Source organism: Ekhidna sp. (assembly GCF_964218185.1).
Taxonomy (GTDB): Bacteria; Bacteroidota; Bacteroidia; order Cytophagales; family Cyclobacteriaceae; genus Ekhidna.
The window spans coordinates 230687-275761 of record NZ_CAXPLV010000002.1 but is presented as its reverse complement, the minus strand read 5'-3'; the positions used below and the strand labels follow the sequence as shown (position 1 = coordinate 275761).

Here is a 45075-nt window from a genome sequence, read left to right as displayed (position 1 = left end):
TTGTTAGAAGTGTTCTGGAAAACACACGATCCTACTACGCTGAATCGGCAGGGAAATGATGTTGGAACACAGTATAGGTCAGTAATCTTCTATCACAACGATACTCAGAAAGCCTTAGCAGAAGCTTATAAACAAAAGCTAGGCGAGTCAGCAATTTGGCCTGATCCGATTATAACTGAGATCAGTCCACTGACCAGCTACTATCCGGCAGAGGAAAACCACGATGACTATTACAACCAAAATGGGAATCAACCTTATTGTGCGCTGGTAGTGGCACCTAAGGTTGAAAAATTCAAAAAGGTATTTGCTGAAAAGCTGAGCTAGTTGTAATGTTTACTCAGATGATGAACGTGGATTCTTATTTTATCCACTCTGGCAGTCACATGCTTTACGTACTTAAATAGTTCAGTTTCAAGTAGGTATACCTGTCCGGAGTACGAGTTAATGCCAACATCGTTTGCGGTTTCCTCGGCATGTCTTTCAATGTCTCGCATCGCCTTGCATTCTTCATTCATGAAGTGTACAAAGCTTTTAGTATCATATTCCTCTTCAAATTTCTTGATGTCCTTGAGTGTTTTCTTCACCTCTTTATCATCGCTGGTGCGGGAAAGTTTTACTAAAACGCCGTATAATACCGTGTCATAGTGGTGAATCTCTTCTAAAAGATCCAGAATCTTCTTTCTATATTCCTCATCAGAGCAAAGCTGCTGTAGCCCGGCATAGGTTGAAAGCTTGTCTGCCTCTAAGTCCCAATCATACGTTATTTCATCAATTTTCTCATCCAAACGCTCATTTTGTTGCGCGTAGATCGAAGTTGTTATAAATACTAGTATGCCTAAAAGAATGGTTTTCATAATTTTATGCTATAAGGATAACTGGTCAATCAAATTTCGATCCAAATATGGATCACTTTGGGCTAAGGTACGTATTAGGTGCTATTTCAGTCCTACGTATAAAACCTGATTTTAGCCTTAGTCTTTTTACAACATATATAATAAATACGATGATTCGAACAATATATTTTTTATTTGCCTTATTCGCATGTTCAGCGGTAGAGCAGGAGCCTATTGAAGTGATTTCAGCTAATAAACTTATTGAATTACAGAAAGAAGGTACTGTAGTGGTGGATATTCGAACACAGGAAGAGTATGACGAGGGGCATATTCCGGGAGTTTTACATATTGATTTCCTTGCGGATGGTTTTCTTGATCGTATGAAATCTCAGGACATGGACGCACCCATTGTCATTCATTGTGCAAGTGGTGGGAGGAGTGGTAAAGCATCAAAAATGCTCTCCGAAGCAGGTTTCAAAAAGATTTATGATTATTCCGGTGGATTCTCTGATTGGAAATCAAACGGTTTGGACATTGAGTAGTTGTACATCAGGAAAGCGGTCGTTTAGTAGCCTTGAATTGGCTGAAGAAGCGCTGATTCAACATCATGTACGCAACGATTATAAACACGGAGAGGGGCCAATCAACGTTTATCAGTGTGAATACTGTAATGAGTGGCACTTTACGTCGAAAGGGTCAAAACATGATCTATTCGATGATTCAGAAGTTCAGAAGCGGATTGAAACGGAGCGGAGGGCCTTTCAGTGGGAGCAAAAACTTAGATAAAAAAAGAGCCGCTCCGTAAACGAAGCGGCTCGGATTCAACATTTTTATTATGAGAAGATTAATAATTAGCGATGAATCCTGATACAAATAGAACGAATTTTATTGAAATAGTTATATTATTTTACATTAACGGTTATTAAATTTTTTTAACATGACTCAAGAACAAGTAATTCAACGATTAAAAGATGGAAATGCGCGCTTCGCTGAAAATAAGCTAAAAGGAGAGCTTCAGGACGATTCCAGACGGTCGGAGCTGGTAAGCGGTCAGGCTCCATGGGCAGTGGTGCTTAGCTGTGCAGATAGCCGTGTGGTACCAGAGCTAGCCTTTGATACAGGTCTGGGCGAGCTATTTGTGCTTCGTGTGGCTGGAAATATTGCGAATACAGATACAATAGCCAGTATAGAGTACGCCATAGCGCACTTGGGAACAGAGGTGATAGTCGTAATGGGTCATGAAAGCTGCGGCGCTGTTGGTGCGGCGCTTGCTGGTGGTGACAATGGCTATAATCTAAATCACCTTTTGGCTCAAATAGAGCCTGCAAAAGCTCAGGCAGGAAGTTCTGATGTAAATGTGGTCGTGAAAAAGAATGCTGAGCTTTCTGCTAAAGATTTGTATGATCGATCTGCAATCCTGAAGGGAGCGGTAGATAAGGGTAAGCTCAAAATTGTGTCTGCTTTCTACAATTTGGGCAGTGGCAAGGTAGATTTTGCTTAAGAGATATGATCTAAATATTTAAAAGTCCGCGTTAGCGGACTTTTTTATTTCCTATCATTCAGTTCAACAAGTAGATAGTTGATCCGTTGCATATCGTTCAGTAGTTCATTGATATGCGTACTTTCCATGTCAAGTTTGCCTCGCTCCTTAAAGCTGGCTGTCAGTTCTTTTTCCACCACCATGAATGAATCGATAGCTTTGGAAAGCTGCTTAACCAGACTTTTGGTGTGGTACAGTCGCTGATAGAATTGTGTCAGCATTCTATTGTGTTTAGTATAATACTCCAGGGGTGGGGTTTTATGATTGATGCTTGACAGCAAAGCTTCAAAGTGAACTATTGATTGCTTGTCTACCTCATCCAGCCGCGGAAGATACGATTCGTTGATATACGCTTTCAACTTCAAAAGAGACTCCATCAAATAAGATTCTGATGAAAGGATGTGTGATTGTATCTTACCTTTCTTAGCTGGATTTAACCCATTTATTTGGTTAGGTAGTATTCCGCTCACTACGCCTCCAAGTCCAAAAATTCCTCCGATGGTTTCTGTGGTGCCCTTTAGCGCCCGATAGATATTAAATCCATTCGGAATGAGTGAGTAGTAGTTTTGAATATAGGTATCCAGGTATTTTGTATGGATCAGAATGCTGTCAGGCACAATCATAGACTCCTCGTACTCATTGATTGAATGGATAATAGTAGCCACCCTCAAAGAGTCAGAGGAATGAAGTGAGCTTTCCAGGTTCTTAGCTTCGAGATTAAGATCGGCGACTGTAACGTTCAATGCTCGGTAATAACGCGGATAGTTAGCAACAGCCTCAAAATAATTATGAGAAACCTTTAACTGACTTTTGCTCAACGGAGCACACGAGGAAAGCACAAAAAGAAACGCTGCGATTAGCTTTTGACCGAATTTCATGCCTAAATCTCTATACTATTTGTTTAATAGCCCGATAATAGCCTAAAAACTTTTAGAGCGAATGGCGATGTTTTACCTTTGTGGCTCACTTAAACCAAAGTAGCAAGAAGTTATCTTCTTTTTTAAAGACCAAAAGACCACAAAGCAGTTATTTCCACATCTCCTAAAAGAAAGGAGTGGTCTGTGATCTTTGATATAGCAATTTTTGCTATTTATGTTGTTTTGGTTTTTCTCGTAGGACTTCACTTCTATCGAAAAAACAAAACCAGTGATGATTATTATGTGGCTGGAAGGAATGTGTCCAGCTGGCATATAGGTTTGTCCGTGGTTGCTACGGATGTTGGTGGAGGATTCTCCATCGGCCTTGGAGGTCTTGGATTTACGATGGGGCTTTCGGGCTCATGGTTATTATTTACGGGGCTGATAGGGGCTTGGATGGCAGCCGTTTTGCTTATCCCTCGCGTATATCAACTTCCCGGTATCAAAAAACTCACCACTTTACCACAGATTTTTGAGTTCTTTTATGGCAAGCATGTGGCAATTCTTGCTGGAGTAATCACCACCATTGGCTATTTAGGATTTACCAGCTCTCAGATTATAGCAGGAGCCAAACTTGCATCAGGAACATTTGTTGACTTCTCGTTTACCCATGCAGTTTTAGTGATGGGCATAGTAGCTGTTGGCTACACCATTCTTGGTGGGCTGAAAGCGGTGATCTATACAGACACCTTTCAATGGATCATCCTGATGGCAGGATTGCTTTTTGCTGGTATTCCTTTTGCATTTGAAGCCATAGGAGGCTGGGAGGCTATTTATGCTATTGTGGATAAAGATTACCTCACGTTGACCAACCTTAGCTGGAGGGATCTGGTGAACTGGTCCATTACCATCATCCCAATCTGGTTTGTGGGTATGACGCTCTATCAGCGAATATTCGCAAGTCGAGGTGAAAAGCAAGCAAAGAAGGCCTGGTTTATTGCTGGTTTGTTTGAATGGCCTTTGATGGCCTTTCTTGGAGTGATACTAGGGCTTTTTGGTAGGGTGGCTTACGAGCAGGGTATGTTTGAAGCAGTAGGTTTTGCAGCGACAACCAACATGGATCCTGAGCTCGGATTGCCTGTGTTACTGCGAACAGTACTCCCACATGGGCTGATGGGACTGGTGCTTGCTGCTTACTTTTCAGCGGTAATGTCCACAGCTGATAGCTGCCTGATGGCCTGCTCCGGCTCATTCTTAACTGACATTATGCGTTTTAAAGACGCAGGTGAGGGTGAGATGGAAAAGCGATCGCTTAGAGCATCTCAGATTGCCACGCTGGTACTTGGAGTCATTGCACTTATCATCGCACTTTCACTGGAAAATGTACTGGAGGCCATGCTTTTCTCATATGCTTTCATGGTTTCTGGCTTGTTCGTCCCGATACTGGGAGCGTTTTATTGGAAGAAATCCACAAAAATGGGTGCATTTTTAGCCATGATTTTGGGTGGTGTAGTCACAACTACGCTCACCCTTTTTAAAATTCAGTGGTTTGGATTAGATCCTAACCTCTATGGAATAATTGTGGCTGCAGTTGTGTTTATAAGCATTGGATTAATTAAAAATCATAAGAAATGAATTTAACCTTTAAGAAATATTCTCCTGCGCAGACGGTAGGACTTTACGAAAAAGAAGAGATTGTTAGTTTCCTTCACCGATTTTTGGATGAATTTGGTGATCCTAAGGAGGACATCAGAAAGTGCATCGAGTATGCACTGAATGCCGGCAAGCATCCAGGGGGACTGATACTTTCTGCCTGGGATGGTGACACGATTGTAGGTGCTACCATCATCAATAAAACAGGAATGGCCGGGTATATCCCGGAAAACATCCTTGTCTACATCGCTACCCACTCTGAGTATCGTGGAAAAGGAATAGGTGGGCAATTGATTGAGCGCGCATTTAAGGAAACAGAGGGCGATATTGCCCTTCATGTAGAACCTAACAATCCGGCTAAAGGACTTTATGAAAAATTAGGGTTTACCAATAAATACCTCGAAATGAGATGGAAAAGACCCCAATGAAAGAATTAATTGAATTTAGAAAGGACTTGCACAGACATCCTGAAGTCTCACAAAACGAGAAACAGACTCAGAATAGAATTATCCAGTTTTTAAAAACGCTTGACATTTCAGGCGAGCCAATAGGAGGAACAGGGGTGATGGTAAAGTTTGATTCTGGCAAAAATGGTAAGACGGTCATGCTTCGTTCAGATCATGATGCACTTCCTATTCAGGAGATCAATGACTTTGAGCATAAATCAATCTATGAAGGAGTGTCACATAAATGTGGCCATGATGGACACACAGCCATCATGTGTGGGGTTGCGCATTACTTTAAGCACAATCCCCTGAAACAAGGAAGGCTAATTTTGATCTTTCAGCCCGCAGAGGAAAATGGTGAAGGAGCCAAGGCTGTTTTAGCTGACGGCCGATTTGATTTTGAACCAGATTATGTGTTTGCACTTCACAATTTGCCTGGATACCCACTCCATCAGGCAGTGATAAAAGAAGGGAGTTTCACTGCGGCAGCAAAAAGCATAATCGTGAAATTGGATGGAAAGACCTCACATGCTGCTGAGCCAGAGTTGGGTATAAATCCCGCTTTAGCCATTGCTGAGATCATAAACATGTTTGAACAGGAAAGTAAGCCAGAGTTGAATGATGATGGCTTTGCACTAGCCACGCCTGTTTTTCTTCATATGGGAGAGAAGTCATATGGGGTTTCAGCCGGGCATGGAGAAGTTCACTATACGTTGAGGACCTGGAGCAGTGAAGTAATGGATGCATTTTCTAAGCGAATTACGGATCAGGTTGAGAGAATTAGTCAAAAGCATGGCTTAAGAAGCACGATCAACTGGACGGAGGCTTTTGAAGCGAATAAGAATAGTCCTGAAGCGGTTAGGTTTATCAAAGAGGCTATTTCTCAAAGTAGATTTGATTTTACGGTAAGAGAAAGACCATTTAAGTGGGGAGAAGATTTTGGATTATTTACCCAAAGATATCCTGGGGCCATGTTTGGTATAGGTTCAGGGGTAGATTGCCCTGCTCTTCACAACCCGGACTATGATTTCCCTGATGAGATCATCCCTACGGCTGTAAAAATGTTTACTACCATCGTCGAAAATGCAATTAATGAATAGTACGTCGTATATTGAGTTGAGCAGGGAGGCTTACGAAAACAACCTCAAATTTTTGAGGTCATACATCAAAAAGGAAACACGTATTTCATCCGTAGTGAAGGGAAATGCCTATGGTCACGGCATAAAGGATTTTATTCCAATGGCAGAGTCATTGGGGATAGATCATTTCTCCGTTCATAGCGCCGATGAGGCCAAAGAAGTGCTGGAAGCTCGAAATAATCCTAATACAGAGATTATGATCATGGGATTCATTGCAAATGAGGATATCCTCTGGGCTATCGCTAATGACATTTCATTTTTTGTGTTTGAGTTTGACAGAGTGCGAACGGCTATAGAAATGGCCAGGTCGGTTAATAAGAAAGCTAGAGTTCATATTGAGCTGGAAACCGGTATGAACCGAACTGGCTTTGATGAGGAAGAAATCAGTCGACTTATTCCTATTCTCAATGAAAATCATGATTGGCTCGAAATACAGGGGATATGCACGCATTATGCGGGAGCTGAAAGCATTGCTAATTACATCCGGGTTGAAGATCAGAAAAATAAATTCAACCAAATGACTCAACTCTTGGTTGATAACAATATCAGGCCAAAAATGAGACATACATGCTGTTCTGCGGCATCTATCCGACTTCCGGATATGCATGAAGATATGGTGAGGATAGGTATTCTTCAGTACGGTTTTTGGCCTAGTAGAGAGATTTTCATTGAACACCTGAAAGGGAGAGCTGATAAGACTGAGCCTCTAAAGAGGTTAATAACCTGGAAGAGTACGATCATGAGTGTAAAACATGTGGAAATGGGCGAATTTGTAGGATATGGGACTACTTACCTTGCGCAGCGGGATATGAAGATCGCTATCGTGCCAATAGGTTATTCGCATGGATTCAGTCGCTCACTCAGCAACACTGGTCGTGTTTTGATTAATGGCATGCGTATTCCAGTAATTGGGATGGTGAATATGAATAACATGGCCGTAGATGTATCCGAACTTGAAGAAGTTGCTAAAGGAGATGAGGTAACTTTGATCGGGAAAAGTGGGGATGTTGAAATAAGTGTCGCCTCTTTCGGGGAACTCAGTGATCAGCTTAATTATGAATTACTAACCAGGCTACCAGCCAAAATACCACGCATAATAAACTAGCAAATGGCATTTATAGAATTGTATAAAGACAAGCTGAAAAAGAATTATCAGTTTCTGGATAACCTGTTCAAGGAGAATAACATAGAGTGGGCAGTGGTATCTAAGCTCCTTTGTGGAAATGAGAAATACCTTAAAGAAGTTATAGCTCTCGGAACCAAGGAGATATGCGACTCTAGAATTAGTAATCTGGAAGCAATCAAGAAGTTAAGTCCTGAAGTTCAGACAGTCTATATCAAACCACCTGCGAAACGAAGCATTCCAAGGCTGGTGAAATTTGCGGATGCCAGTTTCAATACAGAATACAAAACCATCAAGTGGATTTCAGATGAAGCTGTAAAGCAGAACAAGAAGCATAAGGTGATCATTATGATCGAGTTGGGTGACTTGAGAGAAGGAGTGATGGGGGATCACCTTATGGATTTTTATGAGTCGGTATTTAATCTGCCAAACATAGAAGTGACTGGAATAGGTGCGAATCTAAACTGCTTGTATGGGGTCATGCCATCAGAAGATAAGTTGATACAAATGTCTCTTTATGAGCAACTTATAGAGGCTAAATTCAACCGAAAGATTCCATGGGTTTCCGGTGGTACTTCTGTTGTGGTTCCACTTATATTCAGGAAGCAAATTCCGGAGGGGATCAATCATTTTAGGATTGGTGAGATGTTATTTTTTGGACTTGATCTATTCACTCAGAAGGTGGTGCCAGGGATGGAGGGTGATGTATTTAAGCTGTACTCTGAAATTATTGAAATCACTGAAAAACCTAAGGTTCCAACGGGCTACATGGATGTTAATCCTTCCGGGGAAGTATTCGAAATCAATGAGGAAGACTATGGTAAAACTTCCTATCGGGCAATACTAGATATTGGATTATTGGATGTTTCAGAAGACTTTCTAATTCCTGAAGACGAATCAATTGAAATTACTGGAGCCAGCTCCGATATGCTAATCGTTGATCTGGGAGATTCAAGTGAGAAGTACAAAGTTGGTGATCTTATTTCGTTCAGGCTTAAATACATGGGGGCACTGAGTATTTTCAATTCTGGCTATATCGAAAAGCGAGTGGTTTAAAATTGGAAATAGTTTCTACTTTTGTCAAAACCTATACTCGCCATGTCTGCAGAATTCCAACGTAAAAAGCTTGGTTATTTCTTTCGAATTTTAGACTTAAACAGCAACGGAAGCCTCCAAATGGACGACTTCACAGAAATGGTGGAGAAAGTTCGTGAAAAGCTCGGATATGAGCCGGGAAGTAAGGAACATAAGCGTATTACCGATAAGGCTGTGAAGCTTTTCAAAACGCTTGTAAAAGATATCAAGCCTTTTTCTTTTAATCAGGTAACAGAAGATGAGTGGGTTCAGTTTTTTCTGAAAGAGGTAATCCTGTCAAAGGATGAAGACACATTAGATGATTATAAAGAGCTGATTTTCAACTTTATGTTTGACTTCTTCGATCAGAATAGGGACGGGTTTATCTCAAAGCAGGAGTATGATGACTTTTACGATATTTTCGGGATTGACAGAGCATTCAGTGATAAGGCTTTTAGCTTGCTGGATAAGACGAAGAGCTACAAGCTTTCAAGGTACGATCTGATGACCGCAGTTGAAGAGTTCTTCGCATCCGGTGATAAGACGTTACCTGGCAACTGGATTTTTGGAAATTGGGAGTCAGAGCCGCACGTGATGGATCTCTAATTAAGGCTATCCAACAATTCATCATCTACCAAATTAGGTAGCGTTACTTTCAGTTCAGGAGTGCGCTCCATCTCACGTTTAATTGCAAAAAGTGCCTCTTCGTTTCTCGCCCAGCTTCGTCTGGCTATACCATTATTTACATCGTAGAATAGCATTGACTTTAATCTTCGATCAGCTTCTTCAGTGCCATCCAAAAGCATCCCAAATCCACCATTGATCACTTCACCCCAGCCAACACCGCCACCATTGTGGATAGAAACCCAGGTAGCGCCTCTAAAACTATCACCGATCACATTCTGAATGGCCATATCTGCCGTGTATCTGCTGCCATCATAGATGTTGCTGGTCTCACGGTATGGAGAGTCAGTGCCGCTTACATCATGGTGATCCCTGCCTAGCACAATTGGTGCCGAGATTTCACCTGTTTTTATGGCTTGATTGAATGCTTCCGCGATTTTAGCTCTTCCTTCAGCATCGGCGTATAAAATCCTTGCTTGTGACCCGACGACCAACTTATTTTTCTCAGCCTCCTCAATCCATCGGATGTTGTCTTGCATCTGTTGCTGGATTTCTTTTGGTGCCTCAGCCTTAATCTCACGCATTACTTTTAAAGCCAGCTGATCTGATTTTCTTAGGTCCTCTGCGTTTCCTGACGTACACACCCATCTGAAAGGTCCGAACCCATAATCGAAACACATAGGCCCGAGAATGTCCTGCACATAGGAAGGATACTTGAAATCAATGCCATTATCAGCCATGACTTCTCCTCCGGCACGTGATGCCTCGAGTAGAAAGGCATTGCCATAGTCAAAAAAGTATGTTCCTCGCTCTGCATGTTTGTTAATGGCAGCTGCATGTCTTCTCAAGGTTTCCTGTACATGCTTTTTGAATTGCTCAGGCTTGTTTCTGATCAGGTCATTAGCTTCTTCAAAGCTTAGTCCAACCGGGTAGTAACCTCCGGACCATGGGTTGTGAAGAGAGGTTTGATCAGATCCAAGCTCTACTAGGATCTCCTCATCGTAGAAGCGCTCCCATACATCCACTACATTACCTACATAAGCAATGGAAACAACTTCTTTTGCCTCCTTGGCTTGTCTTAGCCTCGAAACAAGCGTATCAATATCTTCGATGATTTCGTCTACCCAGCCTTGCTGATGACGTTTGTGAGCTGCATTTGGATTCACTTCTGCACAGACAGTGATACACCCTGCTATATTACCAGCTTTTGGCTGAGCACCACTCATGCCGCCCAATCCGGCCGTAAGAAAGATTTTGCCTGCCGGAGAAATTCCTGATCCAAGCTTCTTTCGAAAAGCATTCATAACCGTGATGGTTGTTCCATGCACAATCCCCTGCGGACCAATGTACATGTAGGAACCGGCAGTCATCTGACCATACTGTGTTACACCCAAAGCATTGAATTTCTCCCAGTCGTCAGGTTGTGAATAGTTCGGAATCATCATGCCATTGGTGACAACTACGCGTGGGGCGTCCTTATGAGACGGGAAAAGACCCATCGGATGACCTGAATACATATGCAATGTTTGCTCATCGGTCATAGTTGCTAAATACTGCATGGTAAGCAGATATTGAGCCCAGTTTTGGAAAACTGCTCCATTTCCTCCATAAGTGATGAGTTCTTCAGGGTGCTGTGCTACTGCAGGATCCAGGTTATTTTGAATCATCAGCATGATAGAAGCTGCCTGTTGTGATACAGCAGGATACTCTTCAATAGAGCGAGCATACATATCGTACTCTGGCATGAATCGGTACATGTAGATTCTGCCGAAATCATTTAGTTCCTGAAGGAACTCAGGAGCTAGTTCTGCATGCCACTCAGTAGGGAAGTAGCGGAGGGCATTTTTCACAGCTAGTTTTTTTTCTTCTGCAGTAAGAATATCCTTTCGCTTAGGCGCTCGATTTACACCTTCTTTTAGCGGCTTTTTTTGAGGAAGTGTATTCGGAATCCCTAGAAGTATCTGCTCTTTGAATGTCATACCGGTTCGGTGATTAGTAGGTGTCAAAATCGTTACTGAATGGTGTCTCTAAAGAGATTGAGTGGTTATTTGCAGTCTTTCTAGCCACTTCGATTAGTTCTTTGTTTTTCACCATTTCGATAGCTGTTTCCATCAATTCATTCATAATTCCATCCTTGGTTATGTGATCGATTCTTGTTCTGACATGGTCGTGAATGGCTCCCATGATCTTACTTGACTTTAATGGCCTGTGAAAGTCTAATGCCTGAGCGGCGCAGAACACCTCTACACCAATGATCTTCTCCACATTTTCAATGACACGTAGGGCCTTTCTACCACCAATGGAACCCATACTCACATGGTCTTCCTGACCGAGAGAGGTGGGAATACTGTCAGCACTAGCAGGGAAACATAGTCCTTTGTTTTCACTTACCAATGCCGCAGTAGTATACTGTGGGATCATGAAGCCAGAGTTGGTGCCTGTTTCCTTGAGTAGTAGTTTAGGTACTCCGGGTGTGTCTCCTTCCAGGGATAGATAGATACGGCGATCTGAAATATTTCCGATTTCCGCCGCAGCAAAGCAGGCATAATCTAATGGTAGTGCCATTGGTTGCCCATGAAAGTTTCCACCGCTTATTGTGTGATCAGCACTAAAAACAATCGGATTGTCAGTTACAGAGTTGATCTCAACCTCTAACATCTCTTTTACATGAAGCCATGCATTTCGTGAAGCTCCATGAACCTGAGGCATGCATCTCAGTGAATAGGGGTCTTGAACCCTCGCGCAGTTGGCGTGGGAATGAACCACCTCAGATCCATCCAGCAGATTGCTAATAAAGGATGCGACGTGTCTGTTTCCTTTGTATGCCCTGACTTCATGAAGTTCAGGTGAGAATGGTTTTACAGAGGCTAGCAATCCTTCCACCATCATAGCTCCGGAAATATCAGCATGCGCCATTACATTTTGCAGTTTTTCTACAACTTTAATCGCATGAGCGGCTATGAATTGCGTTCCATTTATGAGCCCAAGTCCTTCTTTAGCGCCGAGTGAAATGGGAGACAATCCTTGTCTTTTCAACCAATCCTCGGTATGTAAAAACTCACCATTAATCTTAACCTTGCCTAACCCAATCAAAGGCAAAAACAAATGTGAAAGTGGTGCTAAATCACCAGAAGCTCCTACTGATCCTTGCTCCGGCACCAATGGAATGACGTCTTCATCTATATGCAAAATGATCCGGTCTATCGTGGCTTCCTGCACGCCGGAATAACCTTTAGCTAATGCATGTACTTTTAGAATTAGCATCAGCTTTGCTATTTCATCATTGATGGGGTCACCGAGTCCTACAGCATGACTCATCAATAAGTTCTTTTGTAATGTTCCTGTCTCCGCTTTAGAAATCTGGGTGGTGCATAGTGGCCCAAACCCTGTATTAATACCATAAACGGCCTTATCACCCTCGGCAATGGCCTTTACATCGTTGGCACTTTTGCGGATTGCTTCACGGCTTGAGGAAGACAGAATTCCTTTTGTGTGTCCTCTCGAGATGGATAGTGCGATCCCGGCCGTTAAATGATCCTCACCGTAATGAAAAACGCTCGATTTAGTTGCCATGATTAAAAGGTTGTTATGGCAACAAAGTTAGTAGACGTATCCATAAGCTCCTACAGATATATCTAGTAGTTGGCCTGTTCGAGGACGATTAGTTTTTTGGTGGATTTTGATTAGAAAATTTCATAGATGTATAAAATATAATTTGGTATAAATCTTGAGTTTGGGATTGCGGGATTTTTTATAACTCAACTACTTAATCCCTGTATTACCACAATGAGAAATGTAGTATTGGTGTTAATGCTGGCCATAGTGGTCGGCTGTACACAAAAGGAAAAAAGCAAGCCTGTAACGTTTACTGAGGGTCAGGTTATTGCAAGAGGGAAGCAACTTGTTTCATTGGGCGCCTGTCATGACTGCCACACTCCCAAGGTTTTTACTGAAACAGGAGGCATGCATTTAGATGAATCACGTCTTCTTTCAGGTCATCCAAATGGTTCACCACTTCCAGTAATTGACGAAAATGTGTTCAAACCTGGTCACTGGACGTACTTTAATGAACACTTTACCGCAGCTGTCGGGATGTGGGGTATGACCTTTTCCAAAAATCTAACTCCTCACGGGACCGGACTGAAGGGCTGGACGCCTGAAACATTCATTGCGACCATGCGAACCGGAAGACACCTTGGAATGGAAACGGCCAGACCTTTAATGCCACCTATGCCATGGGAGAATTTAAAGGATCTTCCAGATGAAGATCTAACAGCCATTTTTAAGTACCTTCAGACACTAAAACCAGTTGATAACTATGTGCCTGAACCGATGAATCCGGAGCAGGCATTGGCATATAGAGCCAAGATGTAAACAAAAGGCCCCAGTAATGGGGTTTTTTATTCCTAACAAAAAAACCGGATGATCCTAGACCATCCGGCGTTTTTAGTAACTTAATCCTTAACAAAAGAAAATATTCTTATGAAGAGGATATGATTATTCGAATAAACTCCTGATGGTAAAAAAAGTTTCAAAAAAATATTACGCTTTTTTACCAAAACTGATAATTTATTTTGGTTTTACATTTTTGCTTTAGTCTAATCCTACAATGGTCGGTTTCCTGACATTTGGACTTTGGAAAAACTGTGGTGCAGAAAGGCTTACTTTGAAATAGAATTTCTGGCCGTCTATTGGCGCGTTTGGAAACGCCGAAACTCTAAATTCGAATGTGTTGAAGACTAGACTCTCGTTTCTAATTCTCACACCACATCCTGCCGTAAAATAGGTTTTATTATAAGGATTGATTGTTCTGGATTCACTTACATTGCCAATGCCCAAATCAGCATATGTTGCAAACCTAAATCCATAAAAGTACCACGGCTGAAACACTACATATTCTGAAGTCAATGTGATTAGTCTATTTCCGCTAATTTGATATCCATCGATGCTTCTGATTCTATTTTCCCCAGCTAAACTTTGAGATAGGGGGATGGAGAGCTGGTCTCCGTTGAAATAGTGGAACCTGGTAAATACCCTTGAATATGCCGCCCCGAGATCGAATAAGGGTGTAAAGTGCCTACCATCGATTTGAAAGACTTGGTTTGATCTTTTATTGTCCATGGTAAAATACCCTGACTCCAGGTTGACAAGAAAATATCCATATGGTTTTCTGTACACAGAATAGCTAGTTTGAAAGCCTCGGTAGTTTCGTTCTCCAAATTCTGTCAAGTCTTTCCCGATCAGAATACCATAAATAAAGCCTACCGGTACGTCCTCCGTAATATTGAAAGACAAGATGTTCCTGGTTTTAAGGAAGTTTATCTTACTATAAGACAAGCCACCAACTAAAAAATGATGATTATGATAGATGGTGTTACTATCAGCCTGGACAGCTGGTCGTGCATCAAAATTATCATGCTGTAACCGGAGTGCCATATTTATCGACTTTCTATCACCAAGCAAAAAAGATCGACCTGCCCAGACGTCATAGCTTTTACGATCTATCCTGAAATCTTGTTCATATAGTGAATCTGCAAATACCAAATCTGCAATAGGCTCAACATGCTCAAAGGTTGCCTCACCAAAGTACTTGATGTTGGGTGAGAGGAAGTCTCTGCGAAAGGTGATTCCCTTGCTTTTCCCTCTATAATTATCTGAAAGGAATACCGTACCATCAATGAATGTGTTTTCAATGTTTCTTACCGTATAGTGTGCATCATATCCATGGGCTGGGATTTCTTCACTATGATACAAATAGCCAACACCAAATTCATTGCCTGTACCCAATATATTCTGATTTGTAAATCCAAATCGGAATGCATCATTTTCATCAATGGAAAGATCAACAGTCCATGGAAATCGATCTTTTACAACGATTGTTGCCTGAACAGCGGAAAGATCATCAGGATCAATGGATAGCATAATCCGAGCATCCTCAATATAGGGTAGCGATCGAATAATACGTTCAGTATCGGCTAACCTGAATGGATCTACCTGGTCACCTACATTGAAAAGCAGATGCTTGAAGACGACCTCTTTGGAGGTGTTTTTATGAAGCTCATTGGTGATCCTCCCTATGTTGGATGTTGCCTTGAGTGTGGTATCGCTTACTGAGCCGCCAAATAGGTCAACGGACGCATAATTGATTGAGCTGATAGTCTTCCCCTGATATCCAATGAAGAAGTCTTCACTCTTAACCGGTTCTTTATTTTTAAAGGGATCTTCAGGCGGCTTGTTTGTGATGAGCAAATTAAATAGCTCCTTAGTGACCTTACTTTTTTTCGCGACGGAATAGATGGAATCATAAAAGCCTTCGGAGAGAATATATTTGTTGTCGTAGATTTGATATTCAGTGCCTTTGTCTATGAAAAGTATGGTGTCTTTCTTGGGGATGTAAAGGGAGTCGGCAATAATCAATACCTGATTTCGCTTTACAGTCACAGACTCTGTTTGCCCCCAAGATGGAAATGCGCAGGCTAACAGTAGCCAGCTGATGAGACCTAGTATTTTCTTATTCAAACTTCGCTGGTTATTTTCCAAAAGGCAATATTATATCAAGCGGGTCGCTTACTCATACTTTTATGTATATAGACAATTCACCAGCATATCCGATTTATTAATAGTGAGTTAGATACCTTTAAAAGGAAAAATGACAAATCTCAAGAAGGTACTACTGTTTCTTATGTCTGCCTACTTTGCCAATACCTATATCACCCACGGGTGGGAGAAGTTTGATGCGGATGGATTTTGGTCTACAGCTTTTATTGAGCGATGGGGCTATGGACTCTATTTTATGTATTTTATTGGAGTGCTGGAGTTTCTGGGAGGAATAGGAATCTTATTGCCAAAAGCTAATAAGTATGCTGCTTTTACACTGGCAGTTGTGATGCTTGGAGCAATGATAACCAGGGTGGTGTTTGGAACTAGCGTGGATGATGTGATATGGATTGCTTTTTCTATGGTTACGCTGCTCTACCTTTCACTTGCTTATGGGATGGGAGAAGAGTTGGAACGATGGATTGGAAAAATCAAGAAGCGTTCTAAACTTTAGGATGATACTTCTTTCTTCTCTACATTTTCATCACTTAACTTCTCATTGATCTGGCGCAGTGCATTGTCTAACTCTGTAGCAGAAGTATGCAGGCTCTTAGTTATGAAGTCTAGGTTTTCCGAATCTTTAGGATCATACAGATCTACAAGACCTAGTATTCGAGCCAGGGGAGCGCGGACAATGTGAGAGTTGGACGATAGATACTCTTTTAGTTGTTTGTTTCTGCGTTTTAGCTCTCTGGTGCGCTGGTTTACTATAGTCTCCAGGTTGGTATTCATGACTGTTATTTCATGATTAGCACGACGCAATTCTTCAGCTTGAGATTCAATCTGTTGATTCAACTTCTTCAAAGCTTCATTTGCATAGCGCTTGCGTTTAAAATTGATGTAAAAGAGGTAGCAGATAAGGATCATTGCAACGATACCAGCGATGAGCGTATTTCGAATCCAAAGTGCATTTGATAATATTTTGGCCTGCTCTATTTCTTCTTTCTTTCGCGCTACTTCATCTTGAATTTGTTTTTGGTTGTATTCATATTCAGCTTCCTGAAATGCCATTCGACGTGCCAGGTCTCTGTTGAATAATGAATCGGTGATTGTTTTATAAACCTTGTGAAATTGGAGTGCATCCCTATACTTACGCTGTTTTTCCAAAACCTCCGAAAGATGTAAAGCAGCCGTGCTTTTTTCGGAACGCATCCCGGCAGAAGAAGCCACATCATAAGCTTGACTAAATGAAGTTTCTGCTTCCTTGATTTGTCCCAACTTCGAATACATTAGACCCAGATCGATCAATGATAAGCTCAGAATGTATTGATTTTGTTGTTGTATGGCCATATCTCGTGACTTATTTAAATACCGAAAGGCTGAATCCGGCATGTTCTGGAGCATGTACACGCTACCAATATTGTAAATGGGATAGACTTCAGATTCGGGCCGATGGATTAATTGTGAGCAGTTTCTTGATCTGTTTAGAAAGCTTATCGAAGTGTCATATTCACCTCGCAGTTTATACAAATATCCTATGTTGTTAAGCGCAGCACTTTCATTTCTGATGTGTTTAAGTTCTGCAAATAGTTTTGCGGCTTCCTTATAATTATCCAGCGCTCTATCATAATCCTCAATAAGTCCATACAACCTTCCAATGTTGTTGAGGCTGGAAGCTATTCTTGCTTGATTTTTAAGTGATTCATAAATAGAGTTGGCACTTAGATACAGTTGAAGAGCATCATAGTAATTGCCAAGTTGTGTAAGGCCAATAGCGCGCCTCATTTGAGCATCGGCTTCTCCGAGAGGGTAGTTGTAAGTCTTTGCCAGTTGCTCGGCCAGCTTAGCTATTCGAACAGTCGTGTCTGGGTTTGTCACACGCATTAAGTATGCCATCTCATTGAGAGCATCGACCTGAACAACAGTGTCTCGAGAAGATCGGACAATTTGAGCTAAACTATCAAATTCATTTTGAGCTTTAGCCAGAGTGACTATAACCAACAGAAAAGATATACTTAAAACTCTTAGGCTCAATGATTTCATTGTAAGGTGTTTTTTAAATTAATAAAAAGTCACGCTTCTTACAATTCTACCTATTCTTGATTTGAGATTTTAGATTTAGCACTCATTTTCTAGGATGAACATTAGGAAATGCCAGATGGCTAGGTGTTCATCCATCTCCACCATTTACCTAACCAGGTCTTTGGTGCCGGCAGAGTGTCTTTCTTCTTTTCCTGAGCAGGAGGAGAAGTTATTTTTTTCTTTTGATTCTGCTTTTTGATCTCTGATTTCTGGAGGTTTTGCTTGTAGTGAGCCTCTCTCAGTTCTTTTAACCGTTGAGCATCCTGCTCCTTACGTCTTTTTTTCTGCCTAGCTTCAAAAGCTTCTTTCTTTCGCTTGGCCTTGAGCCTTCTTTTCTCTCGTTCTTCTTCTGAAAGTTGTTGGCGTTTGTTCTTACGATTTCGTGAATGGTCACTTTCTTTAGCCTCTGCTGCGGGCTTACTCTTTTTCTTAGGTTCAGGAAGATCTACCTTACCTAGTACTTTCAGCCCGGAGAGTTCTTTTTTGGGAGCTTTAATCAATTTGATCTTATCTAAATCAGCAGGCATATCTTCAGACTCAAGCAACTCAAGAAGCCGATCCGTTTGGATAACCTCATCATCCCCGTGTGATGGTTTGCTTTGCTCTGGTTTTGTGGTTTTATCTTCTTGACCGCCACTCTCCTCCATAGGCTTCAACTCCAATTCTCCATCAACTGAAGCGATATCATCTGCAGCTGATTCAGGTTCATTTTTAGTTGATTTATCTAAGCTGACTTCATAATCTGCTATAATCTCATCACTAACTTTTTCACCCTCAGTTTCTTCTTCTACCACAACCGGATTATCAGGGTACAGGTCAAAATGCTGAAACAACTTCTCCTCAATGGCATCAAAAAGTTTAGCGTTGGCATGAAATTTTTCACCAGTTTCTTCTTCCAGATAACCAAGGATATCTTGGACTGGAATGTCGTATTTACGCGCGAGTTGTCCTAGTCTCATTTGTTGAAGTTTGGGCTGCAAAAATAAATTATGTCTCTTCTTAGAAGGCATTCGAGCACGGTAATTAACTGGAAACACTTCTAACAGAATTCCTTTCATTACGTACCACTCATCAAAAACTCTATTTTCTCTATTTTATGAATAGATATATTTGATTAAAATCATTTTACTCTAAACCTATACCTATGAAACGTTTCCTATTCATTCCGGCTCTTTGTTTTGCTTTTATAACATATGCTCAGGAAAAGATCGATGTAGATGCGATCGGAAAAATAAAAAAAGAAGGTCTTGAAAACTCTCAAGTAGAACAGATTGCATTTGAGCTTATCGATAAAGCTGGTCCTCGTTTGTCTAACTCAGCAGGATATGAAAGAGCCGCACAGTATGCGATCAATCAACTCACTGAGTGGGGATTAGAAAATGCTCAGAAAGAAGAATGGGGTGAGTTTGGCAGGGGATGGGAAGTAAATAAGAGCTATGTAGCCATGACCAAACCCTACTATATGCCCTTTATTGCTATTCCAAAAGCGTGGACGGAAAGTACAGATGGGCCTGTATCAGGAAAAGTCGTCTTTGTAGAGATCAACAATGAAGAAGATTTTGAAAAGTATAGAGGTAAGCTGAAAGGCGCGATCGTAGCATTCAAACCACGAGGAGATCAGTCGCCGACGTTCAAAGCGGATGCACTAAGATACACTGAAGAAGATCTTAATGAAATGGCAGAACCTCGGACAGAGAGGAGACAATGGACGGAAGATGAAATAGCTGCCTTCAGGAAGCGAAGAGAATTCAGCAATACATTAAACACTTTCCTAACGGAAGAAGGAGTTGCACTTATTATTAAAGGAGTAAATGGTAAGCATGGAACGCTTTTCACCAGCAGTCCTCGTGGATACCGAATGGATACACCTGAGGGTGCAAGTGAGCTGGAGATGGCTCCTGAGCATGTCAACTTAATGGCGCGGCTGACGGCAAACGGGGTAGAAGTTGAAGTTGAGGCAGAGGTGAAGACCACTTTTAATACTGAAGATCTTCAAGGATATAATGTTGTAGCAGAAATTCCCGGTTCAGATCCTGATTTAAAGGATGAGATCGTCATGCTAGGTGGTCATTTAGACTCATGGCACGGTGGAACAGGCGCTACAGATAATGGTGCTGGGTGTATTGTGATGATGGAGGCGGTACGAATTCTTCAGACGACTGGCTTACAGCCAAAGCGAACCGTTCGAATAGCTCTATGGGGAGGTGAAGAGCAAGGAATATTTGGCTCAAGAAACTATGTCAAGAATCATTTTGGAGACTCTGAGACGATGGCTTTAAAGCCTGAGCATAGCAAAGTATCAGCATACTATAATATCGACAATGGAACGGGAAGAATTCGTGGAATTTACCTTCAAGGTAATGAGAAAGTTGGACCGATATTCGAAGAATGGTTTAAGCCATATGAGGATATCATGGAAAACACCACAATTACTTTACGAAACACTGGTGGTACCGATCACCTAGGTTTCGATGCTATCGGTATTCCCGGATTTCAATTCATTCAGGATCCCGTAGAGTATTGGTCTCGCACACACCATACCAACATGGACACCTATGAGCGTCTGGTGATCGATGATCTGAAGCAGATCGCTACCATTGTTGCCGGATTTGTTTACAATACTGCGATGAGGGAGGAGATGCTACCTAGGGAGGAGCGAGAAACTGAAAGTACCGATTAACATAGGTTTGATATTGCGTTATCAAAGGGTAGAGACTTCTTATGTTTGGATCATTTGTTTACTACCATAGTTCTATCATGCTAAATCAGTACTGAACGATATCTATGAGAATTCCATTGGGGTCTGAAACAGTAAAATGTTTGCCATTCACAGGCTCATCTACCAAATCTAACGCGATTGGCACACCTCTGTTCTTAAAATCATCATACACTTTCGTTACCTCATCTACTTCAATTTGAAATATGATTCCTTCACCAGAATATTTTGGTCGGAATATCTCATTTACAAAGGGAGAATCAGGTACACAAAACAGGAGTTTGCATGCCGTATCAATTTTATGTTGTAACACCACAAATCCATCTATCTCAAACTTTACTTTGAAATTGAAATTACGACAATAAAACTCCTTGCTCTCCTTTATCAGGGGTGTATATACCTCTGTGCTGAGTTTCATGCTTTACTCAGGCTGTTGGTACTTCACAAGGTCGATACCTATGCCATTGGGATCTTTGATTGCAAAATGCCGATCACCCCAGGGCTCGTCTCGAATGGGAATCTCAATGTGAACATCCTTCGATATCATTTCCTGATAAAGTGCATCTACATCATCCACCTCAATGGTTATGTATACTCCTTTGCCTGCAAACGCCGGCTTGAACAAGGGCTGCTGCGTAGGATGATTCGGAAGCAGAAAACTGATCTCCGCTTGCTTATTTGGTGTGTGCATGAGCAGATAAAACTCGTTTTCAAAGGTCACACCAAAACCAAGAATTTCACTATAAAATTTCTTAGTTTCAGTAAGCTTCTCCGTAATAATTCCGGTATTCATTTTCATTTCCATTTTCTTTTTGATTTCAGGTTTAACATTTTGTGAATAGCCCATGCCGAACGTGAGCGACAGAGCTATAATGGGAATTGCCATTTTCATTTTTCATTTATTTTGGTAATTCAAAGCTCTGATAAAGAAGCAACCTGTTATTGTAAAAAACGGACAAACTACTTAAAGGCAATGTTTGGTGTCAGTCCGTACATATATTTGAAATCCTTTATGAAGTGCGCTTGATCGTAATAGCCAATATCATAAAAGAGTTTATTGTTTTTAAGACTTTCGACTGAAGGTTTTGCATTGAGGATTTTCTGAAAGCGAACGACCTGACTAAATGTTTTTGGGGATTCTCCCACGTAAAAATTGAATAACCTTCTAAGTTGTCGAGAGCTCAGGCCTATGTCCAGATTCTCAATCTGTTGATTCCCATTGGATTGGGTGATTTCCGTAATTGCTCTGATGATTCTGGGATCAAATGCCCTCACAGATTCCAGCTGTTTCAGGAAAAAATCATCAATTTCTCTTACGAGTTGACTGAAGTCTTCATGACTGGAAACTGATCCGACCATTTTTGACGACACTTTTGGAACCACTTCCTTTAGCAGCTCCACAGTATTCGTCAATTCAGATACATCGATATTGAACAACTGAGAGAATGCTACAGGTAAAAACCTGATACCGATGTAGTCGAATTCATTTGACAGGGAAAATTCTGTATGTCCGCTTGAAAAACCCATCACAAGGGCATCTTCCAAATTATTCCTCTCAAAGAAAATGTCAATGCATCCGTCAGCCACTACTCGGTAGTTAAAGGAATCCAAAAGAGGGCCCGATGACTTCAGTTGCCAATAACAATAAATGTAATCGACTAATGCTGCACAAGGCTTTAGTTCTTTATAAATGGCATTTACTCCAGGCTTGATGGTTGGCTGAACCGGAAAAAAGGAGTGTCTAAAGTGTGGCGAGACTTTCATCATTCATTCATAGATGCTACTCAAAAAATAGTGTAAGCCAATTTTGATCCTTATTCAATTTACTAAAGTCAATATTCAAAGAACAAACAATTGATCCATTTACCTTAAAGACAGCTTTTAAAATGAGTTATAAATAACTTCATTTTAAATGATTACTACGTAATTGGTATGGGCAGGAAATTCACTTCCCGATACAAAACTTACTAAAGATGTTCTCCAGTAGATCATCTGTGGTCACCTCACCGGTGATCTCACCAAGATGGAAAAGGGCGGAGCGGATATCCTGGGCCACCAGATCGTTGCTCATCTGCATGTTGATCCCTTCTATTACACGATTGAGCGCTTCGTCCGTTTGCTGGAGGCTCTGTAAGTGACGGGCATTGGTCACTATTACGTCGCTTGAGCTTTTGGTTTCGGCTACAAAATCTTTCAGTCTAGATTTGAGATCGTCTAAATGTGTCTTTCCCTTCGCAGAAATCAATACGGGATTTTCTCCGGAAAGAACCTCTATCAACTCCTGATTTGCTTCATCTTCTTTATTACCAACCACCAGGTAAGGCACTTCCGATTGTTTCAAACCTTTGATCTGTTCCTGCACATCATGAACGGAATCATTTGCCAGATCAATCATATAAATAACCAGACTGGCCTGCTGCATCTTTTCCAATGTGCGCTGTACTCCAATACTTTCCACTTTGTCTTCAGTCTCCCGGATGCCCGCTGTATCTATAAACCGAAATGCAATTCCATCCAGGTAGATGGAGTCTTCAATGAAGTCACGTGTAGTACCCGCTACATCCGAGACGATGGCTTTCTCTTCATTTAGCAAGGCATTCAAGAGAGTAGACTTTCCGGCGTTAGGTTTTCCGGCAATAACTGTTGGGATACCGTTTTTAATGGCGTTTCCATATTCAAAGCTTGAAATCAGCGACTGGATCAGCTTCTGAATCTTACTGATGAGATCTAATAATCCCTGTCGGTCAGCAAATTCTACATCTTCTTCCGCAAAGTCCAACTCAAGCTCGATCATAGAGGCGAAATGGATCAGTTCTTCTCTGAGTTTCTTGATCTCATCACTGAATCCACCACGCATTTGCTTCATGGCCGTTTGCTGCATCGAAGCATTTTCTGAAGCAATTAAATCGGCTACCGCTTCAGCCTGTGCCAGGTCAAATCGGCCATTGAGAAAGGCCTTTTGAGTAAATTCTCCTGGTTTGGCCAATCGAGCACCCTTGCTTACCAGGAGGCTCAATATCTTCTGTAGGATGTATTGCGATCCATGACTGGATATCTCTATCACATCCTCTTTGGTGTAGGAGTGAGGTCCTTTAAAAATTGATACCAACACTTCATCAATGATCGTATTCTCATCGTCGCGTATGGTGCCCAGATGGATGGTGTGAGAGTCGACTTTGGTCAGGTCTTTTCCACGGAAAAGTTCGTTTACAATGGAGATCGTTTCAGAACCTGATACACGGATGATTCCTAATGCTCCTTGTCCGGGAGGAGTTGCCAGCGCTGTAATCGTGTCATTGATGTGCGACATGGGTGCAAAGATGATCTTAAATATTATTTATTAAAATGTAACCATTTGGTTTCTTTTTAGTATACTTGTAACCAAAAGGTTTCATATTATGCGAAGAGATGTATTTCAAGCAATAGCTGATCCGACTAGAAGAGAGATACTAGATATCCTCTCCGAACAACCACGAAACGTGAATGAACTGGCCGATAGCTTTGATATGAGCAGACCGGCTGTATCAAAACATGTGAGGATTCTGAAAGAATGTGGGATGATATCTACGGTGAAGCAAGGAAGAGAGCGCTATTGCCATGCGAACCTGGACAAGCTGGGAGAAATTGCGCTTTGGGTGCATCAGTATCGTAGATTCTGGAATAACAGTTTAGACAAATTGGAAGCTTTACTAAAAGAAAATGATACTAAATAATACGATTATGGATAAATACGGAAAGTTGATTAACGATAACACGTTGCAATTTGAGCGGATGTTGCCCGGCCCAATTCAAAAGGTATGGGAGTATCTGACCGATGAAAAGAAAAGAGCTTTGTGGTTTGCCGGAGGTAAAACAAGTCTAAAATCTGGTGGAGAAATGAAGTTGATATTTCACAATTCTCAACTCGGTAGTCCTGCAGAGCCAACTCCAGAAAAGTACAAAGACTTTGGGGATGGGTTTGAATCAGTGGCTATTGTTCGGGAGTGTGAGCCACCTTATTTATTGGTGTTAGAATGGGAGGGATTGGTCACTTTCAAATTAGAGGAACAAGGAGAACAAGTGAAAATGGTTCTAACTCATGAGAATTTAAAGCAAACAAAAGATGCAATTGTGGGTACCCTTGGGGGGTGGCATACGCATTTGGATATTCTGGTTGATCGTATGAACAAAAAGGAGCCTAAGGGCTTTTGGTCTGTCCATATGCATCTTGAGCATGAATATTCAGAAAAATATTTTTAGACTTTTTTTGATGCTTTGAAAAGCCAAAACCCAAAAAGAATAACAAAACCTCCTGCTCCAAGGTAGGAGGTCATACCACCAGTTAAGAAAACGATGAGAATCGCAGAAGCCAGGAGTCTAATGTATTCAGATGGAATCCAGCTCTTCCGGTTTTCCATTAGTATCCCGAGCTGCCCGATAGACCACATGATGAATCCTGCCAATACCAATTTAGTGGGCAGATTATATGATGTAGTGTTGAATAAGAAATAGGATGTAAACACGAGAACTAGGATGAACTGTACAAAAACGTACCGAATCATCGGCATGTGAGGATGTACATCGAACTTGTTATAAGTTTCCTTATCCACCTCAGGAGCCATTTGGTATCCTCCAAGCTCCACGGGTTGCCAGCCGGGTTTGTAGAATAGCACTTTCAGTTTATTCCAAAATCCCGGAGTAGCTCGCAGTTGATTCGTCATATCAACAATAGGCAACACGTTAGCCCATACAGGATTCCAGGTGTTGGTTGGTTTCGTTACTCCATAGGTAGGTTTTTCTTCTTCGGCTTGGAACGTGCCAAACATTCGATCCCATATCATCAATGTTCCGGCATGATTTCGATCGATGTATTTTGGGTTTCTACCATGATGTACTCGATGATGAGAAGGAGTATTGAATAGGTATTCAAACCACTTAGGTAGCTTTTCGATAGCTTCTGTATGAATCCAAAATTGATAGATAAGGTTCAATCCTTTGACTGTTAAAAAAGCATAGGCGCTAAACCCCATCAAAGCCAATGGAAGGTAAAATAGCATAGAGAAGACCCCACCAAACGAGGATTGTCTCAGCGCAACAGACAAATTGTAATCTTCACTTTGATGATGAACCACGTGAGCGGTGTTCCATAGGAAATTTATTTCGTGGCTTGCTCTGTGAAACCAGTAATAGCAGAAGTCAACTAGAATGAAAAGGATCAGCCATGACCACCATGTATCGGGTATTTGAAAGACTGCTCCATATTCATACACCAACTGATACATCGCAATCGAGAGTACACCCCAAACTGCATTCATTACTTGAGAGGAGATGCCACAACTGATGTTAGAAATTGCGTCGTTTGTACGATAGACTCTTACTTTCTTGATAAGCTGATAGACAAGCTCAATTCCGATAAGGAAGAAGTAGAGTGGGATAGAGAGAATAACTGGGTTGAAATCCATCTTCCAAATTTAATGATTGGGTCTAACAATTTGTGAGACGGCTGGTTAGATTTGTGCTCATGATTAAAGCCGTCAAAGTCCTCAATACTTTATCCATCATTTTCTTTATGGTTATCCTTTTGCTGGTGTACGCCTACTTACCAATAATGGTAGATGTAAATGTTGAGGGATTGAAGGACATTCATAAGCAGACTTTCTTCTATTATATCGTTGGAGGGTTCGTGGTAGTAAACATTATTTTAAGGCTCATCAGATCATTAGGAGCTAAGCATTTACCTAATGAACCACAAGCCTGGCTTAGTGCTATCATTTTTGTAATCAATTTCAATATTACCTTGCTTGTTGGCTTTATCGGAGTGTGGAACAACCCTGCTCATATAGACCCATCCAGCTATGCATACCTGAATTACCTGGGACCAGTTTTTATAGCAATTTGGGTTATTGGATTGATTTTTTTGTTTCTCAAAAAGAAATAGAACTCACTCTATTTCAGATTCTTAAATTGACTTATTTGAAGTAAAACTACTTTATCACGTTAGGTTGTTACGTGTAAGTATTGGATTTTTATCATTACTTTGGATTAGAGATTATTAAATCATTTATAACGATTTTATTGCATGGCTGAAGCGATTTATACCGAGGATAGTATCAAATCTCTGGACTGGAAGGAGCATATCCGGCTCAGACCTGGTATGTACATTGGGAAGTTAGGTGACGGTAGTTCGCCTGATGATGGCATCTATGTTTTGGTAAAGGAGATCATCGATAACAGTATAGATGAACACATGATGGGGCATGGTAGAACCATTGAGGTGAAGGTGACCGATCATCGAGTGACGGTAAGAGATTATGGTCGTGGAATTCCGCTAGGAAAAGTGGTCGACTGTGTGAGTAAAATCAATACTGGAGGTAAGTACGATTCCGGTGCATTCCAGAAATCAGTTGGTCTGAATGGGGTTGGTACTAAAGCAGTAAATGCCTTATCCAATTACTTCAAAGTGCAAAGCTTTCGGGATGGTGAAACCAAGGTTGCAGAGTTTGAAAGAGGAGAGGTGATCAACGATGCAAAAGTTGAGAAGGCTGATGGAAGAAACGGAACTCAAATCATATTTGAACCAGACGATTCTGTGTTCAAAAATTACCACTTCATTCCGGAGTATCTGGATAACCTGATGTGGAACTATGCCTACCTAAATGCCGGGTTGACGATCGTTTTGAATGGGAAGAAATATCACTCTGAAAATGGGTTGAAAGATTTGCTCACCAACAAAGCGGATATTGAGAATTTACGTTACCCAATCATTCATCTTAAAGGAGATGATATTGAGGTTGCGCTCACGCATGCCAATCAATATGGTGAAGAATACTACTCATTTGTCAATGGTCAGTATACTACCCAGGGCGGAACACACCTGGCTGCTTTCAGAGAAGCAGTAGTTAAAACCGTTCGTGAATTTTACGGTAAAAACTTTGACGCCTCAGATGTGCGATCAGCGGTCATTGGTGCAATTGCTGTTCGTGTACAGGAGCCTGTGTTTGAAAGTCAGACCAAGACCAAACTGGGATCTCAAAACGTGGGACCTGATGGGCCTACAATGCGGACATTCGTCAATGATTTTGTGAAAACAGAATTGGATAATTTCCTTCACCGAAATTCGGATACAGCTGATGCACTTCTGAAGCGAATTCAGCAATCGGAGCGTGAACGAAAGGAAATTGCCGGCATCAAAAAACTGGCTAATGAGCGAGCGAAGAAGGCAAACCTTCACAATAAAAAACTTCGGGACTGTCGCATCCACTTTAATGACAAGAAGGGTGATGATGAAATCAAAGACGAAACGATGATCTTCATTACTGAAGGAGACTCGGCCAGTGGTTCGATCACTAAGTCGAGAAATGTCCAAACTCAAGCTGTTTTTTCACTTCGAGGTAAGCCATTCAATTGCTTTGGTCATACCAAGAAGGTAGTATATGAGAATGAAGAATTTAACCTGCTACAGCATGCGCTAAATATCGAAGATGGGTTAGAGGGATTGCGCTACAGGAAGATCGTTATAGCAACAGATGCCGATGTAGATGGTATGCATATTCGCTTACTATTGCTTACCTACTTTCTTCAGTTTTTCCCTGAACTGGTGCGAAACAATCATATTTTCATCCTTGATACACCACTTTTCAGAGTTAGGAATAAGAAGGAGACTATTTATTGCTATTCTGAAGAGGAACGCAGAAATGCGATAGCCAAGCTCGGTAACAAGCCAGAAATTACGCGATTTAAGGGATTAGGCGAGATTTCACCGAATGAATTTGCTGCATTCATTGGCGATGATATCCGTCTGGACCCGGTTATTCTGCAGAAAGACACTAGCATTATTGATTTGCTGACATTCTATATGGGTAAAAACACCCCGGATCGGCAGCAGTTCATCATTGATAAGTTGCGAGTGGAAAAAGACCTAATTAAGGAGGTAGAGAAAGAAGTAGTAGAAGAGATGACTTAATGGAACGATCCAAGTCACTTTCATCAAGATATGTCAAGGCATATAAGATTATGATAATTGTATTGATGACATTATTCGTGACTTTCTATGTCATTGCTTTTGGCTCTAAAGGAGGATTCATTGGAGTTTTAATGGGGGTTGCATATCCAATTTTCTTGATTTTTTATTGGTTTCCTGAAGCTAGAAAGTCAATGAATCGAATTAGAGAGATAGCGTACGACAAAGAGAATCTTTATGTAAAAGAGGGGGATTATGAGATACAAATTCCTTTTCACGATGTAAAGGATATTGAAATCATGAGTCTGGATGGCTTGTATAAATTCAAGCTCTATCACCATGATCAATTTGGTGATGAAGTGATATGTAAACCATCACTTTGGTATCCATTTAATTACAAGAAAATAGATGCAGAGCTTAATCGTATTCGTTCGTTCGTACGTAAGGCTCATAGGGAGTACAAGGATAAAATCGGCTCGGATATGTCATTACCAAGTAATTGATTGTATAAATTATGCAAAACATAAAATTTTGTATAAAAAACGCAATAAATTTGATTTAGGGTTATGGAAGCTAAGAAGCGATTCATATTGATAGGAGATGTGGTGAGCCACGAAGTGGATGGGAGTCAGCTGTTTACAGACTTCCAAATGGTTCTTAGCTACACAAATAAGATTTACAGTGAATCCCTAGAATCTCCATTAACCATTGTATTTGGTGAGGGATTTGAAGGAGTTGTATCAACAGCGCAATCGGGTATAGACATCATACTTGCCATGGAGGAGTACATATTGGAAGAAGAGTTTGATTTTAAGCTTAGGTATGTCCTTTATGAAGGAGTTGTAGAATCAGCTATTAATCGGGAGAATGCTACTGAAATGACAGGATCTGGTTTTACGAATGCCAGAAAAAGGTTGAGTGAAATGAAGAAAGATACAAATCGGTTTTTTGTTTCCACCAAGTCCTCAATTGAGATCAACAAGATGATGAGGGTTACTCAGCATTTCATCGATGGGTGGCATCCAAAAGACCGAAGTACGGTTTCTGGATTCTTGCAAGGACACGATTATAAAGCATTAGCCAAAATCCAGCAAAAGGATGAGTCTACCTTGTGGAGAAGGCGCAAAAGTTTGGCAATTGATGAGTACCAGATGTGTAAGGATTTAATCCATCATCTGGTCAATAATTAAAAAGAAGTTGATTGAATATTGTTAGTAAATGGGAGAAGAACACGAAAAAGAGGAAGAAATTCATGATGTGATCCCGATATCGGGGATGTACGAAAACTGGTTTTTGGATTATGCATCATATGTAATCCTTGAACGGGCTGTTCCGGCTATAAATGACGGACTGAAGCCAGTTCAGCGAAGGATTCTGCACGCCATGAAAGAAATGGATGACGGACGCTACAACAAAGTAGCAAACATCATCGGTAGTGCGATGCAATACCATCCGCACGGGGATGCTTCCATTGGAGATGCCATTGTGAATCTGGGTCAGAAGGATTTGCTTATCGATACTCAGGGTAACTGGGGAGATGTGAGAACCGGAGATTCTGCAGCAGCAGCCCGATACATTGAAGCCCGACTTTCAAAGTTCGCTTTGGAGGTAATCTTCAACCCTCAAACTACTGAATGGCAGCTATCATACGATGGCAGAAAGAAGGAACCGGTCACTTTCCCTGTTAAATTCCCATTGCTGCTTGCGCAAGGCGTGGAAGGGATTGCTGTTGGACTTTCTACTAAAATGCTTCCTCACAACTTTTGTGAGATTTTGGAAGGGTGTATAGCCACCCTGAAAGGAAAGAAAGTAAAGCTTTATCCTGATTTTCTTACGGGAGGTAAAATTGATGTTACGGACTACAATGATGGTCAGCGAGGCGGCAAAGTACGTGTTCGTGCGACTATTGAAGAAGTGGATAAATCCACATTGGCCATTCGTGACATTCCTTACGGAACCACCACCACCTCATTGATCGAATCCATTGTAAAAGCTAACGACAAGGGCAAGATCAAGATCAAGCAGGTAATTGACAATACCGCCAAGGATATCGAGATCTTAGTGAGCCTGGCATCAGGTACCTCGCCTGACATTACCATGGATGCCCTTTATGCTTTTACAGATTGCGAAGTATCTATTTCACCTAATGCTTGCGTCATCATCAATGATAAGCCGCATTTCATTGGGGTTTCAGAGATATTGAAGCAGTCTGTAGATCAGACGGTTGATTTGCTCAGACAAGAGCTAGAAATTGAAAAAGCAGAACTGAAGGAGAAAATCTTTTTTAGCGATTTGCTTAGGATTTTCATCAATGAGGGGATGTATAAAAACTCAGCATACGAGAACTCTGGCGATCTTCAAAAATGCTATGAGGTATTGAATCAGTTATTCTCTCCATTCTTTGATCAGTTCTACCGGGAAATAACCAATGAAGATTATAAGAGGCTAATTGATAAGCCACTTAGTAGCATCACGCGCTTTGATACAAGTAAAGTGGATGCGCAGATCAAAGAGCTGCAGGAAAAGATTGCTGAGGTAGATTACAACCTTAATAACCTGACTGAATTTGCTATTTCCTACTATCAGAATTTACTCGATAAGTATGGAAAGGGTCGGGAGCGTAAAACGGAAATTACCAATTTCGACACCATCAATGTAACCGTTGTAGCGGCGAATAATGCCAAACTGTATGTGAATAGGCAAGACGGATTTGTTGGCTATGGTTTGAAAAAAGATGAGTTTGTATGCGAATGCTCTGATATCGATGACATCATCGCTTTTACGAAAGATGGTAAGTGTGTGGTGACCAAGATACAGGACAAGACTTTCGTAGGTAAGGATATTTTATATGCTGGAGTTTTCAAGAAAAATGACGAGCGTATGGTCTACAACATGGCTTATGTTGATGCCAAGTCTGGTAACTCATATGTGAAGCGCTTTCAGGTATTGTCAGTAACAAGAGATAGGGAATATGACCTGACCAAAGGAGGAAAAGGCAGGGTCCACTATTTCACTGCCAATCCGAATGGTGAGGCAGAGATTGTAACCGTTTCGCTGACTCAGGCAAGCAAAGCTAGGAAAAAGGTGTTTGACTTTGACTTCTCTGAATTGGAAATCAAAGGTCGGGGAGCCGGAGGTAATATTCTAACTAAGTACCCGGTTCGTAAGATTGTTTTGAAAGAAGAAGGAAAGTCGACTCTGGGGGGTGTGGATATTTGGTACGATCCTACCGTAGGAAGGCTAAACCGAGAGGAGCGAGGTAACTTATTGGGGAACTTTATGTCTGAAGATCAGATCGTGGCGTTTTATAAGGACGGAACTTATGAGACCACCTCTTTTGAGCTAACAAATCACTATGACTTCAATAGTTTGATGGGCATCTACAAATTAGATCAGGATGCCTCATTCAATGCGATCCACTATGATGGCGACACTAAGAATTACTTCGTGAAGCGATTCATCATTGAGACTAATACACCGAATAAGAAATTCTCTTTTGTGACGGAGGCTAGAAGCTCCAAGCTGATGTTCATATCGAAGGGAATAGATACAGATGTGGAAGTGACGTACAAGGATGGGCGTAAGCACGAAAAGAAAAAGCTGGATTTGATGAGTCTGATTGATATCAAAGGATGGAAAGCCATAGGAAATAAGCTTCCGGTGCAGCAGGTGATTTCTGTGGACCTGATCAAGGAGGCAAAAGAAGTACCAAAGCAATCTGAAATTGATCTGGACGCAATTAAGAATACAATCAAAAGTGAAGTAGAAGAAGAGGAGAATCAATTGGGGTTGTTCGGTGAAAAGAAGGAGTAATGAATCACCAACAGGTCATCGATATCCTTGGAGAATTTGTCTCGGAAAATAAGAAAACACACATCGATCGTGTATTGAGTCAGCGGACCAGGCATTTGACACTTGTTTTCGAGGATATCGATAAGCCTCACAATGTAAGTGCCGTATTGCGAACAGCCGAGTGTATGGGTATCCAGGATCTTCATTTTATAAAAAACAAAAATGACTACACGGTAAACCCAATCATCAGCCAGGGAGCTGCAAAGTGGGTGACCATGCATCATCACAATAAAGCGAATGACAATATTGCTGAGTGCTATCAGTCACTTCGAGAGCAAGGCTATCAGATTTTTGCAACTTCCCTTCATGAGACTTCCCGATCAATTGATGATATTGATCCTGCCATGAAGACAGCCATTGTTTTTGGCACGGAGGCCGATGGGATTACACGGGAAGCAGGGGAGAATGCTGATGGATTTGTTCATATCCCTATGAGTGGCTTTACCGAGAGTTTCAATCTGTCCGTAAGTGCTGCAATTTTTCTAACCGTGTTAAAATCAAAACTCAATGGATTGCCTCCGTTAAAAGAAGAAGAGAAGCTGGCTCTTCGTTCTGAGTGGTATCGCAAAATCGTGAGGGAGGCCGATCTGATATTGAAATCGAAAGGAATTGCTGTATGAATAAAGCCACCGCCAAAAAACTCATTCGCCTGGGAGCCTGGATATCAATCACCATCTTTTTATTCGTGTTAGGCACCAATATTTGGGTGGTTCAGTCCACCAAAGACCTCATTTATGATGATATGAACAGCCCAATCAATGACGTGGCGCTTGTATTGGGCACGAGTAAACGCACCACAGAGGGTAAGCCTAATAGATTTTTTATGGAGCGGATGCAAACTGCAGCGGCATTGCATGCGGGTGAGAAAGTCAAACACATTTTGGTCAGTGGAGACAACCGAACGAAGTATTATAATGAACCTCGTGACATGCTTAAGGCGCTTGGTGATCTTAATATCCCGGAGGAGCATATCTCACTTGATTTTGCCGGGTTGAGAACGCTCGATTCTGTAGTCAGGTGCAAGGAAGTTTTCGGACAAAATAAAGTGACCATTGTCACCCAGGAATTTCATTGTTATCGTTCGCTCTTCATCGCCAACTATTTTGAAATGGAGGCAGTCGCAGTGTCTGCAGACGATGGGGGCCCTGTTGGAAACATGTTAGCATTCAGAGAAGTACTGGCTCGAACAATGGCTGTGCTGGATCTTTATGTACTTCAGCGCAAACCCAAATACCTGGGAGAGGAGATCCAGCTTTCTATTTGATCATTTTCCTGCCCAATCTTTGAGCTGTTTCAAAGCATCTTCACATTGGGTGTTTATATCCTCAATGATCTCTTTTGTAGCTTTTGTGGGATCATATTGAAGTTCCTCCAGTATCTCTCCACATCTCAGTTGAATCATCTTTGCCGAAGGTTTCAACTGGTGAGCTGACTTGGATAGGTTATCTAAATCTCCCGCCTCAAGCTCATCTTTCATTTTTTGTACCAGCGAAACATAAGTGTCTTCAAAGGTCGTGATAAACTCCTCCTTGAAGTCCTCATCATCTTCACTCAGCACTTCCAGGTAAGTAAAATCTATTTTTTACATAATCGCTTAATCTTGCAGATAAAACTAAGGCTCTCTAGGTAAAAAACATAACTAAAATTTAGGGATGATGTCATTACCATCACAGAAATAATTTCGTATTTTCGAGCCTTAAATTTGAAATCCCAAAAAGGAATGATCCCAGAATTTGAACCACTAAGAGAAGATGAAATTCAGGTTATGCTTCAGGCACCTGTTTATGTTGCAATTTTGATTGCCGGTGCTGATGGCAAGATAGACAAGTCTGAGCGTAAAGAGGCTATTGATGTAGCACGAAGCAAGCAGAGCAGATCAAGAGAGCAATTGCATGAATTTTACGTTCAGGTAGGTGAGCAGTTTGAGGCTAACTTCAATAGGTTAATTGACGAGTTACCTTCAGGTACCGAAGCAAGAATTTCTGCGATTACAACAGAATTAAGAAAGCTTAATTTTATTTTACCTAAGATTGATAAGAATTTTGCCATTAAATACCACGCAAGCCTCAAAGACTTGGCAAAAAGAATTGCTGAGGCATCAGGTGGGGTATTGGGGTATTTGTCTGTAAGCTATGAAGAGTCCAAGCTTATGGAGCTAAAGATGATCAAAGAGATTGAATAGAAATTCAGTAAAATGAATATGAACCCTGACTTCCTTGGAGTCAGGGTTTTTTATTTAATTTAACCGTATGCACAAGTCAGGAATTGTCCCCCCACTCAGGCTCTGCTTCTTTATGTGGCTTGTGTTCACAATTGAATTTTATCTGCAAATTGATTTAGGGTACCTAGGGATCTACCCAAGGGAAATAACTGGACTTGTTGGTGTGGTAATGGCACCCCTGCTTCACGGCAACTTCAATCACCTCGCTTCTAACACAGTTCCTTTGCTAGTCCTGGGAGGTAGTGTTTTCTTCTTTTACCCTAGCATCGCCTCACGGGTTTTCCTTCACGCATACTTCTTTACCAATATCCTTGTTTGGGTATTTGGAAGACCTTTTTATCACATCGGAGCTAGTGGCCTCATTTATGCGCTTGCCTCTTTTCTTGTCTTCTACGGATTATTCAAAAGAAATTTTAAATCGGTAATCATAAGTGCGGTGGTCATCTTTGTTTATGGTAGCATGGCTTACGGCATCTTTCCCCTTGATGATCGAATCAGCTGGGAGTCTCATTTGATGGGTGCCGTAGTTGGCTTGGTCAGCGCCTTTACTTTTTCAAAATCAAGATAATTACAAAATACTAATATTTTTAGTATTTTTAAGTATGGATTATTTGAAGGGAAAAGGTGCCCAAATAAACGTTCCTAATAAGTATTCAGCGCTCAGTCTATCCACTGACTCATTGGATGGATTGGATGAGGAGCTAATGCTGGAGAAACCCAGAACAGAAATTTTCCATGAGACACCCAAAAAAATCATTTCTACCAATAGCAGTCCTGACATTGGCCCTTCAGCATCTATCAATCCCTACCAGGGATGTGAGCATGGCTGTGTGTATTGCTACGCTCGCAATTCCCATGAGTACTGGGGGTTTAGTGCCGGGTTAGATTTTGAAACTAAGATAATTGTGAAACCAGAAGCGCCTCAGCTATTAGAGCGTGAGTTTCTCCGTCCTTCATGGAAGCCTCGGACTATTATGCTAAGTGGCAATACAGATTGCTATCAACCACTGGAAAAGAAGTTTGGGATCACCAGACAATTGCTCCAGGTTTTTAACAAGTATCAGAATCCGGTCGGAATCATAACAAAGAATGCGCTTGTTACGAGAGACCTAGATATTCTAAAAGAGTTGGCAAAATCAAGCCTGGTTCATGTTATTTTTTCTATCACTTCACTGGATGAGAAACTCCGTCAGAAGCTGGAGCCGCGAACTGCCAGTGCTGTGAAAAAGCTAAAAGCCATGGAAGCATTGGCTGAAAATGGCATTCCTGTTGGAGTAATGAACGCTCCGATTATTCCGGGGCTCAATCATTATGAAACACCTGAGATTTTGAGATTGAGCGCAGATGCTGGTGCTCGATTTGCCAGCTATACTGTGGTGAGACTGAATGGTCAGATAGGTAAGATATTCAAGGACTGGCTCACAAAATCTTACCCTGACCGAGCTGATAAAGTGTGGAATCAGATACAGGAATTGCATGGAGGAAATGTAAGTGATAGTGAGTTTGGTCGGAGGATAAAGGGAGAGGGGAATATTGCAGAAATTATTCGAAAACTATTTGAGGTGAGCAAGCGCAAATATTTTAAAAATAGGGAGATGCCGCCACTTGAAACTTCACATTTTCGAAGTGGTGGATCGTATAGCTTGTTTTAAATAAAAAAACCTCCTGAATTGAATCAGGAGGCTCCTCTTCATACTTATCTAGAATCCCTAGATTAAGGTTTATTTTTAATTTGTGAGGTGAGCACTCATGTACCATGCCCCACCTGCCAATGCGACATCTTTCAAAAACATAGCTGAGCTAACTGGATCCTGATTTAGGAATCCTGGTAATTGTATCAATACGGCAAACAATGCTATCATAAGTCCCAAAAGCTGTGTTGCTAATTTTGCTTTTTTACCGATGATTATAGCCACTGCGGCTAATATGAATGCGACCCCTGCTAGGTAAACAAAAAAGACTGGTGCGGGGAAAAAATCTGGAACCATTCCCGCCATATCGTCGGCTCCCATGAGGTGAAAAATCCCGAACATTGCCATTGGTCCCGCATACATGAGTTTCCCAAGAAATCCTAAGCTTTTCATTTGATTTGGTTTGAGGTTGAATAGTTAAGGTTAATAGTCCATCAAGTTAACCGATTCGCTTCTCAATAGCAAAGTCCGGTTGGTCAGGATGTCAATTGATTCACCAAACGTGAGATACTATTTATTGATTTGGTTTCCTCAATAGGATACCAAAATCCATCTCCAGGATTAATAGTATTGGCAGTTGTCTTTTTGCTTGGCTTCAATGATTCGAAATCACGATTAAATAGGATAGACATTAGGTCCCTGCCCACTTCCCAGTTATAGCTGGACAACTTATTTATTGAAACCTGTCGTTTTTGAAATGACCATTGAAGGGCATAATGAATATTACCGACCAAAACTTCAGCTTCAAGAGGGGACTCAATTTCTGATGTTTCTAGCACAGCTTGCATCAGTTCCTGAAATCTCATTTCTGCTTCTCCTGAATGCTTTGGAAAGCCCTTGTCCACTCCGTTCATATGGATGTGAAGATAGGTATGTTCATCTGGCTCAGACTGTGTGTCTTGATTTTCGAAATACACTAAATCCTGCTTCCATCTAGCATCAAGTTCTCCGCTCCAGGAAAAGTCATCATTTTTTGTGAATCCTTCTGCTTTTAACTCATCATCACTGACATGTTCTCTTCCTAAGTATTCAATATCGAGCTGTGCGGAAATAACTTCATCTTCCACTTCAATTTTGAAAACTGCTGCATAGGCAAAAGGAGGGAGGAGTTCAAGTGGCTGATATGAGAGCGTTAATTTCATAAGCTAGCTTCAAAGAATTCTTGGGTTTTTAATCTGTCAATTTTATTGGATGCTGTTTTGAATATTCGCTGGTTGAAAAAAACTTCCTTTGGCTTTTGATAGGTTTCCAGTCTTGAGAAATCAATAAGCTTATGATCCTGTTCTAATAGCAAAATTACCTTTCTCCCTAGTTTTTCATCTGCCATTGATCCAACCATAAAGTCTCCTTCGATCTGGTCTTGCAAACTCTGCTCGATTGTTTCTGGATTTAGCTTAATACCGCCAGAGTTGATTATAAAATCCTTTCTACCTAACCATTTAAAAGATTTATTTGAAATTAACTCAATTAAATCGTTGGTTTTTAGCCATTTATGATCTGTAATTGTTCCTTTTATTTTCAACGAATGATCTTTCTCAATCGCAATTTCCGTATCACCTGTTGCTGTAAAAATTTCATCAGACAAAGGTCTCAAAGCAATATGAGATACTGTCTCAGTCATGCCGAAAGTAGAGAACACTTGAGCTCTATAAGATTCATTTTTTATAGGCATTGGAGCACCTCCGATAAGGATGACTTTAAATCTTGATATTTGATCTTGAGTAAGTTTTTCGAATTGCATCGGCACTACCGAAACCAAATCGAACTTGGATTCAGAATCTAGGTGCGTCATGAAATCTGTTTCTGGTTCTACTATGTGAATATCCAAATCATAAATTAATGCCCGGTAAATCACCATCGCGCCACCAATAAACTCAGGGTTAATGCAAAGTAAACTGTTATTGATAGTAGCCTTTGAACCTATAAATGACATTGTAGCCTGTGAACTGTATTTTATCTTCTCACGGGAGATTTCAATTTGCTTTGGCGCACCCGTGGAGCCAGAAGTCTGATGGAAAAAATAGGACTTGTCCGAATGCCAATTTCGAACGATTTTTAACACATTCTTTTCAGTATCGTTATAAGTTTCTGTTGGAAGCTCTTCTTTTAGAATTTCTTCTAACTTTAAACGGAAATTTTTTGAATAAATAATCACTGCGCTTGGAAAACGAAGAGGTAATTGTAGGTAGACTGATAAACAAAGATAAGCGGGCTTTCGAACTCGTCTTCAATCAATATTATAATATCATGGTTTTGTATGCCTCCCGCTTCATGGATACCAGGGAGGAAGCAGAGGAAATTGCGCAGGATGTATTCGTAAAGTTTTGGGAAAAGTGTGAGTCGCTATCGGCAGATTCTTCCATTAAAAGCTATTTGTATCGGTCTGTTCACAATTCATGCCTGAATACCATTAAGCATGAAAAGGTTAAGGACGGCTATCGCCAGCATGTCATTCATGTAATGGAATCTTCATACCAAAATGAATTTGAGGAAGATGATCCGGATGCTTTAAGAAAAAAGATTCACGCAGAGATCGATAAGCTTCCACCCAGGTGCTCTGAAATATTTAAGCTAAGCAGATTCGAAGGACTTAAATACCAGGAAATAGCAGATCATCTTGGTATTTCCGTAAAGACAGTAGAGGTGCAGATGGGAAAAGCGCTGAAGGTTCTTCGTGAGAGCCTGCATGACTTAAAAAACCTCAGGGATGCGAGCTAGGCTTGTTATTATTTTCTGCCTACTCGTTTCGGGAGTCTTACATGGTCAATCTCGAAAAAACGATCGAATTAACGGATCTTTTACTGACGCAACCCTGGAGACCATTTTAGATAGTCTCACCGCACAAACAGATTACTTTTTCAGCTACAATTCAGAGCTGCTTCCAAAAGGAAGCTTGTACACCATTTCCGGGGATAACCTACCTATAGATCAGTTTCTGTCAAAACTCTTGATTGGCACTGGGCTTAAGTACTCCTTCTTCAAGGATCAGATTATTCTCAATTACGAACCACCGCAACAGGTAATTAAGAAGAAGAATTTCTTTACAATTTCAGGAACTGTGTTCGATGAAAACAATCAGCCTCTCAGCAGTGCAAATATATTTTTGGACGGCACAACCATTGGGGTATCAAGTGACATAGACGGAAACTATAAATTGGAATCCATTCCACCTGGATACTATGATATTGTCTTTTCTCACGTGGGCTATGAAAATGCTGTTTATCAAGTTTCTGAAAACAATGGCGGTGCAAGAATTCAGAACCATCAAATGGAGCTGGATCTAGGGCAGCTTGAGGAGGTTGAGGTTATTTCCAACAGAATACGAAGGAATGAAAACAGCTGGCTGGCTCATTACACTACTTTCAAAAAAGAACTCCTTGGGCAATCAGAGAACGCTGAAAAGTGCGTTATAGAGAATCCGGAGGTTTTAAATTTTACCTACGATGAATCCAACGATATCCTAAGAGCTTTTACTCAACATCCATTACAAATCAGAAATGATGCATTGGGTTACAGAATCACATATTTCCTTGAGTCGTTCAAAAAGGAAAAAACTGACTTAAGATATCGCGGGAAAATCAGGTTTCGAAACTCTGAACCATTGAATGGTAATGAGCGAAGGGAGTGGCGAAAGAATAGGCGAGATAGTTTTTACGGGTCTTTTAACCACTTCAAGCAATCTCTACTCAATGGAGATCTCAAGAAAGAAGGGTTTAGAATTTATAGACTGAAAAGCATTGATAATTTTGAGATTTTGAAAGAAAATGAACTGGACGCGTCTGACATAATTGTCTTTAAGGGAGATCATTATGAGCTAGATTTCAAAAACCACTTGGTGGTTGAGTTTAGAAAAGAAAAAGAAAGCGAACTTTTTCTTAGAAAGAGTGGATTTGTGGATATACTCTATTCAAAATCAATATCTCCAGAAGGAATTTTGATTCGAGAACCAGGTCCTCAAATCTCTGTAATCAGATTGCTTCGTGGATCTGTTAGACTAGATTTGTCAGGTGAAATTATGGACCGGTTTGGGATGACAACCTATGGGTATTGGTCGTGGGAGAGAACATCGGATTTAGTACCAATAAATTATGATCCAAAATTCGATAATTTGTAAAAAAGACTTAGGGGTATAACGGCAGTTAAGTTGTTAATAACCAGACGATAAGAAGAAAATGGAAGAAGTACTAGCAAAATATTTTTCTGGCAATGCATCAAAGGACGAAATATCCTCAGTTGAAACATGGAGATCAGAATCAGATTCGAATGCAAAAGCATTTTTAGATGCTAAAATTGTATGGTTGGAATCCCTACCTTCAGAGGCTCCTCCAGCTCATGTTCTGAGTGAAATTTTAGGAGAGAAAGAAGGCAAACAAGTTCCTTTTATGTTGAGGAGTTGGATAAAGTATGCAAGTGCTGCTGTACTTGTATTAGCGCTTTCGCTTTTATTTATTCTCAACCAAAATTCAGAATCAAACTTTTCAAACGAGAAGTTGTCTGATGGAAGCCGAATCGCGCTTCATGGAAACTCTTCGATGGAAGTCCTTAATTTTAATGAAGCAGTAAGGGAGGTTAAGATTACCGGAAAAGCTTATTTTGATATTGAAAGGGATGAGTCCAGGCCTTTTATCATTCACACAGATAATGCCACCGTTGAAGTTTTGGGCACCTCGTTCGTCGTGGATACTTATGGTGGTAAAACGGAGGTTTCGGTAGAGTCCGGTTTGGTTAAGCTTGCAAAGGTTGATGATGATGTCAATGTCAAACTAGGTGAAGGAGAAGTTGGACTAGTTAGCAATAACAACAAGGGAATTATAAAGCGGAACATCAATGACCTTAACTACCTGTCATGGAAAACTAAGATCATCACATTCAATGGCTCTACAATGGCTGAGGTTGAAAGGGTGATTGAAGATGTTTATGGGATTGAAGTCTCGTTTGAAGATCCTACGTTCAAGAATTGTAAGCTCACCGCTAAATTCAATAAGAAGAAAGCCAAAGATGCTATTGAGATTATTGCTCGTACATTCAACGTAGAGTACAACTACTCAAATAACAAGGCAGTATTAAAAGGAAAGGGGTGCTAAACACCCCTTTTTTATTGTTCTTATCAAGGTATCCACTTAATATCATCAAAGTTAGGCTTGCGTTTCTCTAAGAAAGCGTTTCTGCCTTCTTTCGCCTCATCTGTCATGTAGGCTAGCCTTGTTGCCTCCCCGGCAAACACCTGCTGACCTACCATGCCATCATCGGTCAGGTTAAATGCAAACTTCAACATCTTTATTGAGGTAGGGGACTTAGCTAAGATTTCCTGAGCCCATTGATAGGCTTCATCTTCCAATTGATTGTGTGGAATTACCGCATTAACCATCCCCATTTCAAAAGCTTCCTGAGCTGAATAGTTTCGACCAAGAAAGAATATTTCTCTGGCTCGCTTCTGGCCAACCATTTTTGCTAAATAAGCAGAACCATAGCCACCATCAAATGAGGTAACATCAGCATCAGTCTGTTTGAAAATGGCGTGCTCCTTACTTGCAAGTGTTAAATCACATACCGTGTGTAAGCTGTGACCACCACCTACAGCCCAGCCCGGCACAACTGCAATCACCACCTTTGGCATGAATCGAATCAATCGCTGTACTTCAAGAATATTTAACCTAGGCATGCCGTCTTCATCGACATAACCTTGATGCCCTCGAGCATTTTGGTCACCGCCGCTGCAAAAAGCCCAGCCACCATCTTTAGGAGATGGTCCTTCACCACTTAAAAGAACCACTCCAATGTTTACGTCCTCTCTTGCATCAAGAAATGCCTTGTAGAGTTCCGCTACAGTTTTTGGACGAAAGGCGTTTCTTACTTCCGGCCTGTTAAAGGCGATTCGAGCCACCTTGCCACATTTCTTATAAGTGATATCTTCAAATCCCTCTGCGGTGACCCACTTAATTGTTGATTCGCTCATGTATGAATTGCTTTAGTTTTTTGTATTGTTCTTGATTGGTTTTCGGATCGGTAAATACCTCCAGCACCTTACCTTTTACACTTGGCTGATAAAATGATTGTAAGACAGAATCGAGTGATTGCTCATCTTTAATTGGCAGGTATTCCAAATCGTTCTCGGCGCAAATATATTCAGCTGTGCGGTTGTGTCGTGTCTCAAAATAATCTTCCAACTCAGGAAGTCTAACAGGACCTTCGATCAATCTAAAAATGCCACCACCCTGATTGTTTAGTACAATGATTCGAATATTGGCTGGTAGATGGTTGTGAAAGAACGCATTCCTGTCGTATAGAAAGGCCAGATCGCCGGTCAGCAATACGTGTAAATTGTCATTTACAAGCGCAGATCCAATCATGGTAGAGGTACATCCGTCAATGCCACTTGTTCCTCGATTTGAGTAAACTTCAATATTCTTTTTAACCCCAAACAAATCAGCATATCGAACTGGCATGGAGTTGCTTAAATGAAGAAATGATTGTTCAGGAATTGATGCTAAAATCGTATGAGCAACCTTGGTTTCACTATAAGAAGTTTGTGGAATAAAGTCCATGATGGCTGTCTTGGTTGTTTTCTCAAACTTTTGCCAATCCTTCAAATATTTTGTGTCAACTTCATTTGCTTTTAGCTGACTTAAAAAGTCACTCAAATCTCTTTTGATATACTGTGGGTTAGTACCATAAGTATCCACTTTTACCCCGCCAGGATCGAAATGGATGTGCCGACTAGGTTTATGCTGACGCAAGAATGTTTTGAGCTTTTTGGAAAGGACCGAAAGTCCCGACGTGATTAAAAGATCTGGTTTCAGCTCACTTTGTGCTTCAATGAAAGCATCTACATGATCCAACCCTACATTCAGATTATTGAGAGGTGATTTAATAATAGGAATCTTTTCTGAAACACCCTGAAGCTTTAAACTTAAATCGATATCTTTTGAATGCTGACCTACAAGTATGAGGATTTTCCTAAAGTCACTGATGTTAAGGTCGATTTCACTTTTTATTATTGAAACTTCTGATTCCGGGAGGGCTATATCCTCAAATTTTAAGTCCTGATCAGGAGTAGGATAGAATGGCTCCTTGAAAGGAATATTGATGTGAACTGGACCTTGTGGTAGATTTTGGCTTACCTGAATAGCATCTATTAGTTCCAGGGTATATTTTTCTTCATCAATATCGGACAGAATGGTAGGCAGTTTCCACGAACCCTTTACGTGATTTTTCAAAGCTTCATACTGGCGAATTGTTTGTCCATCACGTTGATCAATTAATTCTGGAGGTCTGTCTGCTGAAAGTACAATCAATGGGATTTCTCTGTAATATGCTTCGGCAATTGCTGGGGCATAGTTAAGTAGGGCTGAGCCACTTGTGCAGCACAAGACAACCGGCGTTTTTGTCTGCTGAGCAATACCTAGCGCGATAAAACCAGCAGAACGCTCATCCGGAATGATCCATTTCTTAATCTTCTCTTGTCGCGCAAAAGAGATGGTGAGCGGTGCATTTCTGGAACCTGGAGACATCACTGCATGCTTGACGCCAAGCTGAGCGCATACCTGAGATGAGTTGAAAACGGGGGGATGAAGCACAGTTAACTGTTGATTAAAATATAGCCCTATATTCGCACCAAATTTCACTTAAATATTAACCAATGAAAAAATTATTATTAGCTGTCTTTTCTCTCTTCATGTTTCTATCAACAACCTATTCCCAAAATAACTCAATTGGCATTGGCATGGGCTTAGAATATGGCGGTTTCGGCGTTAATGGTACTTTTATTTCAGAGAGTGGTTTTGGTGGATTTTTTGGTGCGGGCTATATTATTGCTGGCATTGGAATAAACGCTGGTATCCAATACTCATTCAATCCTGAAAATAAGACCCATCCCTTTTTAATGGCAATGTATGGGTATAATGCAGCCATTGTTGTTAAAAATGCATTCTCTAACAGTAATGAATTCAGCGAAATCTATTATGGTCCGTCTTTCGGTGGTGGTGTAAATATTAAGAATAGAAAAAATAACATTTGGAGAATATCCCTTTCTATTCCTGTGAGAAGCTCCGAGTTTCAGGACGATATGGATGATTTAAAAAATTCAGGTGTATCATTCAATGAGGCCCTACCCATTGCTATAGGAGTAGGCTACAACTTCACAATTTAATTTAATAATCTGATTCCCTTTATAAGCTAAAGGGAATCAGATTTGATAAGTATGGATTTCAAAACATCCATTTTCATCTCCGTCTCCTCAAATTCTTTCTGTGGATCAGAGTCTTCAGTCAGCCCGGCCCCTGCGTAAAACCGAATGGAACCATCAAATACCTTCATACATCTAAGATTCACAAAAAGCTGGGTTTTGGCTTCAAAATTGACAGGGCCCAAAAAGCCGGAGTAAAACTCCCTATCGTATTTTTCTGTGGCTGCAATCCAAGGCTTGGCAGTTTCTATGGGCATCCCACAGACCGCTGAAGTAGGATGTAGCAGTTCCAGCATTTGATCAGCCAAATTTTCAAACATGACCTCCGAATAATCAACAACAAATTCAGTTTTGAGATGTGCCAGGTTGCCTGCCTGAATGGTTTTAGGGCCGTGCTCATGAAACTCTCTTAACCGTATTTTCTTGAAACAATTGATGATATATCGACTAACAAGTGCCTGCTCCTCAATTTCCTTCTGTGTCCAGGCTATTTCACTAAGTTTCTGCCCACTTTCCAATCGCTTAGTCCCTGCCAGGGATACCGTTTTAAATGCATCTTTCGT

Annotated in this window: 47 protein-coding genes (1 of these 47 running past the window's edge); 28 read left to right on the top strand and 19 right to left on the bottom strand. The window is 41.0% G+C overall.

The annotated features are described in order from the left end of the window. A partial coding sequence (locus ACEQZT_RS03115) for a peptide-methionine (S)-S-oxide reductase MsrA (RefSeq protein WP_370087131.1) occupies window positions 1-324 on the top strand: 324 nt, incomplete at its 5' end. On the opposite strand, the gene ACEQZT_RS03110 is transcribed toward ACEQZT_RS03115, so the two are convergent. Continuing rightward, window positions 321-854 (bottom strand): hypothetical protein, encoded by a 534-nt coding sequence (locus ACEQZT_RS03110; RefSeq protein ID WP_370087129.1) that lies wholly within the window; start codon window positions 852-854, stop codon window positions 321-323. The genes ACEQZT_RS03115 and ACEQZT_RS03110 overlap by 4 nt on opposite strands. Before the next feature lie 149 nt (window positions 855-1003). On the opposite strand from ACEQZT_RS03110, the gene ACEQZT_RS03105 reads away from it, so the two are divergent. After that, window positions 1004-1375 carry a rhodanese-like domain-containing protein gene (locus tag ACEQZT_RS03105; RefSeq protein WP_370087127.1) on the top strand — a complete coding sequence of 124 codons (372 nt, stop codon included), beginning with the start codon at window positions 1004-1006 and terminating at the stop codon, window positions 1373-1375. Window positions 1376-1770: 395 nt separating this feature from the next. After that, complete coding sequence (locus ACEQZT_RS03100) at window positions 1771-2334, top strand: carbonic anhydrase (protein WP_370087125.1); 564 nt, start codon at window positions 1771-1773, stop codon at window positions 2332-2334. 44 nt (window positions 2335-2378) lie between these two features. Here the strand turns inward: ACEQZT_RS03100 and ACEQZT_RS03095 are convergent, their stop codons facing one another. Continuing rightward, window positions 2379-3251, bottom strand: a complete 873-nt coding sequence (locus ACEQZT_RS03095; protein WP_370087123.1) for a hypothetical protein — start codon at window positions 3249-3251, stop codon at window positions 2379-2381. Between the two features lie 183 nt (window positions 3252-3434). Here ACEQZT_RS03095 and ACEQZT_RS03090 point away from each other — a divergent pair, with 183 nt between their 5' ends. The 6 genes from ACEQZT_RS03090 to ACEQZT_RS03065 are packed head-to-tail and all read left to right on the top strand — an operon-like array spanning window position 3435 to window position 9271. After that, complete coding sequence (locus tag ACEQZT_RS03090) at window positions 3435-4865, top strand: sodium:solute symporter (RefSeq protein ID WP_370087122.1); 1431 nt, start codon at window positions 3435-3437, stop codon at window positions 4863-4865. After that, window positions 4862-5311, top strand: a complete 450-nt coding sequence (locus ACEQZT_RS03085; RefSeq protein ID WP_370087120.1) for a GNAT family N-acetyltransferase — start codon at window positions 4862-4864, stop codon at window positions 5309-5311. Before ACEQZT_RS03090 ends, ACEQZT_RS03085 begins: the two co-directional genes overlap by 4 nt. Beyond that, entirely contained in the window at window positions 5308-6429 is a 1122-nt protein-coding gene (locus ACEQZT_RS03080; protein WP_370087118.1) for an amidohydrolase, read from the top strand. The genes ACEQZT_RS03085 and ACEQZT_RS03080 overlap by 4 nt, the downstream gene beginning before the upstream one ends. Further along, window positions 6422-7573 carry an alanine racemase gene (alr, locus tag ACEQZT_RS03075; RefSeq protein WP_370087116.1) on the top strand — a complete coding sequence of 384 codons (1152 nt, stop codon included), beginning with the start codon at window positions 6422-6424 and terminating at the stop codon, window positions 7571-7573. The genes ACEQZT_RS03080 and alr overlap by 8 nt, the downstream gene beginning before the upstream one ends. Window positions 7574-7576: 3 nt before the next feature. Continuing rightward, window positions 7577-8647, top strand: coding sequence for an alanine racemase (locus ACEQZT_RS03070; protein WP_370087114.1), 1071 nt, complete (start codon window positions 7577-7579; stop codon window positions 8645-8647). A gap of 42 nt (window positions 8648-8689) precedes the next feature. Further along, the gene (locus ACEQZT_RS03065; RefSeq protein WP_370087112.1) at window positions 8690-9271 is read left to right on the top strand and encodes an EF-hand domain-containing protein; all 582 of its coding nucleotides are present in this window, start codon (window positions 8690-8692) and stop codon (window positions 9269-9271) included. Here the strand turns inward: ACEQZT_RS03065 and ACEQZT_RS03060 are convergent. Together ACEQZT_RS03060 and hutH are read right to left on the bottom strand one after the other, a co-directional pair. Further along, window positions 9268-11268 carry a urocanate hydratase gene (locus tag ACEQZT_RS03060; RefSeq protein WP_370087110.1) on the bottom strand — a complete coding sequence of 667 codons (2001 nt, stop codon included), beginning with the start codon at window positions 11266-11268 and terminating at the stop codon, window positions 9268-9270. The genes ACEQZT_RS03065 and ACEQZT_RS03060 overlap by 4 nt on opposite strands. A 13-nt stretch (window positions 11269-11281) precedes the next feature. Continuing rightward, window positions 11282-12862 carry a histidine ammonia-lyase gene (gene hutH, locus ACEQZT_RS03055; RefSeq protein WP_370087108.1) on the bottom strand — a complete coding sequence of 527 codons (1581 nt, stop codon included), beginning with the start codon at window positions 12860-12862 and terminating at the stop codon, window positions 11282-11284. Between the two features lie 213 nt (window positions 12863-13075). On the opposite strand from hutH, the gene ACEQZT_RS03050 reads away from it, so the two are divergent. Continuing rightward, window positions 13076-13663, top strand: a complete 588-nt coding sequence (locus ACEQZT_RS03050) for a cytochrome c (protein ID WP_370087107.1) — start codon at window positions 13076-13078, stop codon at window positions 13661-13663. A gap of 219 nt (window positions 13664-13882) precedes the next feature. Here ACEQZT_RS03050 and ACEQZT_RS03045 read toward each other — a convergent pair whose 3' ends face one another. Beyond that, a complete protein-coding gene (locus ACEQZT_RS03045) occupies window positions 13883-15808 on the bottom strand; it encodes a hypothetical protein (RefSeq protein ID WP_370087105.1) in 1926 nt (641 codons plus the stop codon). A 130-nt stretch (window positions 15809-15938) separates the two neighbouring features. Here ACEQZT_RS03045 and ACEQZT_RS03040 point away from each other — a divergent pair, with 130 nt between their 5' ends. Beyond that, window positions 15939-16340 (top strand): DoxX family protein, encoded by a 402-nt coding sequence (locus tag ACEQZT_RS03040; protein ID WP_370087104.1) that lies wholly within the window; start codon window positions 15939-15941, stop codon window positions 16338-16340. Here ACEQZT_RS03040 and ACEQZT_RS03035 read toward each other — a convergent pair. Further along, the gene (locus tag ACEQZT_RS03035; RefSeq protein ID WP_370087102.1) at window positions 16337-17869 is read right to left on the bottom strand and encodes a tetratricopeptide repeat protein; all 1533 of its coding nucleotides are present in this window, start codon (window positions 17867-17869) and stop codon (window positions 16337-16339) included. The genes ACEQZT_RS03040 and ACEQZT_RS03035 overlap by 4 nt on opposite strands. Before the next feature lie 119 nt (window positions 17870-17988). After that, window positions 17989-18867 carry a hypothetical protein gene (locus ACEQZT_RS03030; protein WP_370087100.1) on the bottom strand — a complete coding sequence of 293 codons (879 nt, stop codon included), beginning with the start codon at window positions 18865-18867 and terminating at the stop codon, window positions 17989-17991. A gap of 185 nt (window positions 18868-19052) precedes the next feature. Here ACEQZT_RS03030 and ACEQZT_RS03025 point away from each other — a divergent pair, with 185 nt between their 5' ends. Further along, window positions 19053-20588, top strand: coding sequence for a M20/M25/M40 family metallo-hydrolase (locus ACEQZT_RS03025; RefSeq protein WP_370087098.1), 1536 nt, complete (start codon window positions 19053-19055; stop codon window positions 20586-20588). Between the two features lie 85 nt (window positions 20589-20673). On the opposite strand, the gene ACEQZT_RS03020 is transcribed toward ACEQZT_RS03025, so the two are convergent. From ACEQZT_RS03020 to mnmE, 4 genes are all read right to left on the bottom strand, one after another. Next, complete coding sequence (locus ACEQZT_RS03020) at window positions 20674-21042, bottom strand: VOC family protein (protein ID WP_370087097.1); 369 nt, start codon at window positions 21040-21042, stop codon at window positions 20674-20676. A gap of 3 nt (window positions 21043-21045) precedes the next feature. Beyond that, complete coding sequence (locus tag ACEQZT_RS03015) at window positions 21046-21516, bottom strand: VOC family protein (RefSeq protein ID WP_370087095.1); 471 nt, start codon at window positions 21514-21516, stop codon at window positions 21046-21048. A gap of 68 nt (window positions 21517-21584) precedes the next feature. Beyond that, complete coding sequence (locus tag ACEQZT_RS03010; RefSeq protein ID WP_370087093.1) at window positions 21585-22391, bottom strand: DUF6597 domain-containing transcriptional factor; 807 nt, start codon at window positions 22389-22391, stop codon at window positions 21585-21587. Between the two features lie 178 nt (window positions 22392-22569). Beyond that, window positions 22570-23934 (bottom strand): tRNA uridine-5-carboxymethylaminomethyl(34) synthesis GTPase MnmE, encoded by a 1365-nt coding sequence (gene mnmE / locus ACEQZT_RS03005; RefSeq protein ID WP_370087091.1) that lies wholly within the window; start codon window positions 23932-23934, stop codon window positions 22570-22572. 88 nt (window positions 23935-24022) lie between these two features. Here mnmE and ACEQZT_RS03000 point away from each other — a divergent pair, with 88 nt between their 5' ends. Together ACEQZT_RS03000 and ACEQZT_RS02995 are read left to right on the top strand one after the other, a co-directional pair. Beyond that, complete coding sequence (locus tag ACEQZT_RS03000) at window positions 24023-24337, top strand: ArsR/SmtB family transcription factor (RefSeq protein ID WP_370087089.1); 315 nt, start codon at window positions 24023-24025, stop codon at window positions 24335-24337. A 7-nt stretch (window positions 24338-24344) separates the two neighbouring features. Further along, the gene (locus ACEQZT_RS02995) at window positions 24345-24863 is read left to right on the top strand and encodes an SRPBCC family protein (RefSeq protein WP_370087087.1); all 519 of its coding nucleotides are present in this window, start codon (window positions 24345-24347) and stop codon (window positions 24861-24863) included. Here the strand turns inward: ACEQZT_RS02995 and ACEQZT_RS02990 are convergent. Further along, the gene (locus ACEQZT_RS02990; protein WP_370087085.1) at window positions 24860-26065 is read right to left on the bottom strand and encodes a sterol desaturase family protein; all 1206 of its coding nucleotides are present in this window, start codon (window positions 26063-26065) and stop codon (window positions 24860-24862) included. The two genes, ACEQZT_RS02995 and ACEQZT_RS02990, sit on opposite strands and share 4 nt — an antisense overlap. A 59-nt stretch (window positions 26066-26124) precedes the next feature. Here ACEQZT_RS02990 and ACEQZT_RS02985 point away from each other — a divergent pair, with 59 nt between their 5' ends. From ACEQZT_RS02985 to ACEQZT_RS02955, 7 genes are all read left to right on the top strand, one after another. Further along, on the top strand, window positions 26125-26541 hold the full coding sequence (locus ACEQZT_RS02985; protein ID WP_370087084.1) for a hypothetical protein: 417 nt from the start codon (window positions 26125-26127) through the stop codon (window positions 26539-26541). A gap of 141 nt (window positions 26542-26682) precedes the next feature. Beyond that, window positions 26683-28566: a DNA topoisomerase IV subunit B gene (locus tag ACEQZT_RS02980; RefSeq protein WP_370087082.1), complete on the top strand. Its 1884-nt coding sequence runs from the start codon at window positions 26683-26685 to the stop codon at window positions 28564-28566. Further along, window positions 28566-29066: a hypothetical protein gene (locus ACEQZT_RS02975; protein ID WP_370087080.1), complete on the top strand. Its 501-nt coding sequence runs from the start codon at window positions 28566-28568 to the stop codon at window positions 29064-29066. Before ACEQZT_RS02980 ends, ACEQZT_RS02975 begins: the two co-directional genes overlap by 1 nt. Before the next feature lie 63 nt (window positions 29067-29129). Then, window positions 29130-29753, top strand: coding sequence for a hypothetical protein (locus ACEQZT_RS02970; RefSeq protein WP_370087078.1), 624 nt, complete (start codon window positions 29130-29132; stop codon window positions 29751-29753). A gap of 28 nt (window positions 29754-29781) precedes the next feature. Next, entirely contained in the window at window positions 29782-32376 is a 2595-nt protein-coding gene (locus ACEQZT_RS02965) for a DNA gyrase/topoisomerase IV subunit A (RefSeq protein ID WP_370087077.1), read from the top strand. Continuing rightward, on the top strand, window positions 32376-33035 hold the full coding sequence (locus ACEQZT_RS02960) for a TrmH family RNA methyltransferase (protein WP_370087076.1): 660 nt from the start codon (window positions 32376-32378) through the stop codon (window positions 33033-33035). The genes ACEQZT_RS02965 and ACEQZT_RS02960 overlap by 1 nt, the downstream gene beginning before the upstream one ends. Then, on the top strand, window positions 33032-33679 hold the full coding sequence (locus tag ACEQZT_RS02955; RefSeq protein WP_370087074.1) for a vancomycin high temperature exclusion protein: 648 nt from the start codon (window positions 33032-33034) through the stop codon (window positions 33677-33679). The genes ACEQZT_RS02960 and ACEQZT_RS02955 overlap by 4 nt, the downstream gene beginning before the upstream one ends. Here ACEQZT_RS02955 and ACEQZT_RS02950 read toward each other — a convergent pair whose 3' ends face one another. Next, the gene (locus ACEQZT_RS02950) at window positions 33680-33973 is read right to left on the bottom strand and encodes an Hpt domain-containing protein (RefSeq protein ID WP_370087072.1); all 294 of its coding nucleotides are present in this window, start codon (window positions 33971-33973) and stop codon (window positions 33680-33682) included. A gap of 162 nt (window positions 33974-34135) precedes the next feature. Here ACEQZT_RS02950 and ACEQZT_RS02945 point away from each other — a divergent pair, with 162 nt between their 5' ends. The 3 genes from ACEQZT_RS02945 (at window position 34136) to ACEQZT_RS02935 (ending at window position 36288) form a co-directional block, all read left to right on the top strand. Further along, window positions 34136-34597 (top strand): hypothetical protein, encoded by a 462-nt coding sequence (locus ACEQZT_RS02945; protein ID WP_370087070.1) that lies wholly within the window; start codon window positions 34136-34138, stop codon window positions 34595-34597. A 67-nt stretch (window positions 34598-34664) separates the two neighbouring features. Beyond that, the gene (locus ACEQZT_RS02940; protein WP_370087068.1) at window positions 34665-35204 is read left to right on the top strand and encodes a rhomboid family intramembrane serine protease; all 540 of its coding nucleotides are present in this window, start codon (window positions 34665-34667) and stop codon (window positions 35202-35204) included. A 34-nt stretch (window positions 35205-35238) separates the two neighbouring features. After that, window positions 35239-36288, top strand: coding sequence for a PA0069 family radical SAM protein (locus ACEQZT_RS02935; protein ID WP_370087064.1), 1050 nt, complete (start codon window positions 35239-35241; stop codon window positions 36286-36288). Window positions 36289-36363: 75 nt separating this feature from the next. Here the strand turns inward: ACEQZT_RS02935 and ACEQZT_RS02930 are convergent, their stop codons facing one another. The 3 genes from ACEQZT_RS02930 to ACEQZT_RS02920 all read right to left on the bottom strand — a co-directional run bounded on the left by ACEQZT_RS02930 (window position 36364) and on the right by ACEQZT_RS02920 (window position 38482). Then, window positions 36364-36720, bottom strand: coding sequence for a DoxX family protein (locus tag ACEQZT_RS02930; RefSeq protein ID WP_370087062.1), 357 nt, complete (start codon window positions 36718-36720; stop codon window positions 36364-36366). Window positions 36721-36803: 83 nt separating this feature from the next. Then, the gene (locus tag ACEQZT_RS02925; RefSeq protein ID WP_370087061.1) at window positions 36804-37469 is read right to left on the bottom strand and encodes a hypothetical protein; all 666 of its coding nucleotides are present in this window, start codon (window positions 37467-37469) and stop codon (window positions 36804-36806) included. Beyond that, window positions 37466-38482, bottom strand: coding sequence for an AMP-binding protein (locus ACEQZT_RS02920; protein ID WP_370087059.1), 1017 nt, complete (start codon window positions 38480-38482; stop codon window positions 37466-37468). Before ACEQZT_RS02920 ends, ACEQZT_RS02925 begins: the two co-directional genes overlap by 4 nt. A 5-nt stretch (window positions 38483-38487) precedes the next feature. Between ACEQZT_RS02920 and ACEQZT_RS02915 the strand changes: the two genes are divergently transcribed. Genes ACEQZT_RS02915 through ACEQZT_RS02905 form a run of 3 tightly spaced genes read left to right on the top strand, consistent with a single transcriptional unit; the run spans window position 38488 to window position 41411 of the window. Then, complete coding sequence (locus ACEQZT_RS02915; RefSeq protein WP_370087057.1) at window positions 38488-39045, top strand: RNA polymerase sigma-70 factor; 558 nt, start codon at window positions 38488-38490, stop codon at window positions 39043-39045. Further along, the gene (locus ACEQZT_RS02910; protein ID WP_370087055.1) at window positions 39035-40441 is read left to right on the top strand and encodes a carboxypeptidase-like regulatory domain-containing protein; all 1407 of its coding nucleotides are present in this window, start codon (window positions 39035-39037) and stop codon (window positions 40439-40441) included. The genes ACEQZT_RS02915 and ACEQZT_RS02910 overlap by 11 nt, the downstream gene beginning before the upstream one ends. A gap of 58 nt (window positions 40442-40499) precedes the next feature. Beyond that, window positions 40500-41411 carry a FecR family protein gene (locus tag ACEQZT_RS02905; protein ID WP_370087053.1) on the top strand — a complete coding sequence of 304 codons (912 nt, stop codon included), beginning with the start codon at window positions 40500-40502 and terminating at the stop codon, window positions 41409-41411. Window positions 41412-41434: 23 nt separating this feature from the next. Here ACEQZT_RS02905 and ACEQZT_RS02900 read toward each other — a convergent pair whose 3' ends face one another. Then, window positions 41435-42283 carry a 1,4-dihydroxy-2-naphthoyl-CoA synthase gene (locus tag ACEQZT_RS02900; RefSeq protein WP_370087051.1) on the bottom strand — a complete coding sequence of 283 codons (849 nt, stop codon included), beginning with the start codon at window positions 42281-42283 and terminating at the stop codon, window positions 41435-41437. Continuing rightward, the gene (menD, locus tag ACEQZT_RS02895; RefSeq protein WP_370087049.1) at window positions 42264-43904 is read right to left on the bottom strand and encodes a 2-succinyl-5-enolpyruvyl-6-hydroxy-3-cyclohexene-1-carboxylic-acid synthase; all 1641 of its coding nucleotides are present in this window, start codon (window positions 43902-43904) and stop codon (window positions 42264-42266) included. The genes ACEQZT_RS02900 and menD overlap by 20 nt, the downstream gene beginning before the upstream one ends. Before the next feature lie 62 nt (window positions 43905-43966). On the opposite strand from menD, the gene ACEQZT_RS02890 reads away from it, so the two are divergent. Further along, window positions 43967-44476 (top strand): hypothetical protein, encoded by a 510-nt coding sequence (locus tag ACEQZT_RS02890; protein ID WP_370087047.1) that lies wholly within the window; start codon window positions 43967-43969, stop codon window positions 44474-44476. A 26-nt stretch (window positions 44477-44502) separates the two neighbouring features. On the opposite strand, the gene ACEQZT_RS02885 is transcribed toward ACEQZT_RS02890, so the two are convergent. Beyond that, window positions 44503-45075: the final stretch of an isochorismate synthase gene (locus ACEQZT_RS02885; protein WP_370087045.1), read on the bottom strand. 600 nt of this gene lie beyond the right edge of the window; 573 of the gene's 1173 nt are visible here — the last part of the coding sequence; its start codon lies beyond the right edge, outside the window; it ends in the stop codon at window positions 44503-44505.

Coding starts and splice junctions, on each gene's coding strand:
- ACEQZT_RS03110 (WP_370087129.1), bottom strand. CDS start 854: ATGAAAACCATTCTTTTAGGCATACTAGTATTTATAACAACTTCGATC.
- ACEQZT_RS03105 (WP_370087127.1), top strand. CDS start 1,004: ATGATTCGAACAATATATTTTTTATTTGCCTTATTCGCATGTTCAGCG.
- ACEQZT_RS03100 (WP_370087125.1), top strand. CDS start 1,771: ATGACTCAAGAACAAGTAATTCAACGATTAAAAGATGGAAATGCGCGC.
- ACEQZT_RS03095 (WP_370087123.1), bottom strand. CDS start 3,251: ATGAAATTCGGTCAAAAGCTAATCGCAGCGTTTCTTTTTGTGCTTTCC.
- ACEQZT_RS03085 (WP_370087120.1), top strand. CDS start 4,862: ATGAATTTAACCTTTAAGAAATATTCTCCTGCGCAGACGGTAGGACTT.
- ACEQZT_RS03080 (WP_370087118.1), top strand. CDS start 5,308: ATGAAAGAATTAATTGAATTTAGAAAGGACTTGCACAGACATCCTGAA.
- alr (WP_370087116.1), top strand. CDS start 6,422: ATGAATAGTACGTCGTATATTGAGTTGAGCAGGGAGGCTTACGAAAAC.
- ACEQZT_RS03070 (WP_370087114.1), top strand. CDS start 7,577: ATGGCATTTATAGAATTGTATAAAGACAAGCTGAAAAAGAATTATCAG.
- ACEQZT_RS03065 (WP_370087112.1), top strand. CDS start 8,690: ATGTCTGCAGAATTCCAACGTAAAAAGCTTGGTTATTTCTTTCGAATT.
- ACEQZT_RS03060 (WP_370087110.1), bottom strand. CDS start 11,268: ATGACATTCAAAGAGCAGATACTTCTAGGGATTCCGAATACACTTCCT.
- hutH (WP_370087108.1), bottom strand. CDS start 12,862: ATGGCAACTAAATCGAGCGTTTTTCATTACGGTGAGGATCATTTAACG.
- ACEQZT_RS03050 (WP_370087107.1), top strand. CDS start 13,076: ATGAGAAATGTAGTATTGGTGTTAATGCTGGCCATAGTGGTCGGCTGT.
- ACEQZT_RS03040 (WP_370087104.1), top strand. CDS start 15,939: ATGACAAATCTCAAGAAGGTACTACTGTTTCTTATGTCTGCCTACTTT.
- ACEQZT_RS03035 (WP_370087102.1), bottom strand. CDS start 17,869: ATGAAATCATTGAGCCTAAGAGTTTTAAGTATATCTTTTCTGTTGGTT.
- ACEQZT_RS03030 (WP_370087100.1), bottom strand. CDS start 18,867: ATGAGACTAGGACAACTCGCGCGTAAATACGACATTCCAGTCCAAGAT.
- ACEQZT_RS03025 (WP_370087098.1), top strand. CDS start 19,053: ATGAAACGTTTCCTATTCATTCCGGCTCTTTGTTTTGCTTTTATAACA.
- ACEQZT_RS03020 (WP_370087097.1), bottom strand. CDS start 21,042: ATGAAACTCAGCACAGAGGTATATACACCCCTGATAAAGGAGAGCAAG.
- ACEQZT_RS03015 (WP_370087095.1), bottom strand. CDS start 21,516: ATGAAAATGGCAATTCCCATTATAGCTCTGTCGCTCACGTTCGGCATG.
- ACEQZT_RS03010 (WP_370087093.1), bottom strand. CDS start 22,391: ATGATGAAAGTCTCGCCACACTTTAGACACTCCTTTTTTCCGGTTCAG.
- mnmE (WP_370087091.1), bottom strand. CDS start 23,934: ATGTCGCACATCAATGACACGATTACAGCGCTGGCAACTCCTCCCGGA.
- ACEQZT_RS03000 (WP_370087089.1), top strand. CDS start 24,023: ATGCGAAGAGATGTATTTCAAGCAATAGCTGATCCGACTAGAAGAGAG.
- ACEQZT_RS02995 (WP_370087087.1), top strand. CDS start 24,345: ATGGATAAATACGGAAAGTTGATTAACGATAACACGTTGCAATTTGAG.
- ACEQZT_RS02990 (WP_370087085.1), bottom strand. CDS start 26,065: ATGGATTTCAACCCAGTTATTCTCTCTATCCCACTCTACTTCTTCCTT.
- ACEQZT_RS02985 (WP_370087084.1), top strand. CDS start 26,125: ATGATTAAAGCCGTCAAAGTCCTCAATACTTTATCCATCATTTTCTTT.
- ACEQZT_RS02980 (WP_370087082.1), top strand. CDS start 26,683: ATGGCTGAAGCGATTTATACCGAGGATAGTATCAAATCTCTGGACTGG.
- ACEQZT_RS02975 (WP_370087080.1), top strand. CDS start 28,566: ATGGAACGATCCAAGTCACTTTCATCAAGATATGTCAAGGCATATAAG.
- ACEQZT_RS02970 (WP_370087078.1), top strand. CDS start 29,130: ATGGAAGCTAAGAAGCGATTCATATTGATAGGAGATGTGGTGAGCCAC.
- ACEQZT_RS02965 (WP_370087077.1), top strand. CDS start 29,782: ATGGGAGAAGAACACGAAAAAGAGGAAGAAATTCATGATGTGATCCCG.
- ACEQZT_RS02960 (WP_370087076.1), top strand. CDS start 32,376: ATGAATCACCAACAGGTCATCGATATCCTTGGAGAATTTGTCTCGGAA.
- ACEQZT_RS02955 (WP_370087074.1), top strand. CDS start 33,032: ATGAATAAAGCCACCGCCAAAAAACTCATTCGCCTGGGAGCCTGGATA.
- ACEQZT_RS02945 (WP_370087070.1), top strand. CDS start 34,136: ATGATCCCAGAATTTGAACCACTAAGAGAAGATGAAATTCAGGTTATG.
- ACEQZT_RS02940 (WP_370087068.1), top strand. CDS start 34,665: ATGCACAAGTCAGGAATTGTCCCCCCACTCAGGCTCTGCTTCTTTATG.
- ACEQZT_RS02935 (WP_370087064.1), top strand. CDS start 35,239: ATGGATTATTTGAAGGGAAAAGGTGCCCAAATAAACGTTCCTAATAAG.
- ACEQZT_RS02930 (WP_370087062.1), bottom strand. CDS start 36,720: ATGAAAAGCTTAGGATTTCTTGGGAAACTCATGTATGCGGGACCAATG.
- ACEQZT_RS02925 (WP_370087061.1), bottom strand. CDS start 37,469: ATGAAATTAACGCTCTCATATCAGCCACTTGAACTCCTCCCTCCTTTT.
- ACEQZT_RS02910 (WP_370087055.1), top strand. CDS start 39,035: ATGCGAGCTAGGCTTGTTATTATTTTCTGCCTACTCGTTTCGGGAGTC.
- ACEQZT_RS02905 (WP_370087053.1), top strand. CDS start 40,500: ATGGAAGAAGTACTAGCAAAATATTTTTCTGGCAATGCATCAAAGGAC.
- ACEQZT_RS02900 (WP_370087051.1), bottom strand. CDS start 42,283: ATGAGCGAATCAACAATTAAGTGGGTCACCGCAGAGGGATTTGAAGAT.
- ACEQZT_RS02890 (WP_370087047.1), top strand. CDS start 43,967: ATGAAAAAATTATTATTAGCTGTCTTTTCTCTCTTCATGTTTCTATCA.